This is a genomic window from Sabulicella glaciei (assembly GCF_026183895.1).
GTDB lineage: Bacteria > Pseudomonadota > Alphaproteobacteria > Acetobacterales > Acetobacteraceae > Roseococcus > Roseococcus glaciei.
The window spans coordinates 168,063-218,359 of sequence record NZ_JAPFQI010000004.1 but is presented as its reverse complement, the minus strand read 5'-3'; the positions used below and the strand labels follow the sequence as shown (position 1 = coordinate 218,359).

At 69.2% G+C, this 50,297-nt stretch carries 42 protein-coding genes and 2 pseudogenes (1 of these 44 only partly in view); 30 read left to right on the top strand and 14 right to left on the bottom strand.

Annotation, left to right across the window (positions count from 1 at the left end; genetic code table 11):
* Positions 1-395: 395 nt before the first annotated feature.
* The 4 genes from OF850_RS08850 to OF850_RS08835 form a co-directional block, all read right to left on the bottom strand.
* A complete protein-coding gene (locus tag OF850_RS08850) occupies positions 396-983 on the bottom strand; it encodes a 3'-5' exonuclease family protein (RefSeq protein ID WP_301589664.1) in 588 nt (195 codons plus the stop codon).
* A 140-nt stretch (positions 984-1,123) separates the two neighbouring features.
* Positions 1,124-2,449 (bottom strand): AAA family ATPase, encoded by a 1,326-nt coding sequence (locus tag OF850_RS08845; protein WP_301589663.1) that lies wholly within the window; start codon positions 2,447-2,449, stop codon positions 1,124-1,126.
* Between the two features lie 206 nt (positions 2,450-2,655).
* Complete coding sequence (locus tag OF850_RS08840; protein ID WP_301589662.1) at positions 2,656-3,006, bottom strand: hypothetical protein; 351 nt, start codon at positions 3,004-3,006, stop codon at positions 2,656-2,658.
* A gap of 200 nt (positions 3,007-3,206) precedes the next feature.
* Positions 3,207-3,572 (bottom strand): response regulator, encoded by a 366-nt coding sequence (locus tag OF850_RS08835; RefSeq protein ID WP_301589661.1) that lies wholly within the window; start codon positions 3,570-3,572, stop codon positions 3,207-3,209.
* 814 nt (positions 3,573-4,386) lie between these two features.
* On the opposite strand from OF850_RS08835, the pseudogene OF850_RS08830 reads away from it, so the two are divergent.
* From OF850_RS08830 to OF850_RS08810, 5 genes and pseudogenes are all read left to right on the top strand, one after another.
* A pseudogene (locus OF850_RS08830) lies at positions 4,387-4,731 on the top strand (IS110 family transposase); the annotation flags it as partial.
* A 43-nt stretch (positions 4,732-4,774) separates the two neighbouring features.
* A pseudogene (locus OF850_RS08825) lies at positions 4,775-4,906 on the top strand (integrase core domain-containing protein); the annotation flags it as partial.
* A 550-nt stretch (positions 4,907-5,456) separates the two neighbouring features.
* Positions 5,457-5,720, top strand: a complete 264-nt coding sequence (locus OF850_RS08820) for a DUF4212 domain-containing protein (protein ID WP_301589660.1) — start codon at positions 5,457-5,459, stop codon at positions 5,718-5,720.
* Positions 5,721-5,736: 16 nt separating this feature from the next.
* Positions 5,737-7,512, top strand: coding sequence for a sodium:solute symporter family protein (locus tag OF850_RS08815; RefSeq protein ID WP_301589659.1), 1,776 nt, complete (start codon positions 5,737-5,739; stop codon positions 7,510-7,512).
* Between the two features lie 93 nt (positions 7,513-7,605).
* On the top strand, positions 7,606-8,190 hold the full coding sequence (locus OF850_RS08810; protein WP_301589658.1) for a hypothetical protein: 585 nt from the start codon (positions 7,606-7,608) through the stop codon (positions 8,188-8,190).
* On the opposite strand, the gene OF850_RS08805 is transcribed toward OF850_RS08810, so the two are convergent.
* The 5 genes from OF850_RS08805 to OF850_RS08785 are packed head-to-tail and all read right to left on the bottom strand — an operon-like array spanning position 8,133 to position 14,638.
* Complete coding sequence (locus tag OF850_RS08805) at positions 8,133-10,925, bottom strand: sensor histidine kinase (RefSeq protein WP_301589657.1); 2,793 nt, start codon at positions 10,923-10,925, stop codon at positions 8,133-8,135. The genes OF850_RS08810 and OF850_RS08805 overlap by 58 nt on opposite strands.
* Positions 10,925-11,173 carry a hypothetical protein gene (locus tag OF850_RS08800; protein ID WP_301589656.1) on the bottom strand — a complete coding sequence of 83 codons (249 nt, stop codon included), beginning with the start codon at positions 11,171-11,173 and terminating at the stop codon, positions 10,925-10,927. The genes OF850_RS08805 and OF850_RS08800 overlap by 1 nt, the downstream gene beginning before the upstream one ends.
* Entirely contained in the window at positions 11,170-13,251 is a 2,082-nt protein-coding gene (locus tag OF850_RS08795) for a 3'-5' exonuclease (protein WP_301589655.1), read from the bottom strand. Before OF850_RS08795 ends, OF850_RS08800 begins: the two co-directional genes overlap by 4 nt.
* Complete coding sequence (locus tag OF850_RS08790; protein WP_301589654.1) at positions 13,248-13,631, bottom strand: response regulator transcription factor; 384 nt, start codon at positions 13,629-13,631, stop codon at positions 13,248-13,250. Before OF850_RS08790 ends, OF850_RS08795 begins: the two co-directional genes overlap by 4 nt.
* Before the next feature lie 38 nt (positions 13,632-13,669).
* Positions 13,670-14,638: a DUF294 nucleotidyltransferase-like domain-containing protein gene (locus OF850_RS08785; protein WP_301589653.1), complete on the bottom strand. Its 969-nt coding sequence runs from the start codon at positions 14,636-14,638 to the stop codon at positions 13,670-13,672.
* Between the two features lie 1,070 nt (positions 14,639-15,708).
* Between OF850_RS08785 and OF850_RS08780 the strand changes: the two genes are divergently transcribed.
* Positions 15,709-16,632: a YihY/virulence factor BrkB family protein gene (locus OF850_RS08780; RefSeq protein WP_301589652.1), complete on the top strand. Its 924-nt coding sequence runs from the start codon at positions 15,709-15,711 to the stop codon at positions 16,630-16,632.
* Positions 16,633-16,783: 151 nt separating this feature from the next.
* Here OF850_RS08780 and OF850_RS08775 read toward each other — a convergent pair whose 3' ends face one another.
* Positions 16,784-17,422 (bottom strand): hypothetical protein, encoded by a 639-nt coding sequence (locus tag OF850_RS08775; protein WP_301589651.1) that lies wholly within the window; start codon positions 17,420-17,422, stop codon positions 16,784-16,786.
* A gap of 265 nt (positions 17,423-17,687) precedes the next feature.
* Here OF850_RS08775 and OF850_RS08770 point away from each other — a divergent pair, with 265 nt between their 5' ends.
* The 4 genes from OF850_RS08770 to OF850_RS08755 all read left to right on the top strand — a co-directional run bounded on the left by OF850_RS08770 (position 17,688) and on the right by OF850_RS08755 (position 23,483).
* Positions 17,688-18,647, top strand: a complete 960-nt coding sequence (locus OF850_RS08770; protein ID WP_301589650.1) for a Bug family tripartite tricarboxylate transporter substrate binding protein — start codon at positions 17,688-17,690, stop codon at positions 18,645-18,647.
* On the top strand, positions 18,644-19,837 hold the full coding sequence (locus OF850_RS08765) for an aminotransferase class V-fold PLP-dependent enzyme (RefSeq protein ID WP_301589649.1): 1,194 nt from the start codon (positions 18,644-18,646) through the stop codon (positions 19,835-19,837). Before OF850_RS08770 ends, OF850_RS08765 begins: the two co-directional genes overlap by 4 nt.
* A gap of 870 nt (positions 19,838-20,707) precedes the next feature.
* Positions 20,708-21,862: a L,D-transpeptidase scaffold domain-containing protein gene (locus tag OF850_RS08760; protein ID WP_301589648.1), complete on the top strand. Its 1,155-nt coding sequence runs from the start codon at positions 20,708-20,710 to the stop codon at positions 21,860-21,862.
* Positions 21,863-22,220: 358 nt separating this feature from the next.
* Positions 22,221-23,483: a hydantoinase/carbamoylase family amidase gene (locus OF850_RS08755; RefSeq protein WP_301589647.1), complete on the top strand. Its 1,263-nt coding sequence runs from the start codon at positions 22,221-22,223 to the stop codon at positions 23,481-23,483.
* 15 nt (positions 23,484-23,498) lie between these two features.
* Here OF850_RS08755 and OF850_RS08750 read toward each other — a convergent pair whose 3' ends face one another.
* Entirely contained in the window at positions 23,499-24,239 is a 741-nt protein-coding gene (locus OF850_RS08750) for a GntR family transcriptional regulator (protein WP_301589646.1), read from the bottom strand.
* Positions 24,240-24,396: 157 nt separating this feature from the next.
* Here OF850_RS08750 and OF850_RS08745 point away from each other — a divergent pair, with 157 nt between their 5' ends.
* The 5 genes from OF850_RS08745 to OF850_RS08725 all read left to right on the top strand — a co-directional run bounded on the left by OF850_RS08745 (position 24,397) and on the right by OF850_RS08725 (position 30,666).
* Positions 24,397-25,710: an aspartate aminotransferase family protein gene (locus OF850_RS08745; RefSeq protein ID WP_301589645.1), complete on the top strand. Its 1,314-nt coding sequence runs from the start codon at positions 24,397-24,399 to the stop codon at positions 25,708-25,710.
* 29 nt (positions 25,711-25,739) lie between these two features.
* Positions 25,740-27,329 carry an ABC transporter substrate-binding protein gene (locus tag OF850_RS08740; protein ID WP_301589644.1) on the top strand — a complete coding sequence of 530 codons (1,590 nt, stop codon included), beginning with the start codon at positions 25,740-25,742 and terminating at the stop codon, positions 27,327-27,329.
* A gap of 26 nt (positions 27,330-27,355) precedes the next feature.
* Positions 27,356-28,396 (top strand): phosphotriesterase family protein, encoded by a 1,041-nt coding sequence (locus OF850_RS08735; RefSeq protein ID WP_301589643.1) that lies wholly within the window; start codon positions 27,356-27,358, stop codon positions 28,394-28,396.
* 120 nt (positions 28,397-28,516) lie between these two features.
* Positions 28,517-28,972, top strand: a complete 456-nt coding sequence (locus OF850_RS08730) for a nuclear transport factor 2 family protein (protein ID WP_301589642.1) — start codon at positions 28,517-28,519, stop codon at positions 28,970-28,972.
* Positions 28,973-29,772: 800 nt separating this feature from the next.
* Positions 29,773-30,666 (top strand): alpha/beta fold hydrolase, encoded by an 894-nt coding sequence (locus tag OF850_RS08725; RefSeq protein WP_301589641.1) that lies wholly within the window; start codon positions 29,773-29,775, stop codon positions 30,664-30,666.
* A 133-nt stretch (positions 30,667-30,799) separates the two neighbouring features.
* Here OF850_RS08725 and OF850_RS08720 read toward each other — a convergent pair whose 3' ends face one another.
* Positions 30,800-31,765, bottom strand: coding sequence for a mechanosensitive ion channel family protein (locus OF850_RS08720; protein WP_301589640.1), 966 nt, complete (start codon positions 31,763-31,765; stop codon positions 30,800-30,802).
* Positions 31,766-32,091: 326 nt separating this feature from the next.
* Between OF850_RS08720 and OF850_RS08715 the strand changes: the two genes are divergently transcribed.
* From OF850_RS08715 to OF850_RS08655, 13 genes are all read left to right on the top strand, one after another.
* On the top strand, positions 32,092-33,132 hold the full coding sequence (locus OF850_RS08715; protein ID WP_301589639.1) for a hypothetical protein: 1,041 nt from the start codon (positions 32,092-32,094) through the stop codon (positions 33,130-33,132).
* 187 nt (positions 33,133-33,319) lie between these two features.
* On the top strand, positions 33,320-34,999 hold the full coding sequence (gene mdoH / locus OF850_RS08710; protein WP_368044682.1) for a glucans biosynthesis glucosyltransferase MdoH: 1,680 nt from the start codon (positions 33,320-33,322) through the stop codon (positions 34,997-34,999).
* Positions 34,999-36,255 (top strand): MFS transporter, encoded by a 1,257-nt coding sequence (locus OF850_RS08705; protein WP_301589637.1) that lies wholly within the window; start codon positions 34,999-35,001, stop codon positions 36,253-36,255. The genes mdoH and OF850_RS08705 overlap by 1 nt, the downstream gene beginning before the upstream one ends.
* Before the next feature lie 73 nt (positions 36,256-36,328).
* Complete coding sequence (locus OF850_RS08700; RefSeq protein ID WP_301589636.1) at positions 36,329-37,546, top strand: inositol-3-phosphate synthase; 1,218 nt, start codon at positions 36,329-36,331, stop codon at positions 37,544-37,546.
* Complete coding sequence (locus OF850_RS08695) at positions 37,543-38,430, top strand: hypothetical protein (RefSeq protein WP_301589635.1); 888 nt, start codon at positions 37,543-37,545, stop codon at positions 38,428-38,430. Before OF850_RS08700 ends, OF850_RS08695 begins: the two co-directional genes overlap by 4 nt.
* Positions 38,427-39,467, top strand: coding sequence for a class I SAM-dependent methyltransferase (locus OF850_RS08690; RefSeq protein ID WP_301589634.1), 1,041 nt, complete (start codon positions 38,427-38,429; stop codon positions 39,465-39,467). Before OF850_RS08695 ends, OF850_RS08690 begins: the two co-directional genes overlap by 4 nt.
* Positions 39,467-40,480, top strand: coding sequence for a Gfo/Idh/MocA family protein (locus tag OF850_RS08685; RefSeq protein WP_301589633.1), 1,014 nt, complete (start codon positions 39,467-39,469; stop codon positions 40,478-40,480). The genes OF850_RS08690 and OF850_RS08685 overlap by 1 nt, the downstream gene beginning before the upstream one ends.
* Positions 40,471-41,298 (top strand): MBL fold metallo-hydrolase, encoded by an 828-nt coding sequence (locus OF850_RS08680; RefSeq protein ID WP_301589632.1) that lies wholly within the window; start codon positions 40,471-40,473, stop codon positions 41,296-41,298. Before OF850_RS08685 ends, OF850_RS08680 begins: the two co-directional genes overlap by 10 nt.
* A complete protein-coding gene (locus OF850_RS08675; protein WP_301589631.1) occupies positions 41,295-42,773 on the top strand; it encodes a YcaO-like family protein in 1,479 nt (492 codons plus the stop codon). The genes OF850_RS08680 and OF850_RS08675 overlap by 4 nt, the downstream gene beginning before the upstream one ends.
* On the top strand, positions 42,770-43,606 hold the full coding sequence (locus tag OF850_RS08670) for a sugar phosphate isomerase/epimerase family protein (protein WP_301589630.1): 837 nt from the start codon (positions 42,770-42,772) through the stop codon (positions 43,604-43,606). Before OF850_RS08675 ends, OF850_RS08670 begins: the two co-directional genes overlap by 4 nt.
* Complete coding sequence (locus tag OF850_RS08665) at positions 43,606-44,832, top strand: glycosyltransferase family 4 protein (RefSeq protein ID WP_301589629.1); 1,227 nt, start codon at positions 43,606-43,608, stop codon at positions 44,830-44,832. Before OF850_RS08670 ends, OF850_RS08665 begins: the two co-directional genes overlap by 1 nt.
* On the top strand, positions 44,829-45,626 hold the full coding sequence (locus OF850_RS08660) for a PIG-L deacetylase family protein (RefSeq protein ID WP_301589628.1): 798 nt from the start codon (positions 44,829-44,831) through the stop codon (positions 45,624-45,626). The genes OF850_RS08665 and OF850_RS08660 overlap by 4 nt, the downstream gene beginning before the upstream one ends.
* Before the next feature lie 254 nt (positions 45,627-45,880).
* Complete coding sequence (locus OF850_RS08655) at positions 45,881-46,735, top strand: 2-keto-4-pentenoate hydratase (protein WP_301589627.1); 855 nt, start codon at positions 45,881-45,883, stop codon at positions 46,733-46,735.
* On the opposite strand, the gene OF850_RS08650 is transcribed toward OF850_RS08655, so the two are convergent.
* Positions 46,683-47,366 (bottom strand): RraA family protein, encoded by a 684-nt coding sequence (locus tag OF850_RS08650; protein WP_301589626.1) that lies wholly within the window; start codon positions 47,364-47,366, stop codon positions 46,683-46,685. The two genes, OF850_RS08655 and OF850_RS08650, sit on opposite strands and share 53 nt — an antisense overlap.
* 212 nt (positions 47,367-47,578) lie before the next feature.
* Between OF850_RS08650 and OF850_RS08645 the strand changes: the two genes are divergently transcribed.
* Together OF850_RS08645 and OF850_RS08640 are read left to right on the top strand one after the other, a co-directional pair.
* Positions 47,579-48,559: a Bug family tripartite tricarboxylate transporter substrate binding protein gene (locus OF850_RS08645; RefSeq protein WP_301589624.1), complete on the top strand. Its 981-nt coding sequence runs from the start codon at positions 47,579-47,581 to the stop codon at positions 48,557-48,559.
* A 101-nt stretch (positions 48,560-48,660) separates the two neighbouring features.
* Positions 48,661-49,647, top strand: coding sequence for a Bug family tripartite tricarboxylate transporter substrate binding protein (locus tag OF850_RS08640; protein ID WP_301589623.1), 987 nt, complete (start codon positions 48,661-48,663; stop codon positions 49,645-49,647).
* 15 nt (positions 49,648-49,662) lie between these two features.
* Here OF850_RS08640 and OF850_RS08635 read toward each other — a convergent pair whose 3' ends face one another.
* Positions 49,663-50,297 carry the 3' portion of an alpha/beta fold hydrolase gene (locus OF850_RS08635; RefSeq protein ID WP_301589622.1) on the bottom strand. Its footprint extends 178 nt past the window's final position, so 635 of the gene's 813 nt are visible here — the last part of the coding sequence; its start codon lies off the right edge, out of view; its stop codon occupies positions 49,663-49,665.

The window sequence follows — 50,297 nt, the reverse complement described above, 5'->3', positions numbered from 1 at the left end:
GGCCCGCCCAGACCCACCCAAGGCCATGGTGTGGCGGCAACCGCCGACCACGAAGAGAACCATGAGCCCGGCGTGGTCGATCACACGTTCGACGCTTGACGGCAGCAATTAGAGAACGTCACGGGACACGACCAAAGTCCATCGCGAAGAAGGGGCTCGATCGGAGGCACAAAATGGTACACACTGATGTGACACAACGCCTCTGCGCCACGCTGTAAGCTGCCGATTTCCTGCGGTTCCGGCTGGTCTGGTTGGGACTCCTGGCGTCCCAACTCACAGTTTAAGCGCCATAGCAGGACTTTGTTCTTTGGCATGTGGATCGGTAATGCGCCGTCTTCCGCCTCATCCCGGATTCCCCCTTCACCACGGCAAGTCATATTGCCGCTGGATCGCTGCTAGGAGGCGACCTCTTGGATGATCTGCTGGACTCGCTTGGCGAGCCACAGATGGGCCCGCATTAGCCGCTCGGCGTCGGGCAAGGCACGGTGGCGCACGCTGTCGTCGTCGCGCAGGCGCCAGATGCGACCCGCGATCAGCTGTTGCCGCAGCCGCTCCGCCTCGCCGGGCGCAAAGCAGGACGGATCGAGCGACAAGAGGCGGCTGGCCTCCGTCCACGCCGCCTCGGCCGCATCGAGCAGCCGCGGCCCACGCTCCGGCATGACGCCTTCCGGCGTCTCGCTCTCGAACAGCCGCGCGATCCAGTGTCCGTCCATCAGCGGCGCATCGGACAGCAGCACGTAGCGTCGCGCGAGCCGCCGCAGGATCGCGGCCACCTCAGCAACGGGAAGGCCCGCCTCCAGCTCCGCGCGCCCGATCCCGTGCACCGCCGCGGATCGCTCGTCCCAATCCGTCCAGTCTGGCGCTGGGCGGATCAGGCAGCGTCCGCTTTCGTCCGTTTCCGCCGCCCAGCCCAGCTCGATCGGCACGCTTGCCTCGGACAGCGAAGTCGCCTCGAGATCGATGCAGCAAACGGGCTTGCCCATGTCTTGCTCCTCCCACCAGCGCGGACCCGCCGGAGCCGTGCGGCGAGCGTCGTGTTTGCGGCACGATGCCACTCAGCGGAGGCTTGGCACGTCCGCCGTGGCTGAAATGCTTGGGCCGTGTCGGTCCAACGCCAAGGCGCCTACTCCTCCAAGGCGCCCCCGGCAGCGGCACTGGCAGGGGGGATGGTCTGGCGCTCCCCCCCTCCCCGGCCCGGTGTCGCGATCGCCCGCTGGACGTCCTCGGCGGAAAGCCGCCCCTTCTCGCGAAGTTGTTGAGCCAGGTGCTGCAAGGCAGTCTGGTGGGGCGCGAGCGTGTCGAGGGCCAGGGCATGGGCCACGTGGAGTTCCGCAGCAACGACTTGCCACAGCGCGGGATCACTGCGCAGCGCGTCGATCATCTCGCGGCGGCCGTGCCGACCCAGCCAGACGAGTTCGTGTCCGCGGGACGGCGTGCCCAAACCGTCCATCATCACAGCCCGCGCCGTGGTCGCGGTCGCGAGGGCGAGGTCCGAGCCCTCGCCGCCACCCGCCCCGGCTGAGACTTCGCCCAGCGCCAGGGCCTCGGCGGCGCGACCCCCGAGCTTGATCGCAAGCAAGCGACGCAGCCGAGGGGACGTGAGCACGAGAGGCTGGGCCAGCGCGTCGTCCAGCCGCCAGGCGACGAAGCCCCGGACACCCTCGTCGCCCAGTTCCGCCGGCTCACGCGCGAGCCGCGTGTCGCCGAGCAGGTCCGGCTCCAGCACTGCGGCCACCACGGCGTGGCCAGCCTCGTGCAGGGCGATCCGGAGCAGATCGTCCTCCGGCCAAGGCGGTGGCGGCGGCCCGATCGCCGCCTGAAAGTCGGCCACGGCCAAGGGCCGCCGCTCGGCCCGGGCGCGGCGCCGGGCGTCGCGGGCCCAGAGCTCCACGGCGGCTCCGGTGGCACGGCGCCCGAGCGCAGCGACCGCCAGCGCCTCCACCTCCTCGGGCGCGAAGTGCAGCGGGGCGGCCGCCTGGCGCAGCAGCGCCACCAGGCCGGCGTGGTCCGGCAGCGGCACCGCCAACAGGCGCTCGAGACGGCCGGGCCGGAGGATCGCCGGATCGAGGTGGGTGGCGTCGTTGCAAGTGCCGAGCACGACGACGCCCTCGCGCGACAGCGCCCCATCCAGCAGCTCGAGCAGCCCGTTGACCACTTGCGTGGAGTAATCGCGGTGATGGGCAGGCAGCTCCGTGCGAGCCGTGAAGCTGTCGATCTCGTCGATCAGCAGGATGGACGGTGCCGCTCGGCGGGCCTGGGTGAACGTCGCTTGCATCGCACCAAGCAGGGTGCCGAGATGGCCGTCCCGGGCGCCCTGCCATTGCTGCAGCGAACTGGCGACCAGCGGGAGGCCGGCTGAGGCGGCGACGGCGCGCGCCAGGCTGGTCTTGCCGGTGCCCGGCGGGCCCACGAGCACGGCGCCGCGGTCGATCTCGAGCCAGGGCAGCATTCCGGCGCGGTAGGCTTGGAGATCCGCGACCAGGCGTCGGGCCCACTCTCCCGCCGGGCCCAAGCCGTGCAGAGGGAGGCTGAGGCGGGGGCCGATAGTCCTGCGGCCCCCGCCTAGGCACAGCCTCACCGCTTGGTGCGGGGGCGGGTCGGGGGAGTGGGGCGACGCCGCGGGCGACCGCTCGGGGTGGTGGGCTGGGTCGGGGATTAGTCTGAGCGGGTCTGAACCGAGCGCTTCTTGGGCGTGCTGGCCGGGCGAGGCTCGAAGAGGTGCTCGTCGGAGGGGGTGTGGCCCACGCGAGGCTGCCGCGCGATGAAGTCGACCACGCTCTCCGAGGTGACCAGAATGCGGGTCCCAATCCAACGACCATCGAGTTCCGTCGCGTAGACGAACTCACGCACCGAGGTTTCCGCAACACTCATCAGACGAGCCGTATCCGGCACCGTCAGCAGCAGCGGGAGGGAGGGCGGAAGTGAAGAAGATGACGAGGGCATCAGGGATTTCCTTGGTTTCGTCTCCTCAACCTCCGTCGACTCAAGCCTGATTTTCAACCTCACGCGGCATTTTTCTTGGCTAGGAACATTACTTAATCACACATCAGCCTGATGACTGCGTTGCCTCCTCGCGTGAAAGGCCGGAGCCCGACCAGCTAGCGACCTTCGACCCGCAGGTGATCGCCAAAGTCCCGGCGCCGCTCTCCAGGCTTCGACGACAGAATCGTGTCTCTACACGCCCGCGGCATGAGCACGCGGGCCACCTATGCCGCCAGAAGGTGAAGCACGATCTCTTCGACATGGCGCGGCGCAAAGGGCTTGGCGACTAGGGGCCAATCCGGGAAGCGCAGTCGCGTGGACTCTATCCGCTCGTCCGTTGTCAGTACGGTCGGCACCTTCCGCTGCGCTAGTTCGGTCAGCAAGTCGCCATGACCCCGCTTGTGGGCGATGTCGGCATCGATGAGCGCAGCGGTCGGCGAGCCTTGTTGCAGCTCCACTATCGCTTCCGGAGCATGGAGAAAGGGGCCGAGCACGGAGAAGCCCTGCCCGATGAGGCGACCCTGTGCAGGTCTGGCGGCTCCGCTCTCTAGGTCAAAGTTGCGCCATTGGGAGACTTGACCGTCATCCATGCGCTAGCCTTCCTATACCTTGACAAACTTTACTCCGCAGCCATGAAACGATGCGAAGATAGCTGTTGCAAGTGCATCCTCCCTCATAAGTTGCACTGAATTGTTTCTTTGGCGGATTGGGCCCCGCTCGGACGTCTTCTGTGGTCACCGAGGCCCCCGCGCCAAAGGTCACTTGATTGGGAGTGGGGTGGTCAGACACGGGGAGGGGCTTGTCCCTCAGAGCCCCTCAGTTTCGAGACGTGTAGCGGCGGGTGCCCTCGGGAGAGATGTAGAAGCGCCCACCCTTTGGTCCGACACAGGGAGCTGCCCTCGTGCAGTTCTCCTGAACCTTTACGGCGGGCGCTGAGGAGCGTGGCAGATAGCTACGCCGTCCATCAGGCGTGAAGAAATAGACCCCGCCCTGCGGCCCGGTGCAGGGCGCAGCCTGGGTGCAGTTGCCTTGCTGCTGAATGGGGCGCGACTGCGCGACAGCGTCGTCAGACCAAAGGATTGTCACGAGAAGCGTGAAGGCAAACGCCTGGCAAAACTGCATAAGGTCCCCCATAAGGATGACGATATGGGAGAGTAGAATGCAACTTATGCTGGCATCAACTACATCATTCGCTACCTGGCCCTGACTCCTGAAACTGATCCGACCGGCGCGCAAGTTTTTCGGGCACGCTGAACCCCTGAGGAGGGGGAAGGTGCCATGAATCAGAAGCGCTACCCGGACGAGATGGGGTATTCGGCTCGCGGAGCTGGGACCTGACGTTTCTGCCGGTCAAGGGACCAGACTGATGCTGCGGGCCGATGGGGCTGCAGGCATCAGGAGGTCATGATGGGCTACTACGTTGGTCTGGCCGCCTCCTTGGAGATGACGTCGATCTGCATCGTTGCGGCGGACGGCAAGGTGCTGCGAGAGGGCAAGGCGCTCAGCGAACCGCAGGCGGTGATTGCATTCCTCAGGGATAGTGGCCTCGCCTTCGAACGAGTGGGTCTCGAGGCGGGCGCCCTGTCGGAGTGGCTTGCGGTGGCGCTGACAGATGCCGGCTTTCCCGTGGTCTGCATGGAGGCGCGGCAGGTCAAGGCGGCCTTGTCGGCGATGACGGTCAAGACCGACCGGCACGACGCCCGCGGCATCGCCCAGATTGCCCGGACCGGCTGGTTCAAGGCTGTGCATGTGAAAAGCGCCGGGAGCCAGGAACAGCGGACCCTGCTTGGGGCACGCCGGCGCCCGGCAGCGCATCGAGGAATGGAGGTGCCACTACAACGAGGAACGACCACACTCGGCACTGGGAAACTTGACCCCGGCAGCCTTCGCCAACCAAGCTCAACCCGCCCGAGGACTTGCGTAGACCCCGGACCAGAGTTCGGGGCAGGACCATCAGCCCGAGCACTTGCGTAGACCCCGGACCAGAGTTGGGGGCAGGACCACCTAGCCGGGCTCCTCTCATAATACCGGTCGAAATACCCGGGGCGGACCAAAGGTGCGCTCAACGGCATGAAGGTCATGTCATGGCCGCCCGCCATTCAGGCTGAATCTGCCGAATCAATGGCTTCCGGACCTGCTGACCAGATCGTGATCATAGTGTCGTGCTCCTTTGCCGAGGCGATGGAACGATCAGCTCGGCAGTGGATGCGGCTGCGTTGCACGCGCAGGATGATGGTTGACGTGCGACCCCGCACTCTATGACACTAACTATGCGGTAAGCGTTGCCAGCGGATTGGCATGATGGGCTTGGCACGCAACTGCGGCCCCGCCCGATGTTGGTCGGAGGTGGCGAGGATTACCGAGCGCGGCGTCCTCTGCAGGGTCCGACAACCCCTGGGAAAGCGTGGCCGGATCGGCAGCGCTTTGCCGGAGGCTGCCGAGAGCATCGCGATTCACCTGACGGAGGAGCGCCCATGAGCGAGAACTCGGCATCAGCGAGCGACTACTGGAAGGCCAATCTGCGGCTGGTCCGGAATTGTCTCATCATATGGTTTCTGGCCTCCTTTGGCTTCGGCATACTCCTCCGCCCGCTCCTATCTGGCATTCGCATCGGTGGCACTGATGTCGGCTTCTGGTTCGCGCAGCAGGGCTCGATCTTAATATTCCTGGCGCTGATCTTCTATTACGCTTGGCGAATGAACAGGATCGACCGTCGGTTCGGCGTCGAAGAGAATTGAAGCGGAGGGCGGCGCCATGGACCAGCAAACCTTAATTTATCTAGTCGTCGGCGCGAGCTTCGCGCTCTATCTCGGAATCGCCGTTTGGGCCCGAGCTGGCACGACGGGCGAGTTCTACACGGCGGGCGGTGGCGTGCCGCCGGTCACGAACGGCATGGCGACGGCGGCGGACTGGATGTCCGCAGCATCCTTCATCTCCATGGCTGGGCTGATCGCCTTCGTCGGCTACGACAACTCCACTTACCTGATGGGCTGGACCGGCGGGTACGTGCTGCTGGCCATGCTGCTCGCGCCCTATCTCCGAAAGTTCGGCAAGTTCACCGTGCCAGACTTTATTGGCGATCGTTTCTATTCGCAGACCGCACGGCTCGTCGGGGTGGTTTGCCTCGTCGTGATCTCCGTCACGTATGTGATCGGGCAGATGACCGGCGTCGGCGTGACCTTCGCGCGCTTCCTGCAGGTCTCGACCACCACAGGCCTCTTCATCGGCTCGGCGGTGGTGTTCGCCTATGCCGTGCTCGGCGGCATGAAGGGGATCACCTACACGCAGGTGGCGCAGTACTGCGTGCTGATCACCGCCTATACGATCCCCGCCATCTTCATCTCGCTGCAGCTGACCGGAAACCCGCTACCGCCGCTCGGCCTGTTCTCCGACACGGTACAGGAGGGCGTGCCGATCCTGCAGCGGCTCGACCAGGTGGTGACGGATCTCGGCTTCGGCGCTTACACGGCGCATCGCGACAGCACGCTGAACATGGTGCTGTTCACCATGTCGCTGATGATCGGCACGGCGGGCCTGCCGCACGTCATCATCCGGTTCTTCACCGTGCCCAAGGTTTCGGACGCGCGCTGGTCAGCCGGGTGGGCGCTGGTCTTCATCGCGCTGCTCTACCTGACGGCGCCCGCCGTCGGCGCCATGGCGCGGCTCAACCTCATCAACACCGTCTGGCCCGGCGGGGCCGGCGCCCCCAACGGGGCCCTGGTGTACGAGCAGCGGCCCGACTGGATGCGCACCTGGGAGACCACCGGCCTGCTTCGCTTCGAGGACAGGAACAATGACGGCCGGATCCAGTACTACAACGACCGCAACCCTGCCTTCGCCGATCAGGCGCGGCAGCAGGGGTGGCAGGGCAACGAACTGACGGTGAACGCCGACATCCTCGTGCTGGCGAACCCGGAGATCGCGAACCTGCCGGGGTGGGTGATCGCGCTGGTCGCTGCCGGCGGTCTTGCCGCGGCGCTCTCCACTGCTGCGGGTCTGCTTCTGGCCATCTCCTCGGCCATCTCGCACGACCTCATCAAAGGAGCGTTGAAACCGGACATCTCGGAGCGTGGCGAACTGCTCGCCGCGCGCATCTCCATGGCAGCGGCGATCGCGCTGGCGACTTGGCTCGGACTTAATCCGCCAGGCTTCGCGGCGCAGACGGTGGCACTCGCCTTCGGCCTAGCGGCCGCGACGATCTTCCCTGTGCTGATGATGGGCATCTTCTCGAAGCGCATCAACAACTCGGGCGCTGTCGCGGGGATGCTGGCCGGTCTGTTGTTCACCACGATTTACATCTTCGTCTACAAGGGTTGGTTCTTCATCCCCGGCACGAACCAGTTCCCGGACACGGCCGCGTACTGGGTATTCGGCATCTCGCCGACCTCTGTCGGTACCATCGGGGCGCTGCTGAATTTCGGAGTCGCCTACGCGGTTTCCCGCGTGACGCAGGCGCCACCGGCGGAGATCCAACGGATGGTCGAGAGCATCCGCATCCCGCGCGGTGCAGGAGCCGCGGTGGAGCATTGACGCAGCCAAGGGCAGGGAGGCGCCCTGTCCTTGGTCGCCCATGAAGCGGCGGCGCGCTGATCGGGTGCGCCGCCGGACACGGTCCGGACACCAATGATCTTTCACCTTCTCGGCAGCCTCCTGCTCGGCATCTGCGCGGCGGCCCTGCTGATGCTTTGCTTTCGCGTGTCCGGCCGCCGCGCGCCGCGCTGGTTGCTTCCCGCCTCGGCTGGCGCGGCGATGTTCGGCTTCCATGTCTGGAGCGACTACACTTGGTTCCGCCGCACCGCGGCAGCGCTTCCCTCGCCGATGACCGTCGCGGCGGCCTCGACCAGCGGGACGACCATGCAGCCTTGGACCTACCTGCTCCCCAGGGTCGAGCGCTTCGCGGCGATCGATCCGCGCGCGATCCGCTGGAACGAGCGGGTGCCGGGGCTGCGGCTCACTGAGGTCCATCTCGTGGCCCGCTACATGCCGACGCTTACCACCATGCAGTTCTTCGATTGCGCCGCATCGCGGCGCGCCGATGCGCCGCGCACCCTAGTGCTGGACGCGGAGGGGCGGCCAGCCGGGCTCGACTGGGTCCGGCTCGAATCCGGCGACGCGCTGCTGCGCGCGGTCTGCAGCGCGCCGCTGCCGCTTCAGCCCTCAGCCGCGCCAGGCATGCCCGACAACGGAACGCCGCCCGGCCGATCCTGAGCCGCCGGAGCGGCGACTGGCAACCGGACACGGAAGGTGGCGCCCTCGCCTGGGCGGCTTTCGGCCCAGATGCGACCGCCCACGTGTTCCACGATGCGGCGGCAGATGCTGAGGCCGAGACCCGTTCCGGCGGGGCGGTCTGTCATCACCTCGCCGGACTGGCGGAACTTGTCGAAGATCGCTTCCAAGTCACCGGCCGGGATCCCCCGCCCGTTATCGCGCACCGCCAACTCGATCCAATCCAGGCCGACGTCGAGCGTCACCTCCACGCGGCCGGTTCTCGCGGGCGCGAACTTGGCCGCGTTGGCGAGCAGGTTCACCAGCACCTGCATCAGGCGGTCATGGTCGCCCTGCACGGGCGGCACCTCGGGCGGCAGCCGCGTGGCGACCACGACGCCGTTGTCGCGGAAGATCTGCCCGGTGGAGGCGACCGCCTCCTCCACCACCGCGCGCAGGTCCACGCGCGTGACTTGCCAGTCGACCGCCCCCGCCTCGATCTTTGCCATATCAAGCAGTTGGTTGATCAGGCGGGTCAGCCGTTCGCTCTCCCTGATAACCAGGGCAAGGAATTCCTGTCGCTGCGCCAAGTCGAGATCGGGATCGTCGTAGAGGATCTCGGCAAAGGAGCGCACAGCGGTGAGCGGCGTGCGCAACTCGTGCGTGACCGTCGACAGGAAGTCGTCCTTCAGCCGGTCGAGCTCCCGCAGTCGCTCGTTCGCGGCACGCAACGCGGCGGAGGCCTGCTCCAGCTCGGCGGATTTCTGCTCGAGCCTCCTGCTGTACTCAATGACCTCGGAGGCCTCATCGAGCATGCGCAGCAACTCCGCCGGGTCCATGGCGCCGCCTTGCGAGAGGGACGTCAGCGCGACGCGCGCCGAGGTGGCGCCGATGACGCCCGTGAGAAGGCGTTCGGCGAAGAGCACCAGCTCCCCATCGGCGGGCTCATCGGGGTCCAGCACGATGCCCCGGGAAGCTGCATGCTCCGTAAGCGCGGCCCGGGCGCGCTCGCGGCCGAGTAGGCGGCGAAGGAGGCGCGTCAGCTCGCCGGCCGCGAGGCCCGTGCCTGTCCGGCCACCGCGTGCGCGGGGCGGCTCGCCAAGATGCAGAGCCTCCACGAAGGGAATCGCCTGGGCGCGCTCGGTCCGGCCGGCGCGGTCGAAAAGGGAGACCCCGACGAAGAGCCCGATATTGGCAAGGGCGCTCCAGAAAAGCGAATGGGTCAGCGGGTCCAGCCCCTCCAGCCCGAGCAGCGCATAGGGGCGCAGCAGCTCGACTCCCCAGGGGCCGTCGACCAGGAAGCCCTGCGGCAGCCAGCCCGACCGGGCGAAGGACGGAAGCAGCAGCGTGTAGCCCCAGACCAGCGCGCCCCCCATCAGACCCATGATGGCGCCGCGCCGTGTCGCGCCGGCCCAGAACAGCCCGCCGACGAGGGCTGGGGCGAACTGCGCGACGCCCGCGAAGGAGATCAGCCCGATCGCCACCAGCGCGTAAGCCTCGCCAGCCAGACGGAAGTAGGCGTAGCCCAGCAGCAGGATCACCACGATGGCCACGCGCCGGATCGCCAGCACCGGCAACCGCGGCGAGCCGCCCTGCTCTGGGGCGAGCACGGCGAGCCGCCGGCGCAGCACGGTCGGGATCACCAGGTTGTTCGACACCATGGTGCTGAGCGCGATGGTCTCCACAACGATCATGCCGGCCGCCGCGGAGAGCCCGCCGATGAAGACCAACACCGCGAGCCAGGTCCACCCCTGCACCAGCGGCAGCGCCAGCACAACCATGTCACGATCCGTCGCCGGGTCAGGCAGCAGGACCAGCCCAGCCAGGGCAACCGGCAGCACGAAGATGTTGATCAGCAGCAGGTAGAGGGGAAAGAGCCACATGGCCCTCGGCAGGTGGCGCTCGTCCGTGTTCTCGACGACCAGCATCTGGAACTGCCTCGGCAGGCAGATGATGGCGAGCAGGGCCAGGACCGTCGCGGTAATCCAGCTGCCGTCCTCAAGCAGGGGATCGGCCGTGAGCAGCCGGGCCATCTCGGGCAGAGCGCGGGCCTGCGCGAAGAGGTCGCCCGGCCCTTCGAACAGGCCGAACACGACAAAGGTGCCGAGCGCGAGGAATGCAGCCAACTTGACGACGGATTCGAAGGCGACCGCGATCACCACGCCCGGATGGTGCTCGGCTGCATCCATCTGGCGCGCGCCGAACAGGATGGTGAAGGCCGCCATCAGCAGCGTGGTGTGGAACGCGGTGTCGAGCAGAAATGGGCGCGCTTTCCCCTCCGTGCCCTGGCCCAATCCGGTCAGCAACTCGAAGCTGACCGAAACCGCTTTCAGCTGCAGCGCGATGTAGGGAATGATGACGATCACTGCGAGCGCAGCGACCAGGCCGCCGAGCGCGTGGCTGCGCCCGTACCGCGCGGCAATAAAGTCGGCGATCGAGGCGATGCGCTGCGTTCGCGCCACCAAGACGATTTTGCGCAGCAGCAGCATGCCGAGGATCATCGCCAGCGTCGGACCGAGATAGATCGGCAGGAAGCCGAGTCCGATCGAGGCGGCGCGGCCGACACTCCCGTAGAAGGTCCAGGTGGTGCAGAACACCGCGAGCGAAAGCGCGTAGACGGTTGGGCTGCCGACCAGCCCGCGCGCCGCGCCGCGCGCATGTCGGTCGCCCCACCAGGCGATGGCGAAGAGCAGCAGCAGGTAGGCCAGCGCGATCGCGACCAGCGCCCAGGCCGGCATCAGGTCGCATCCCGCGCGTCCGGCGCCTGCGCCTCGCGCCGCCGCCGACGGCCGCGTCGCTCGGTGTGCAGCGCGAGCAACAGAATCACCGCGGCCCAGGCCACGAAGAGATAAAGGTACAGCGGCGGCCAGATCGCGCCGCTCCCGGCGCTGCCGCCGAAGATCCGCAGGAGCCAGGGACTGAACAGCACGACGGCCAGCAGGCAGAGCGCGACGAGCCGGTCATGACCCCCGCCCTGGCGACTCAAAACACGTGCCCCCTTGCGCGCAGCTCGACCTCCATATTCGACCGGCGGATCGCGTCGTCCAACGTGACGATGCCGCGCTCCTTCAGCATGGCAACCAGCCGCAGGAAGATGCCGGCCGTCGCCATGGCGTCGCCGAGGGCGGAGTGGCGTCCCTGTATGGGGACGCCGAGCCGCGCCGCGAGCGCATCCAGCGCGTGGGCGCCATCGTCACCCTGCAGGTAGCGGGACAGGACCATGGTGTCGAGCACCGGGTTGTCGAAGCGAACGCCGGCGCGCTTCTCCGACATGCGGAGGAATTTCATGTCGAAGGCGGCGTTGTGAGCCACCAGCACCGCTTCGTCGACGAATGCCTTGAAAGTCGGCAGAACCTCCTCCAGCGGCGGGCTCTCGCGCACCATCTCGTCGGTGATGCCATGGAACCGGATGGAGGCGGCGGGGATCGGGCGCTTCGGGTTGACCAGCGCGTCGAAGGTTTCGCCCGTCAGGATGCGGCCGTTCAGGACCCGCACCCCGCCGATCGAGATCAGCGCATCGCCGCCGGAGGGGTTGAGGCCCGTCGTTTCCGTATCGAACACCACGAAGCCTAGCTTGTCGAGCGGAGTGCGGCCGAGCGCACCGGTTGCCAGCGGCTGGTGCAGCAGGTCGAAGTCGAAGAATTCGGGCCGCGCGCCCGCCAGGGCGGGTGCCGCAGCGGCGGGAAGCGGGCTGGCCCCGGGCGCCAGCGGCATGCGCAGGCGCGCACGGCCTTCGCCGAAGGCCTCGCTCCAAAGATCGCTGTGATGGCGCTGCAGGACATCGCCGAGAGTGAGGCCGTCCAGGGCGCCTTCCAGGCGGTCCTCAGACCAGGCGGCGAGCACGTCCGCCGGCACCACCGGGCCTGACCAGGAGAGGTCGAGATACGTTCGTGACGTGCCGGGCTCGGCGCGGATCTCGAAGTCCCGCACTCCGAATTCCTGGCCGGCGCGGTCGACCAAGTGGCCGAACAGCAGCACCAGGCTGTGCCTGTCGCCGTGCAGGGACACGTGCTCCGTCGCAGCCGTGACAACACGACCGCCGCGCGCCGCGCGGAACGCCACCAGCGTGGCCAGGTCGGCCATGTCGAGATCCGCCATCGGCCAGAGGCGGCCGGCGATTCCGCGATATTCGTTGGCGACCGTCTCCAGCCGGGCGGAGAGTGCCTCCGCCTGTTCGAGGATGATGCGCTCGAACTCGGCCCGGCTCTCGGGTGGAAGCTCCGGCGTGTCGGCGAGTGTCTCGGCGGCCGCGCGCAGGTTGGCTACGGGCTGTCGCAGCCCCTCCGTCGCGTCGCGCAGAAGCGCGTCGCAACGTCCGAGCGTCCCGAGTTCGGCCGTCGCATCGGAGAGGGTGAGCACATAGCCGGTGACCTGCTCGCCCGTCACCACCAGCCCCATGCGGCCGCGAAGCAGTGCCTCGCCGTGCGCCGGCGCGGTCAGCACCTGGGCGTGCCGCTCCTCGGCGCCTGGGATGTCCTGGGCCTGAGGCCGGCGCAGCCGTTCCAGCGCGTGCAGGACAGGATCCGGCATCACGAGCTGCAGCAGGTTCCGACCGAGGCCAAGCCCGCCGCGCAGTCCGAGCAGCGCGAGGGTACCGCGGTTGTAGAGCAGGATCTGGTGCTCGAGGTTGCAGACCACCACGCCGTCATGCAGGTCGTTCAGGATCGCGGCGAGCCGACCCTTCTGCTCCTCGACGCGCAGGGTGGACTGCGCCACCGCTTCCTCCACGCGCTGTCCAGCCTGGACCAGCTTCTCGCCCAGCTCGTTCACCGCCTCGGGCAGGGGAGCGAGGGCCGCGTAGCGCTCGGGCGGGATGCGGCTCTCGGCCGTCCCGTGAGCGACGAGACGCGCCTCTGCGGCAAGGGAGCCAAGGCGGCGCAGCAGCATCGCGTCCACCAGCTTCCAGGCGGCGAGGAGGGCGGCGATGACCAGGCCGGCCGCGAGCGCCGCCGCGGTCCCGGGGATGGTCCGGCCGAAGGCAAGCACGGCAAGCACCGCCAGCGCGCCGCCCGAAGCGCCTAGCAGCAGGAATGCCCTGGCAAGCCGACCACGGCCCGGCGTCATGGGGAGGGCGTCGGCCCGCCGAGCCGGCGGCGGACCGTTTCGACCAGCTCCCGAGTGGAGAAAGGTTTGGTGACGTAGTCGCTCGCCCCCAGGGCAAGGCCCTTCTCGCGCTCCACCTCGCGGCCCTTGGCGGTCAGCATGATGATCGGCACGTCGCGCCAGCGGTCCTGCCGCCGAAGCTCCTGGCAGACATCGTAGCCGCTGCGGGCTGGCATCATGGCGTCGAGGATGATGAGATCAGGGCACGCGTCCTCGACCGCCTGAAGCACCTCCTCGCCGTTTCGTGCCACGCGCACCTCGTAGCCCGCCTTCCGCAGCAGCACCTGCAGCGAAAGCAGGATGCTCGGCTCGTCGTCCGCGACCAGGATTCTCTGGCCCATCTGCTTTTGTCTCCTCCCTTGCTCGGCTTCCGGGCAAGTTACATGAAGCCGTGCCGGTATTTCGCTTCCATCGCGGATTGCATGGTCCGCACCAGGACGAAGGCGGCGCGCAGTCGCTTCCGCTCGTTGGCCGAGAGCTCATCGAGGCGGATGTGATTATCGGGCCTCAGGCCCTCGCTGGCCATCCTCACCTGGTGGCGCAGCCGGATCGAGCCGATCAGGTCCAGCGCCTCCAGCAGTCCCCGTGCGCCGCCCGGGCTCACCGCGCCCCGCGCGCCCAGCTCCTCCAGCCGGTCGAAAGTGTTCACTGCGACGATCCCGACCGAGAGCGCATGCACGCGCGACATCTCGACGATCGGAGTCACGCCGCGGATCTTGAGGTCCATCGTGCCCGGATGCTCGCCACCGCGCGCCATCACGAAATTCCGGAAGAAACCGATGGGCGGCGTACGGCTCATCGCGTTCCGCGCGAGGTGAGCCAGGAAGATCGTGTTCCGCCGGGTCTTCTCCAGCACGAAGTCGTGCAGCTGGCCGAATAGCGGGTCGCCCCCGGCGATCGCGCGGAAATCGAAGAACACGGAGGACAGCATCAGTGCCTTCGGCTCGGGCTGTTCGATCCATTCGCTGAAGTAGCGGCGCCAGACCGAGAGCGGTTGGCACCAGCGCTCGGTCATCGCCATCATCTCCCCGGGACAATGGACATATCCGCAGGCGTGCAGGCCGTGGCAGACATGGGCGCCGAGCGCGGCGAAGTAGACGCGGTGCCGGCTTTCCTCGAAGGCGTCATCCAGCAGCAGGCCATTGTCCTGGTCCGATCCGGCTGTCAGCTCGCGCCTGCCCTGCGATCCGGCGGCAAGCCAGGCATACGGCACGGGTGGCGGACCGAGCTCACACTCCGCCGCCTCGAGCAGCCGGGCGGTGACGCAGTCCGCGACATCCGACACCGCGTGGCCGATTGCGCGCGGGCCGCGCCCTTCGGCCAGCATGCGGCGCATGGCGTCCGGCACCTTTGCGACGGCTGCCTTCAGCTCATCGAGTGTAGCGGCGGGGCCTAAGATCTGCGTAGCGGCGGCGATGGCTGCGCCTCCCGATGGTCACCCGGGCGAGCCTAGCATGGTCTCGCCGTCCGGCGACGGCCAGCAGCGGGGTCGAGGCCGCGATCCCGATGCCCGGCCGGCGCGCCGCGCCGTGCGGGCTGGACTCGCAAAAGTGGAGCCAGCATTGCCCACTGCCGAGGAAGAGTGCGCCCGCAGCGCCGACGACCCGCGACGTGCAATGCGGCAAGCCGCACGAGACGTCCTTCAGGTTCGATCAGAACCTGTCATGTCGCATGCACGCTTTCCTCCGTGTACCCCTCTTTTAGATTCCAATTTCACTGATTGAAGGCGCTCGGATGCTCGCTCGGCCTTGAATCGGCGCCGGAACGAAGGACGCGACGGTGTCACGGCGCTTGAGCACCTTGCTTGGCGGCCGCATTCGCGCGGGACGCTACCATTCCGCTTCTGCGGAGAGCTGGGAATATGCTGGTGGGCATGAACCACGCCCTCCCGCCCCGGTCCCCTTCGGTGCCACCGGAAAGCATCGACACCGACTTGGGTGTAGCAGAGCGGGCCGGCCATGGGGCCGCTTCCTTCATCGGGAAGGATGAGGACGACGGAACCGTGCTGATCGGAAGTGGGCACTCGCAATTGACCGCCTTTTGCCGCGCCATGGCGGCGCGACTTCCCCTTACAATTCTGGGAGCCCCGGCCGAAGCCTGCGTCGGCGCGACCGCAGGGGAGCGCGAGATCCGGCCTGTGCACGTCTCGAGCTGCGCCGCAGGGCGGCGCAGTGCATTAAAGGTGTCGCTTACCCCCGAGGACGCGTAGGGGCTCACCCCGGCGAGCGAGATGAAGCTCCCGATCAACACACTCTGCGTGACGGTCGGCCCGGCCCCCTCGCCCGCCCCCAGGCCTCGCCGCTCGAAGCGCGCGACGCGAGGCAGGGCAAGCCCGCGGACTTGGCACGCGATATCAGGATGGCGTCCGCCCGCGTTCACCGCCCTGCGTTGCAGCAAGGTGAGGCTGCCCGCCCCGACATGGGCACCATGGTCAAGGAGGCACAAAGGACGGCGATGCTGTTGACTCGGATCTGGGCGCTGGCAAAGGCCACGGTTGAGGGATTCATCGAAGATGAGGCGATGACACGCGGTGCAGCCATCGCCTGCTACACGCTCTTCTCGATTGCCCCCCTCCTGGTCGTCGCGGTCGCAATCGCGAGCACCATCTTCGCCGAGACCGCCGTCTGGGACGCCGTGACGGCCCAGCTGCACGCGCTCGTCGGGGAAGAGGGGGCAGCAGCCGTACAAGGGATGGTCAGGGGCGTGGATTCTGGCGGCCGTGGCGGCGGCCTGCCAGCGCTTCTCAGCCTGGGCCTGCTCCTGCTGACTGCCAGCGGGGTCTTCGCCGAGATCCAGGCGGCACTGAACGTCATCTGGAAGGCCGCGCCCAACGCCGTCTCAATCTCTTATCTCGTTAGGGCCAGGCTGCTCAGCATCGGGCTCGTCGCCGCCACAGGGTTCCTGCTGCTGGTTTCGCTGCTGGCAAGTGCTGCCGTGGCCGCAGTGGAAGCCTGGGCCCGGGGGCGCCTCCCTGGCCTCTCCCTCCCGCTGCAGTGGCTGGGCTTCGCGATCTCCTTTGCACTCACTACGGCGCTCTTCGCTGCCATCTACAAGATCCTGCCCGACCGGCGACTGCAATGGAGGGACGTGATAGCGGGCGCGGTGGCCACGGCTTTCCTCTTCACTCTCGGAAAAACATTGATCGGCTGGTACATCGGAGGCAGCGGTCTGGCGCGGAGCTACGGCGCGGCCGGCGCGCTCGTGGTCGTTCTGCTCTGGGTCTACTACTCCGCCCAGATCTTCCTGCTCGGCGCGGAGTTGACGCGAGCCTGGGCAGGGCTGGAGGGCAGCCAGCGGCAAGATCCGGTCGAACCTGCTCGTGCACCAGGCAATCGGGCGTAGAACCGCTCTTCGGGTCCTTGCATCTGCAACCGTGCCGACGGCGGCGATGAGGCCGTGGCGTCGAGCCGGAACTCCGCGCCGTCGATGGCCACGTCTGCTGACGCAAAGGGCTCGCGCAAACGGGACGCTGAGACGCCGTCTCCGAGTCAGCTCACCCGCCGGAGTTTCCGCTCGAAGGATCCAGCAGGCCCGCGTCTGCCGCTGTCGCCCCTGACTCCGCAGCGCTGGCGACGTTCATGGCGATCAACCCCGTGGCGAGGCGGACCAAGCAGCGCGCGGCGCGCAACCGTACCGCGTGCTGACCCTTCACGCCGTCGGGAAGGGTGCAGCCCGCCAGGGTGATGGCTGTGCCCAGGATGCGTGCCTCAAGCGCGCCGACCACCTCCTCTGCGGAAGCGTCAGGACCGTGGGTGTCATCAAGCGCCTCGCCGGCCCGATCGATCTCAGCCTCGACTTGGTCATCCCCGGCGGCGATTCCCATGATCTCCGCCGGCGGGTCCGGGTCCTCTCCCGCCAGGATGGCCATCAGGCCCAGGGAGGCGATCAGCGTCTGGATCGTCCCACCATCACCGCCGCGCGAGGCGAAGGCGCCAAAGGCGACCGCTAGCGCCGCCTCGCCCAGCACCTCCCGCGCTTCGTCATCCATGACCGCGATGGCAGGCGAGGACCCGTCCGCCGCATCGTTCCCTGCTGCATCGGCTCCAAGCATCGTTGGAACGCCGCCATCGGCGAAGGCACGCGTGATGGTGGCCAGGGCATCGAAGAGACGCTGTTCGGAATTGGTTGACATGATCCGATCGTGTTCCTTGCGGCTTCAAGGTGGCAGTGCGTCGGCCCGGCGCGGCTCTCCTCTGGCCCACACGCCATTGCCTGATCACCATCAACGGCACAGCAGCCAATAGGATGGCATGCTTGACGGGCGGGCCGCACACGAAGGGATTGCCAACGCAGGGTGTACGCAGGTCGGCCCTCTCCCATTGGTTCGCGCCGGCGTGAGTGTCCTTGCCGTCCCGCTCCGTCTGCGTTGAACTGCCCCAGACTGAGGAGCCCCCTGAATGCACCGCCGCACCCTTTTCGCGCTCAGCGCTGCGCTTCCCGTCGCGGCGCAGGCGCAGCCCGCCTTTCCCACGCGGCCGGTGCGGATGATCGTGCCCTACGCGCCCGGTGGCGGGTCGGACGTCGTGGGTCGCTCCGTCGCGGAGGCGATGGCACCGGCCCTGGGCGGGACCGTGGTCGTGGAGAATCGCGCCGGCGCGGGCGGCACGATCGGCGCGGACCTCGTGGCCAAGTCGTCGCCCGACGGGCACACCATCCTGCTCGTGGACTGGCCCCACGCCATCAGCGCCACGGCCTTCCCCAGCCTGCCCTATCGCGCGCTCGAGGATTTCGAGGCCGTTGCCCTGCTGGGCCGTGCGCCGGTCATGCTGTTCGTGCGCGGCGACGGGCCGCACCGCGACATGGCCGGGCTGCTCGGAACGGCGCGGTCGCGGCCTGGCCAAGTGGTCTTCGCCACGGCGGGCAATGGCACCGGCACGCATCTCGCGGCGGAGCTTCTGCAGATCGCCGGGCGAGTGCAGCTCAACATCGTTCCCTATCGCGGCACCGGGCCAGCCGTGACCGACCTCCTCGCCGGCCACGCCGACGCGCTTTTCACCAACACCGCCGGCACTGCGGCGCATCTGCGGACCGGCGCGCTGCGCGCCCTTTGCGTGCTGTCGGAGCAGCGCGTCCCTGAGTTCCCGGACGTTCCCACCACCGCCGAGCTTGGCCTGCCACACCTGCGGGGGGCTCACTGGTTCGGCCTGCTCGCCCCGGCGCGCACGCCGGCGCCGGCCGTGGCGGCGCTGCACCGGGCGGCCGTCGCCGCGCTGGGCACCGGTCCAGTCGCGACGCGGCTGCAGGCGGCGGGCGTCACCCCCTCCCCGCTCGACCCCGCCGCCTTCCAGGCCATGCTGGCCGACGAGATTCAGCGGTGGGGCGAGGTGGTGCGGGCGGCTGGGGTGCGCGTGTCGTGAGCGGCGCGGAGCCCCTCGCCACGTTTCGCGCCGCCTTTTCCGGCCTTGCGGCCGATCGCGGTGCCTATCTCGACACGGCGCACAAGGGGCTGCTCCCGGGTGCAGCGCACGCCGCGCTGCTGGCCCATCTGGAGGAGACGGTGCGCGGCGTCGCGGAGAAGTCTCGCCTGATCGAGATCGCGGAGGAGGCGCGCGAACTCTTCGGCCGCCTCGTCGGCGTGGAGGCGGACGAGATCGCGATCACTAAGAATGTCTCGGAGGGCGTGAACACCTTCGCCAATGCGGTGGACTGGCGGCCGGGCGACGAGGTGGTGCTGTGCACGGGTTTCGAGCACCCGAACAACCTGCTTCCCTGGCTCAACCTCCGCCGCCGGGGCGTCTCGGTCGTGGAGGTGCCCATCCGGCCCGACCACGCCCTCCCGGTGGAAGCGATCGGCGACGCGATGCGGCCCGGCAAGACCCGCGTCGTCACCGTCTCTGCTGCTTCCTTCACGCCGGGATGCCGCGCCGATCTGCGCGCCGTGTCCGAGGCGATCCGCCCCGCGGGCGCGTTGCTGCACGTGGATGGCGCGCAGTCGGTCGGCGTGCTGCGCCACGACCTGCGTGCGGAGGGCGTGGATGCCCTCTCTGTGGGAGGGCAGAAGGCACTGTGCGGCCTGTTCGGCTTCGGCTTCCTTTATGTCCGGCGCGAACTGGCGGAGCGGCTTGATCCGCCGTTCCTGGCCCGGTTCGGCGTGCGGCAAGAGGGCGGGCACGAGGATTTCTCGCCTGGTGTGGAGGACCGTCCCGCCGCCGGGGCGCGTCGCTTCGATGTGGGCTATCCCGGCTTCACCGGCGGCGTCGCCATGCGCGAATGCCTGCGTCTCCTCCTTGCCACGGGTCCGGAGGCGATCGAGGCGCGCGCGCTGGCGCTCTCAGCCTGCCTTGCCGATGCGCTCGACGAGGCCGGGCTGCGCGTCGTCCGCGTGCCCGAGCACCTTCGCACGCACATCGTCGCGGCCAACGTGCCGGGTGGCGGTGCGGCGGCGCTGCACGCCCATCTCGCCGCTCATGGTGTGCGCTGCTCCTATCGCAAGGGCGGGCTACGCCTCTCGGTTCATGCCTACACCGATGAGACGGAGATCGCCCGCGCCGCGGAGGCCTGCTCCAACTGGCTGCGGCAGGAGGACGTTGCGTCGGCGGCGGAATAGGCCCGATCCCGATGATTGCCTCGCACCCCGCGACCGACAGGACCGCCATAGGCGCTCCATTGCGCAGCAGGACGTCGAAGTCACGACGCAGGGAGCGATGTCGGGAACAGATCAGGCCTCATGGCGCCTGTGAGGAGGAGGGCATCGCCCCCTGCCGATGACTTCCCTGCAGGACCGGGATCGCGAGCCACTGGGATGAAGCACGCCGCAGCAGCGCTTCGGTGGGCCAATAGGTCTGCCCGGCTCGCTGAAAGGTTGCAGCGAGCCGGGCAGACCGGACGGCGCGCCGCAGCGCGCCCAGCGATTACCCGCGCGCCCGGGGAACCGAGACGGGGGCCGGAGCCGGAGCCGGAGCCGGGGCCACGTAGGTCGTGGTCGGAGCCGGCGGCGGCGGATCCTGGGCACAGGCCGCGAGCATCGCGGTCGCGAGGACCACGGCAGCCACGGGGGCAAATCGGGCCACGCCGCGGCGAGCCAACCCTTCGGATTCAGTGAGCATTTGCTTCTCCTTGCATCGACTCGTAGACACGATCGGAATTGAACGGCAACGATCCGCAGCCAGTCAAACTTTACTTTCCTGGCTAAGTCATCAGAGGTCGCGGAATGCTTTTCGTTCGTACACCGGGGCGCAGCCCCGGACTTGGTCAACACCAGCGCTTGGCTTTGGTTGGTCCTGGCGTGTCGAGACGTACCGCCATCTCCGGCGGATCCTTTGCGCTCGCTGCCGCGTGCGGCCTCACCGCATGCAGCACCAGCCCCGCTCCTGAGCCGGTTCCGATCGCGACGCGGCCAGCCCATGCCGAACTCAGCAGGCTGAGAGACGCCGGGCCCAGACTCGCTGTTGCTGGGGAAAGCCTGAACACGGGCTTGTTGCGGCGCTTCTACGCGCGCCATGGCTTCGCGCCAGTCTGGAGGACCCGCGAGGCGCAGGCGGAGTCGCTGATGGCAGTGGTGCTGCGGTCTGGCGGGCACGGCCTGGACCCTGAATTATTCCACGCCACCGTTCTGCGGCGCGCCTCGGATCTTCCGTCCCTCGACCGCGATTTGTTGCTCTCGCATGCATTCCTTTCCTACGCGGATGCATTGGCCCATGGCGCCGTTCCGGTCGAACGCAGACGACCTGGAGAGGATCTGGCGCCAGAAGCGGTCGACGTGGCCGACGTGCTCGACGCGGCCACGGACAGCCCCGACCCCGTGGCGGTGCTTGAGGCGCTGGCTCCGGCGACGCCGACCTACTCGGCGCTGCGCCAAGCCCTGCAACGGCATGGCCCGAACGCCGCCAGTGAGCAGGCCAACAGGACCCGTTCGCGCGCTATCGAGGTGAACCTCGAACGCCAGCGCTGGCTTCCCCGCTCACTGCCGCCGGACCGAGTCTGGGTGAATGTCGCCGACCAGAGGCTGACCTTTTACCGCGACCACAAGCCCGTCTTCACCACGCGGGTCGTGGTCGGCAACGATGCCGAGAACCGCCAAAGCCCAGAATTCCGTGCCTTGATCGAGGGAAGTTTCTTCAACCCGCCCTGGATCGTCCCGCGGGACATCGTCGTGGCGGAACTCCTGCCGAGAATTCAGCGTGAGCCGGACTACCTGGCGAGGAACAACATGGTCATGCTGCCCAATGGCGAGGTGGAGCAGCGCCCGGGTCCCAACGCCGGGGTCGGCTTCATCATGCTCGATATGCCGAACCGCTTCGACGTCTACCTGCACGACACTCCGGCCAAGTATCTCTTCAGCCGCGACAATCGCCGCCTGAGCTTCGGATGCATCCGGGTCGAGAATCCACGCGCATTCGCGGCCCTGCTGATGGAGCAGACCCTCGACGAGATCGATGAGGTGATCGGGACGGGCGTGACCACCCGACGCGCCGTCCCGACGCCGATGCCGGTCTTCATCGTGTACCAGACCGCTTTCGCGGACACCGAGGGAACAACCCAGTTCCGACCGGATTTCTACAATCGCGACGCACGGATCTGGGAACAGCTGCGGAGGCGTCCCTCGGGCGAACGCTCAAGCACCGAAGCCTGACGACGGAGACTGCGAGCGATTCCGGGCCTCGCATGAGTCCGGGATGGATGCGCGGTGCCTGCCCTTGCGGGGCAAGGCGCGAAAGATACCTCGACCGCTCCCGCTGGACCTCCGGGGCCGACCGCGCACGGCACCTGAGGGAGAAAACGAGTCGGATGTCCGTGCACGCCGCGTCCCAGATCGGCCGGCCCCGGTCCGTGCCCACCACGTTGCCTCGCGCGCGAGTTCGGAAAGAAAGCGTGGCTGCGAAGGTTCGCTCGATGCAGGCCGCCCAGCCCGCTTCGACGGCACCCGCCTTGCTGGCACGCCGGAGGAAAGGGAAGCTGACACAGCGTTGCCGAACAGGAAGGCCAGCAGCATGAGCTTCGACCGGACACTGGGAAACATCGCGGCCCAGGCCTGGACCGTGATGGAGGAGATCGGCCGCCTGACGGGCACGGCGGAAGCAGGCATCACGCGGGCCTGTTACGGCGAGGGCGAGCAGATCGCGGCCGAAAAGGTGTCCCATTTTGCCCAGGGCCTCGGCCTCGAACTGCAGCCGGACCGGTTCGGCAACCTGCACGGTGTCGTGCCCGGCACCGACCCCTCGGTCAAGGCGATCATGACCGGCTCGCACCTGGATTCGGTCCCGGGCGGCGGAAACTACGACGGCCTGGCAGGGGTGATGGCGAGCATCGCAACCGCTGCTGCGGCGCTTCGCGACGGCGGCCAGCGCCGCACCATCCGCGCCGTCGCGATGCGCGGCGAGGAGAGCCCCTGGTTCGGCACCGCCTATGTCGGCAGCCGCCTGATGCTGGGGCACTCCACCCTCGCAGAATTAGGTGGCTTGCCTCGCATCGACACCGGCAGGCCGCTTCAGGAGCACCTGGACAACCTGGGTTATGCGTCCGCGCCGGTCATGCCCATCTCGCGCGACACCGTGGCCGGCTTCTTCGAACTGCACATCGAACAGGGCCCGCTGCTCACCGCCAGGAACCTCCCGGTCGCCATCGCGACCGATATTCGCGGCAACATCCGCTATCCCGATGCGCGCTGCTTCGGCGAATACGGCCACTCCGCCGCGCTGCCGCGCGCCTATCGTCACGATGCCGTGCTGGCCGTAGCGGAGCTGGCGCTGGAGTTCGAGCGCTTCTGGGAGGAAGCGGAAAAGAGCGACCCGTCCTGCGTCTTCACTATGGGCAAGTTCGGAACCGACCCGGCCGCACACGCCATGACCAAGGTCCCCGGCGAGGTCCGCTTCAGCTTCAACGTAGGTTCGATCCGGGAGGAAGTCATCGCGCAGGCCGACGCCCTGCTGGCGCGCCTCCTCGACAGCATCACACAGCGCCGCGGCGTCCGGTTCGAGATGGGACCGCGTTTCGGCTCGGCCCCCTCGCGCCTCGATCCCGCACTCATCGCAATGGTCGAGGATTCCGCGAAGGCGGTTGGCCCGGGCGCCCTGCACCTCGCGACGGTGGGTCACGATGCGGCGATGTTCCACCAAGCCGGTATCCCGGCCTCGGTGATGCTGGTCCGCAACGCGAATGGCAGCCACAATCCGCGCGAGAGCATGACGGAGGCGGACTTCGTGCTCGGCACCAGGGTCCTGGGCGGCGCGGCGATGCGCGCGGCGAATAGTTGAGGAGGACGCCCTTCCTCAGCGCCGGCGGCCAGGCTTTCCGATCCAGGCAAGCCTCTCCGCCGCCGTGTCATCGCCTTCGAAGCGCACCGTCGCAAGGATGGCGCGCGTCGCGTCCTCGATCTCGACACGCAGCAGCTCGGCGGCTTCGTCGCCCATCCCGCGGCGCAGCGCCTCCAGCATCGCACCATGGCTGTGCCGGAGGCCGCCTGCCGCCGTCACGGTGATCCGCACCGAGCGGAACAGCGGTCCGCGCCGGAGCCAAAGAGTCTCGATCAGGCCGAGCAGCAGCGGAGCCTGCGCGGAGCGGTAGATCCCGAACAGGAAGTCCCGATCGGCCGCCTGGGCCACCGCCGCGTCGCCCGCCGCGCGCGCCGCGTCATGCGCGGCGACAAGGGGCGCGAGCGCTTTCCAGTGAGGCTCGCCAAGATGCGGCGCGGCGAGGCTCACCGCCATGGGCTCCAGCTTGGCGCGGATCGCGCTCAATTCGGTGAAGCCCGCGCGTGTCAGGCGGGGCACCACGGCGGTGCCGGATGGCAGCAGATCCAGCGCCTGCTCCGCCGCAAGCCGCCGCAGCGCGGTGCGGACCGGCATGGCGCTGACCGAGAAGGCGGCAGCCACCGCGCGAATGGACAGTCGGTCCCCCGGCAGGATGGCGCCAGTGACCAGGGCCTCCCTCAGCCGGCGATAAGCCATCTCCTCGAGCGGAAGGCCTTCCTCTCCATCCTGCGGAAAAAAGCTGTTGGCAGCCTCGGGCATTGTGTGATCACATTTCGCACGCTGATGGGATTGCAGTCTAGCCTTGGACGCCATCCTGTGGATGCCGGCCCGCCGCGACGAAGCGGCAAGGGCGGTTGTGAACGAATGCCGGAGGTTCATCCATGCCCCTTTCCTTCGCAGCCGGAACCGCCTGCCCGTGAGCGCCGCTGTCCAGCTTCGCAACAGCGACCTCGCCTCGGCAGTGGCCGAAGCCCGCGAGGCCTACGTCGCTGCGCGGCCGGCCAGCCGCGCCCTGCACGAGCGCGCACGCCAGGTCATGCCCGGCGGCAACACACGGACCGTGCTGGTCTACTCGCCTTTCCCCACCGCGATGGAGAGCGGCGAAGGCTGCTACCTGCGGGACATCGACGGGCGCGACTATCTCGACCTTTGCGGCGAGTACACGGCCGGGCTCTTTGGCCATTCGGAGAAGCGCATCCATGACGCCGTGCGAGCGGCCCTGGGGCGCGGCATCAACCTCGCCGCCGTGGGCGAGGCGGAAACCTCGCTTGCCAGCCTCGTCTGCGGCCGGTTTCCGTCCGTGGAACTCGTCCGCTTCACGAATAGCGGGACCGAGGCGAACCTGATGGCGCTGACCGCCGCCCGCGCCTTCACCGGCCGGGACACGGTGATGGCTTTCCGGGGCGGGTACCACGGGGGCGTGCTGCTCTTTCCGCTCTCCGGCACCAACCCGGCCACCGTGCCGTTCCCCTTCGTCATGGCCGACTACAACGACATCGAAGGTGCCGTTTCCGTGATCCGCGAGAATGCGGACCGGCTGGCCGCCGTGATCGTCGAGCCGATGCTGGGCAGCGGCGGCTGCATCCCGGCACGGCTCGAATTCCTCGCCGCGCTGCGAAAGGCGACGGCCGAGGTGGGCGCCGTGCTGATCTTCGACGAGGTGATGACCTCCCGCATGAGCGGGGGCGGCCTGCAGCAGCGGCTGGGAGTCACCCCCGACATGACCACGCTCGGCAAGTACATGGCCGGCGGGATGTCCTTTGGTGCCTTTGGCGGCCGCGGCGAGATCATGGGGCTGTTCGACGGCCGGATCGCCCATGCGGGCACCTTCAACAACAACGTGCTGTCCATGGCGGCCGGCAACGTCGCCCTCGGCAAGATCTTCACCGCCGAGGCGGCGGAGACGCTCTTCGATCGCGGCGAGGCGATGCGCGCGCGGCTGAACGACATCCTCGCCCGCGCTGGCACGGTGATGCATTTCACCGGCATCGGCTCCATGGCGACGGCGCAGTTCCGCGCTGGCCCGATCGAGCGTCCCGCGCCGCCCACGCCCGAGGAGGAGGCGCTTAGGGAGCTGTTCTTCTTCGACATGCTGGCCAGCGGCATCTACCTCGCGAAGCGGGGCATGATCGCGCTCAGCCTGCCGGTGGGCGAGGCGGAGCTGGACCGCCTCGCCGCGGCCGTGGCCGATTTCGCCGAGGCGCGCGCCGGCCTGCTGCCGCGCGCCTGACCGTCCCGACCTACGAAGGAGCCTGCCCGATGCATCGTCGCCGCTTCATCGCGACCTCCGCCGGCCTCGTCGCGGTGGGGAGCGCGCCCGCGCGGGCCCAGCGTCGCGACCGGCGCGTGCTGCGCTTCGTCCCCCAGGCCAACCTCACCGCACTGGACCCGGTCTGGACCACCGCGGCCGTGACCTCGGTGCACGGCTATACCGTGTTCGATACGCTCTACGGCACGGACGATGCTGGACGCATCCGGCCGCAAATGGCCGAGGGGCATACGGTTTCGAACGATGGGCTCACCTGGACCATCCGACTGCGCGACGGGCTTCTGTGGCACGATGGCGAGAAGGTCCTGGCGCGGGATTGCGTCGCGAGCCTGGAGCGGTGGAGCAAGCGGGATGTCTTCGGCCAGTCGCTGGCCGCCGCCGCCGCGGAATGGGGCGTGGCGGATGACCGCACGCTCCGCATCCGCCTCCGCAGCCCCTTCCCTCTCCTGCTCTCGGCCATCGGCAAGACGGCTTCCAACATGCCGCTGATGATGCCGGAGCGGCTGGCGCGCACCGACCCGTTCCGCCAGGTGCCCGAGATGGTCGGTTCCGGCCCGTATCGCTTCCTGCCGGAGGAGTTCGTGGCGGGCAGCCGGGTCGGCTACGCGAAGTTCGACGGCTACGTCCCGCGGCAGGAGCCGGCGGAGAACACCGCCGGCGGCAAGGTGGCACATTTCGAGCGCATCGAATGGCATGTCATGCCGGACAGCGCCACCGCCGCCGCGGCGCTGCAGGCTGGCGAGGTGGATTGGTGGGACCAGGTGAACCCGGACCTGACCCCCCTGCTCCGCCGCAACCGCAACCTCCGCGTCGGGGTGAACGACCCGACCGGCTACATCGGCACTCTGCGCTTCAACCATCTCCACCCGCCTTTCGACAAGGCAGGCGTTCGCCGCGCGATCCTGTATGCCGCGAACCAGGACGACTACATGCGCGCGATCACCGGCAACGATCCGGAGATCTTCACCGAGTGCCACTCCATGTGGCCCTGCGGGACGGCCTATGGCCGCGAGACGAAACCCGATGCGCTGCGGGGAAGCCCGCCCGACCTCGCCCGCGCCAAGCAGATGCTGCATGAGGGCGGGTATCGCGGGGAGAAGGTCGTGATCATCAACGCAAGCGACCTGCCGAGCATGGCGCCCTTCGGGCTCGTCACGGCTGATCTGCTCCGCCGCCTCGACATGAATATCGAGCTGGTGGAGACCGATTGGGGCTCCGTCGTGCAGCGGCGCACCAGCAAGGAGCCGGTCGAGCGCGGCGGCTGGAGCATCTTCCACACCTGGTGGCCGAGCCCCTCCATCCTCAACCCCGCCACCAGTCCCATCGTTCGCGGCCAGGGCGACCGCGGCTGGTTTGGCTGGTACAGCAATCCGCGCGTCGAGGAACTGGCGTCGCAATGGCTGCTCGCCCCGGACGAGGCGGAGCAGGCGCGGCTGGCAGAAGAGATCCAGCAGGAATCCTTCCGCGAGGTCCCGGTTGTCCCGCTCGGCCGCTACTTCATTCGCACCGCCTATCGGGCCGGGCTGACCGGCTTCCTCAAGACTGCCGCGAGCTATCCCTGGAACGTGCGCTGGGCCTGACGCCCGGCCAAGGAGAACCGACCGAGATGCGCCTGACGCGTGACGAGATGCGGGGCAAGGCCCAGACCGTGCTCGGGCTGGTGGACCCGGCCGAGCTTGGTCCCACCCTGATGCATGAGCACCTGATCTGGAACATCACCCACCCGGCCAAGCGCGACCCCGCCGCCAGCGGTGGCCCCAAGCCCGGACAGTACTGGGACCTCCTCAACGGCGACGTCGCCGACATCCGCAACACCACCCAGAAGGACCGCGCCGTCGCCGCCCGCGCCACGGCCGAGATGGTCGCGGCCGGCGGTAAGACGGTGGTGGAGTTGACGATCGGCGGGCTGGAGCCCGACCCGGAGGGACTCGCCCAGGTGGCGCGGGAAACCGGGGCCCACATCGTCATGGGCTGCGGTCACTACGTCCATGACTACCAGGACCCAGCAAACCATGATCGCAGCGTGGACAGCTTCGCGAAGGAGATGATCGACCAGGTACAGCAGGGCGCCTGGGGGACCGGCGTGCGCGCCGGGATCGTGGGCGAGATTGGCTGCCAGTGGCCCTGGACGGATCTGGAGAAGCGCGTCCTCGCGGGCGCGGTCATCGCCCAGCAGGAAACGGGCGCGTCGCTGACCATCCACCCGGCGCGGCACGAGGACCATCCGTGGATGCTGGTGGAGTTCCTGCGGGAGCACGGCGCCGACCTGTCGCGCACCATCATCGACCACATCGACCGCACCATCTTCGATGACGACCGGCTGTTCCGCCTCGCCGACGCGGGCGTGATCCTGGAATGGGACCTCTTCGGTCAGGAGAACACCTACTACGCGCATGCCGACATCGACATGCCGAATGACGGGATGCGCCTGCGCACGATCCGCCGCGCCATCGACCGTGGGCATCTCGACCAGATCGTGATCAGCCACGACATCTGCCACACGATCCAGTTCAGCGAGTGGGGCGGGCATGGCTACGCGCATATCCAGAAGAAGGTGCTGCCGCACATGCGCAAGCGCGGCTGGAGTGAGGCGGAGATCGAGGCGATCATGATCGGCAATCCGCGCCGGCTGCTGACGTTCATCTGAACGCGCTTCGCGGAACCGGCATTCTCCAGAATTCATGAACCGGCCTGCACATTTGATGGACGAGCGGGACCCGGGCGGCTAGCCTGTTCCGCAACCAGAACAAGCGCGGAGGAGGTTCGTATGGATTTCACACGTCGAAGCGTCGGTGTCCTTGGTGGTGCCATCATCGTTGCGGCTGCGATGGGGCAGCAGGGCGCACAGGCGCAGTCCGGTGACGAGCAGGCAGTGGCCCAGGCCATCGACGCCCTGTCGGAAGCCATGATCGCGGTCGACCGTTCGCGACTGGAGGCGCTCACGGCCGATGGCCTGAGCTATGGCCACTCGGCCGGCCGCGTCGAGAACAAGCAGCAGTTCATCGACTATCTTGTTTCCAGGGCCTCGTCCTTTCGCTCGATCAACCTGAGCGACAAGTCCGTGTCGGTCCTCGGGAACACCGCCATCGCCCGCCACACCCTGACCGGCGAGACGGTGAACGCGGCGGGGCAGGTCACGCCGGTGCGGATTGGCGTCATGCAGGTTTGGCAGAAGTCGGGGAATGACTGGCGCCTGCTGGCGCGGCAGGCATTCCGCATCTGACCACCCGTCATGCCGCTTCCCGGCCTCGGCCGGAGGCGGATAATATGTCTCCCGCCTTGTCATGACTTCAGGGCGCACCGCCCTGGGGTGCTCATTTGTCGCATGCCCCGCGCCCAGGAAATGTCAGGGTTGGTGGACCGGAGGGTGCAGGGCCGACCGGACCCGCGTTCCAGGCCACCGCAACAGGTGGCAGAGCGCGCGCGTTGGCAAGCCAGCATAATACGAGAGGAGGCAGTGGTGAACGAGCGCAAGCCTCAAGGCACGAAAGACCCACGTATTCCCGGGGCTGGTGGCACTTTCCCGGGCGATGACGCGCCCGTAGGCACGCCGGGCACCGGCGAAGATGTCTGCCCGGATTGCGGGGGCAAGGGCCAGCTGCAGGAGCAAATCTGCGCGAATTGCGGGGGCTCGGGCAAGGTTATCAGGGGCATCTCGGGCGGGTGATGCAGTCTCCGCCGCTTTAGGAAGAAGCGGTGATGCAGACAGGCTTGAACAACCTTATCAACTTGTGAGCCATCAGGGGTAACTGCGGCCGGAAGGAAGCGCGTAGATCAGGTCGCGGGCAACTGGCGGGGCGCCGCCCCGTTGGGATGGTGCACCGCATCACCACGCGTCCTCGCCCTCACTCTCCTGCTGCAGCTGGGAAGGGAGGCGGTCGCCGACACATAGGAGCGGCCATGGCCTCCTCGCGCACAAAGACCATTCTCGCCACCACGGCCCTTGCTCTCGGGGCCAGCGCTCTGCTGAACCACACCCTCGCCCGACAGGCGGAGCGGAATCATCCCCCTGCAGGGCGCTTCGTGCGGGCCGGGGGCATCGATCTTCATTACCTGGAAGGCGGGCATGGTGACGGGCCGCCTGTTGTCCTGCTTCACGGCAATGGCGTCATCGCCGAGGATTGGATCGCGAGCGGCGTGTTCGGGCTTGCGTCCGAACGCCACCGTGTCCTCGCCTTTGACCGGCCCGGCTATGGCTACAGCGATCGGCCGCGCGACCGGTTCTGGACCGCGGAGGCCCAGGCCGCGGTCCTCGCCGAGGCCTTCATGCGCCTCGGGGTCGAGCGCCCGGTCGTGGTTGGGCATTCCTGGGGCACCCTGGTGGCCATGGCCCTGGCGCTGAACCACCCGGAGGCCATCTCGGGACTGGTTCTGGTATCCGGCTATTATTATCCGACGGTGCGTGCCGACATCGTCCTCTTCTCGCCGCCGGCGGTCCCTGTCCTCGGGGACGTGATCCGCTACACGGTCGGTCCCCTCGTGGGCGGCCTGATTGCCCCAAAGATGATCACGAAGATGTTCGCGCCCGCGCCCGTGCCGCCCGGCTTCACGGCGGCCGTTCCGGTGCCGATCATGGTGCGGCCCTCGCAGATCAAGGCCAGCGCCGAGGATGCCGCCTCCATGAGCCCTTGGGCCGCGATTGCCGAGGGGCGGTACGACGAGATCACGCAGATCCCGGTCGCCATCGTCGTGGGGGAGGATGACGGGATCGTGGATGTGGGGCGCCACTCTGCGCGGTTGCAGCAGGCGCTACCGGGAAGCCAACTGCACGTCGTGCCAGGGCACGGGCACATGGTGCACCACGGCGTTCCGGATCTGGTCGTGCGATGCATTGACGACGTCGCTGACGGACGCCAGGGCGTCCAGCGCAGTGTTGCTGCAGAGCGCGGCGGCGCCGATCCCGCCCTGGCATCATAGCTTGCCCTGGATCGCGCGATCGGAGCCGTTGGGGGCCGCTTAGGCTAGTCGAACCTCGCATGGCCACCAGCGGGATCGCCCTCTCTCGCGGTCTGCGTGAGGAGCGTTCCTCCGTCGCGGCATTCGCGAGGAGTCAGCCCTCCTCGTTGCGAGGTGGCCTCCGACGCTCCAGGGTGATGTGGCTGAGGGGACGGGGCGCTGGCGGGGAAGCCCCGGCCGGCCAGCCCTCCCTTTGCCGGGTCCGGTCTCCATCGGCCTCATCGGTCTGATCGTGGAACAGGACCGTATGGGTCGGGTAGGCGATGTCCATCTGCGCGTCGCGCAGCGCGGCGCGGATCGCTGCCACGACCTGCCCCTGGGCGGAGACGACGTAATTGCGGCGAGAATCGGTCCACCACCGCACGCGGATCACCACGCCAGACTCGGCAAATTCCCAGGCGCGCGCGTCCGGTGCCGGGTCCTGGCGGATGACCTCGATGGAACCGATGGCGCGGAGCACGGCCTCACAGGCCACGACTGGATCGTCGCCATAGCCGATGGTCACGTCGCACTGGCTGCGGCGGATCGGGAAGTGGGTCCGCACGGTGATGCTGCGCGTGTACAGGTTGCTGTTCGGAACGACGATCCGCTGCCCGTCATAGGTCTTGATGAGGGTCGCACGGGCCTCGACGTGCTCGACGGTGCCCTCGTACTCGCCGGTCACGATCTGGTCACCGACCCGGAAGGGCTGCGCGTAGAGGATCATGAGGCCGGAGAACCAATTCTGCAGGATGTCCCGGAAAGCCAGTCCGACCGCCAGCGAGCCGACGCCCAGCGTGGTGAGAAGATCCGCGGGTCGCACCGAGGGGAAGACGATCGTCATGAAGACCATCACGCCGCCTGCGATCAGTGCCCAGCGCGCCGTCGCGCCAAGCAGCAGGCCCAGATCCTTGCGTTGCCTGCGGGCGAGAGCATAGGCCACCGCCTTAGCCGCAATCCGGCCCCCGATCCAGAACCCTAAAAGGACCACCAGGCCGATGCCGATATTCGGCAGGAACCAGAAGAAGCCCTCGACCATGGTCTGAATCTTGGAGGCGGTGATCTGCTCTGGTTCTTCCATCAAGCCTGCCCTTGGGTGACGAACAGCAACGCACCGTCCGACGTGTGGTTAACAGGATGCCCGCCATTCAGCCGAGGCGCCGTGAGCCAGAGGGGAATGCGCCCGCGACCAAGGCTTGCAGGGAAGAGTGTCCAGGCCTCCGTGAGCGGCTGAGGCCATATGAGCAGCCCCATGGCGATGCGCTCCACGCAAGGTGAGGGAACTGGCGGGCCTTCGAGATATTCGCTCACGCTTGCCGGAACCCGGCACGACCGCTTGCGGCACGCCTGACCATCTGGTCCGATCGGGGCCACGCAGCTGGATCGACCCGAAAGGACGGAATGGGCGTGTCCTCCCCGCAACTGAATCAGGCGGTCTCCGATCTGCATCGGGCCTTCTTCACCGGCATCGTGCTCGGCATCGTGGCGCGGCGGGGTCCCTCGGCCGCGGCGGACCTCGTCTTCGCCGTGTTTCGGCGGCAGCAGCGGGAACGCTTCCTGCCCGGCCTCGCCAAGCTCGGCCTGACCGGCCTGCCCGATGCCGTGGCCTGCGCCCAGTACCACTACCTGTCCAACCGGATTGGCGGCGTCTCGGTCGAGTACATGCACGAAAGCGACCGCAAGGCCTGGATCCGCTACGCACCGCCGCGCTGGCTGTGGTGGGGCACCGCGCTCTGCGGCATCCCGGGCGAGGTGTCGCGCGCGATGCTGCGAGGCTGGCACGCCCAGAACGGTGTCTCGCTCGGCAATCCGCGCCTGGGCTTCGTTTGCACCAAGCAGACGGCGGACGGGCAGGACGGGCTGGAGGGATACTACCTAGAGCATGACCACGACCTTGCCCCCGAGGAGCGGCTGCGCTTCAGCCGCGGCGAGGAGGCTCCCGATTTCGACCCCGCCCAGGCACCCTGGGTCCCGGCATCGGAATGGCCGGAGGAGCGGCTGCGCAAGGCCCATCGCGGCTATGCGATGGAGTATGTCCGCACCGCCATCCAATCGGCGCTGGAGGTGCTCGGTCCCGACGAGGCGCGCCACCTGCTGGGCACCGCCGGGCGCCAGGTCGGCATGCAGCATTTCCACATGGTCGCCGAGGCGATGGGCGGGGCCGAGCCCGGTGCCCTGGGCTTCGCGCGCTGGATGCAGGCCGTCGCCGAGGCAACGGGTGAAGCCGGTCCTTGGATCGAGGAGCGGGACGGACAGGTCCGGCTGGGCCAGTCCGGCTGGGCGCTCATGCGCGGCGCCGCCCACCTGCACCCTGCCGGCTTCGATTGCTGGACCGCGCTGTGGGAAGGGGCGCTGGCCGCACACAATCGGCGGCTGGAAATCGCACCCGAGCAGCGTCCATTGGGGGCGGAAGGCCCGGTGTCCTGGGCGGTCTGCAAGCGGCGGTGATGACCGTTGAGGTAGGCGAGGTTTGCAAGGATGATTTGGAGCAGCGGGGGATAGAGCCAAAGGCCGACCTGCAGGCGAGCTCGGAGCAGGAGAAGACGGTCAAGCCCTCGGCGCCGGCTGTCGGGGCGCGCTCTTAACAGACTCGTTGCTCTCACCACTTGTCCCTGGGCGGAATGAGGCTGACCGGGTGAGGACCAGATGCAGGCTTTTGATCGGCTCCTGGTCCGTTGAAGGACGAAGCGTCCCGGACCCACCCCGGCAGCCACTGCCGCGCTGCGCCGTTGATCCGCCAGTGCCGCACGATCTTTCCTCCCTGCCCGCCCCCTCCGCGGATAGGACATTGCGGCGGCTCCTCTTTCTTGGCTTGGTAGTGGCCCTCGCGGCGGGGCTGTTCCTGCTGATGCTGGCGGTGCTGGCGCCTGGCGGCTGGAGCGGCTGGGAGGTGCTGATCCTCGTCTGCTACTCGCTGAACCTTCCCTGGCTGGCCTTGGCGGGCGCGACCGGGCTGACTGGGCTGGCGGCGCGGCCCGAGCCGGACCCCGCCATCTCTCCGATCGCGCCGCCCCCGACCTTGCTGGCCATCTGCGTGCGCGACGAGGAGGTGTCGACGCTGCTGCCGCCGCTGACCGCGCTGTGGCGGGGCCTCGACGTGCCGGCGACGATCGCTCTGTTGTCCGACACGACCGACCCGCAGCGCGGGGCGGCCGAGGAGGAGGTCGTGCGTGCCTTCGCGGCCACCCTGCCGCCGGGTGCGCTGCGCTACCGTCGCCGGGCCGACAATGCGGGTTGGAAGGCCGGCAATCTCATGGAGTTCCTCGACCGTCACGCCGACGGTCACGAGTTCCTGCTGCTGCTGGACGCGGACAGCGTCATGGACCCGGCGCTGGTCGCCCGCATGGTACGGTGCATGCACGCGCAGCCGACCCTGGCTCTTCTGCAGGCCACCATCGCCGGCCACGAGGCGCGGACCCGCTTCGCCCACTGGTTCGGGCTGGGCCACGCGCCCGGCGCGCGGATCTGGGCCTCCGGCCAGGCGTGGTGGCAAGGCCCACAGGGTGCATTCTGGGGCCACAACGCCCTGCTGCGCATTGCTCCCTTCCGCCTCCACGCCCGGTTGGGCGCGCTGCCGGACGGCACCGCCATCCTGTCGCACGACTTCGTGGAGGCGGCGCGGTTGCACCGCGCGGGGTGGGAGGTGCGGGTCCTGCCGGTGGACGACGGATCCTGGGAGCGCCATCCGCCCGACCTTCCAGCCTTCCTGGACCGCGACCGCCGCTGGGCGGCCGGCAACATGCAGTACCGCTTCCTGCTGCGGGATCCTCATCTGTCTCGCCTCGGGCGCTTCCAGATGGTGCAGGCCATGGCACACTACCTGCTGGCGCCGCTCTGGTTCCTCCTGTTGCCGCTGGCCGTGCTGAACGCGGCGACGGGCGGGGCCGAAGGCACGCCACGTGTGCTGCTTCTCGTCTGGCTCGCACTGTCCTACGCGGCGCTGCACCTCCCGCGCCTCCTCGGCCACGCGCGGGAGGCATGGCGGCGCGGCGGGCCGGCCCTGCGCGAGGCCGCGACGGAAAGCCTGTTCCTGCTTCTGCTGGAAGGGGCAATGGCCTTCGACAAGACGCTGACCGTGGTGGCTCACGCTCTGGGCCGCCGTCGCCCCGGCTGGCCGGCGCAACGACGCGAAGGCGGGCACGTGCCCTGGGGTGAGGCGCTGCGCCGGCTTTGGCCGCACAGCGTCTTCGGCCTCGCGTTTCTTGCGGCGCTCCTGGCCTGGGGGACTCCCTTCGCGACCCTTGTGGCGCTGCCGGCGCTGGCGGGGCTGGTGCTGGCCGTTCCCTTCTGCGTGCTGTCCGCCCGTCGGCGTTGATGCCGCTTTCCTGCTCGCCGCGCTGGCGCCTCGCGCTGATCCTGGGACTTTACGCCTACCAGGGGCTGGCGGCGGGCTTCGCGCTGACGGCGTTGCCGAACCACTTCGCGGTGCGGGGACTTGCCTCGACGGCGGAGGTCGGGCTGCACATTGCCCTGACGGGACTGCCCTGGGTGGCGCAGCCGCTGTGGGGACCGCTGGTGGACCGCTTCGGCGGGCTGCGCATGGGCCGGCGGCGGCCCTGGGTGCTGATGGCGCAGGCGGGGGCGCTGCTGTCCCTGCTGCCGCTGCTCGGGGCCGAGCCGGGCAGTCTGGCGGCGCTGGCGCCGGTCTTCCTGGCACATGGCGCCTTCGCGGCGCTGATGGACACGGCGGCAGACGGCTGGATCATGGACCGCGTGCCGCCCGACGCACTGGGCACCGCCACCGCTTGCACCCGCGTGGGCTTCGTCGGCGGAATCGCGGTGGGCTCTGCGCTGTTTGGCGTCTTGCTGCCGGCACTCGGGCTGCGCGGCGCCGCCGCAGTGCTGCTGACCATGGGCGGCGCCCTGGCCCTGCTGCCGCTGCTGATCCGCGAGGCCCCCGGCGACGCGCTGCTTTCCCTGCGCACCCGTCCGTCGCTCGCGATGTGCCGGTTCCTCCCCTTGCTGGCGGAGTTGGCGCGCGAGCTGCGGCACCCCTGCATCCTGGCGCTGCTGGTCTTCTGCGCTGCCCAGGATTTCGCGGGAGCGGCGTTCCGCGTCCCGCTGGGCGTTGCCCTGCTCGGGGAGGGTGGCTGGACCGCCGAGGCACTGTCCGCCATGCAAGGGACGATGGCGCTCGTTGCGGGCACGGTGGGCGCCCTGCTTGTGGGTTGGTGGACGGACAGCGCCGGCGCGTCGCGCAGCCTGCCCATCCTGCTGGCCGCGGCGGCGGCGGCGCATCTTCTCGCCGCGCTTCTGCTGCCCGCGGGACTGGGCGGCGGAGCGCTGGCGATGGGGCTGTCCGTCACCACCTCGGCGCTGGCCTTCGTGGCACTGGCGCCGGCGGTGATGCGCACAAGCGCCGGGCCGGTTGCTGCCACTCGCTTCGCGCTCTACATGGCCGCGCTCAACACGGGGGACGTGGTCGGGGCGGCCGCCGCCCCGGGAATGGCCGCCACGCTGGGCCTGGCCGGCACCGCCCTCACCTCGGCCGCGACCCTGCTGGCGCTGGCGTTTCTGACGCGTCCTATGCTGCGTTTCGCGGATTCTGCAAGGGTTGCGGGCACAAGATAAATTTTTGCGCCTTGCCGCTGGCGGTGGCCAACGCTGCGAAACCGTCCTCGTTGGATGCGAAGCCTTAGGGACCATGTCCAACATGCTCAACATCACGCCGCGCCGCCGCGTCGGGGTCGCCATTGTCGGGATGGGTGGTGCCGTCGCCACCACCGCCGCCGCTGGGTTGGAGGTGCTGCGACGCGGCACCAACCGGATGGACGGCCTGCCGCTGGCCCACGTCGCCGTGCCGGGCCTCGCGGCCTACGAGGATCTGGAACTCGAGGGCTGGGACCTCAACGCACAATCCCTGGCCGAGGCGGCGGCCGAGCACGGCGTGCTGCAGGGCGGCCAGCTGAAGGAGGTGGAGGCCGCGCTGGATGCGAAGCACCCGTGGAAGGCCGTGGGCAGCCGTGAGTTCTGCCGCAACATCGAGGGTCGCAACCTCAACGCCACCGCCGGCCATCGCGCCGCCATCGCCGCCATCCAGGACGACCTCCAGCGCTTCCGCGAGGCGAACGGCTTCGATGGGCTCGTGATGGTGAACCTCGCTTCCACCGAGCGCACGCCGGCCAGCAGCCCTGCCCATCGCAGCATCGAGGCCTTCGAGAAGGCCCTGGATGCGGACGACGCCTCCATCGGGCCGGCCATGCTCTACGCCTATGCCGCCATCATGGCGGGCGTGCCCTACGGCAACTTCACCCCGTCCTGCGCGGCCGAGGTGCCGGCGCTGTCACAACTGTCGCAGCAGCGTCGCGTGCCGGTGGCAGGCAAGGACGGCAAGACCGGGCAGACGCTGATGAAGACGGTGCTGGCCCCGGCCCTTCGCGCCCGCGCGCTGCACGTGGATGGCTGGTTCAGCACCAACATCCTGGGCAACCGCGATGGCGAGGCGCTGCAGGATCCCGACAGCCTGAAGAGCAAGCTGGGCACCAAGGGCAGCGTGCTGGACAGCATCCTCGGCTACCCGGTCGAGGACCACATCGTGGACATCCGCTACTACCGCCCGCGCGGCGACGACAAGGAAGCCTGGGACAACATCGACGTCACCGGGTTCCTGGGCCAGCGGATGCAGATCAAGGTCAACTTCCTGTGCAAGGACAGCGTGCTTGCCGCGCCGCTGGCGATCGAGATCGCTCGCGTGCTCGACCTCGCGCAGCAGCGTGGCGAAGGCGGCGCGCAGGAGCAGCTGAGCCTGTTCTTCAAGGCTCCGCAGACCGCCAGCGGACAGCCCGAGCATTCCTTTCCCGCGCAAGAGCGCATGCTGCACGAATGGCTGCACGCCCCCGGTTCGCAGCCTGCCGCCGAATGACCGGTCCGGCCGACCTGCTGCCCCTGCTGCGCGAGCTGGGCGACCTCAAGCGCGTCCGTTCGGCGGGGCGCGAGGGCTCGGTGGCGCAGCGTCTCTTCGCCCGCGCCTGGGCCGCGCTCTGTGCCGGCGCCCCTCCGGAGGCGGTGGCCCATGCCACGACCCGCGCGGCGCTGTCGGCTTCTCGGCTGGGCGACCTGGACGACGCGGCGATGATGAAGGTGGGAATCCCGCCCGAGGCGCGCGCGGCCATCATGCGCGAGGCCATTTCCTCGGTTTCCGCCGCCGTGGACCCGGGCCTGCTGCGCGCGATGGCCGAGGCGCCGGAACTTCCCGCCGGCCCGCCGCCGCCCTTCGTGGCGCTGCTGGCGGCGCAGCCCCGCGCGGGCGCCACCTGCCCCGGCCGCGGCCGCCTGATGTTCGAGCCGCCGGAGAATCACGCCGAACACTGCCTGATCACGGCGGTGGCTGGGGCGGTGCTGGCGCCGGCCTACGCCGCCGACACGACGGCCGTGTTCCTGGCCGCCCTGTCGCACCACCTCCACAACGCCCTGCTGCCCGACAGCGGCTTCGCGGGGGAGATGCTGCTGGGGAACTGGCTGGAGCCGGCGATGGACAGCGCCACGTCGCAGGCCCTGGCCGAGCTGCCTGAGGTGCTGCGTGCGCAGGTGGAGGTTGCGCGCCTCCTCCTGCGTGACGCTGAAACTCCGGGCGGCCGCGCCTTCCATGCCGCCGACACGCTGGACCGCGTTCTCCAGATGGAGCACCACTTGCGGGCCGCCGGCACCACCATCGGCTTCCTGCTGCGCGAGATGGAGCTGGTGCATGACGGCCCGGTGCGCCCCTTCCAGGAAGGGCTGCTGCGCGAGGTGGGGCTGGCCGCATGAGGCGCGGCCCGGTCCTCGACGGCATCCCCTTCCTGCGCGCTGGGCGTGAGGAACTGGCCGCCGAGGCCCTGGCGCGTCAGGAGGTCGGCGACGAGGAAGGCGCGCTGGTGCTGCTGCTGGCCGACCAGGATGACTGGTGGACCGGCCCGCGCGCCGATCCGGCGGCACTGCGCGAGCTGGTGCGCCGCCGCGACTCCCTTTCGCTGCGCGAGGCGATGGCGCTGCTGTCCTGGGGGCCGGTCGCCGACTACTTCGCTCATCGCTGGTCGGACCCCACCTTCCTTGCCGGGCTGGCCCTGGTGGAGGCGCACGCGCCCGCGCCTGAAAGCGTGTTCGAGCTGGCCTGCGGAATCGGCCACCACCTGCGCGCCCAGCGCCAGCGCGGCGCGCGGGTGACGGGGGCGGACGTGGTCTTCGCCAAGCTCTGGGTCGCACGGCACTGGGTGGTGCCAGAGGCCACGCTTCTGTGCCTGGACGCTGCGCAGCCCTGGCCGGAGCTGGGCCGCTTTGACCTCGTCTGCTGCCACGACGCCTTCTACTTCCTCGAGCCCAAGCCGGCGATCCTCCAGCGCCTTCGTGCGCTGGGCGGGATGCTTGCCATCAGCCACGTGCACAACAGTGACTGGCCGAACCTGTCTGCCGGCCGCGCCATGACCGCTGCCGAGGTCGCGAGCATGTTCCCCGGCGCCACCATTTATGACGACGCGGAGCTGACCCGCGCCCTGGCTGAAGGCCGCGCGCCAGAGTCGCGGCCTGCCGCGGCCCTGGCGGGGGCAGAGGCCTTTTCCCTGGTCGAGGGAGCGGGGCCCGCGCGACCGGTGCGCGGCCTGCCCCACGATGGGGCTGCGCTTCGGCGCAACCCGCTCTACGGATCGGATGGGCGGCTGACCTGGCCCAGCGAGCGCTACGCGCTCGAGTACGGTCCGCGCGCCACGTTTCCCGCCACAAGCGCCGCGCCGGCTCGCGCGGTGCTGGACGCGGCAACGGAAGCCCCGGCGCGGCGGCGCGAGTTGCTCGACCTGCCGGAGCGCTGGTGATGCCGGACGGCAGCGCACTGGCGCCCGCCTGTTGGGGCATGGCGGGGTTCGGTTGGGTGGCGCGCGACTTCGCGCTGCCCGGCCTTCTGGCCGCCGGGGGACGTCTCCTCGGCGTGGCGGACCCGGCGCCGGAGGCACGTCGCGCCGCGTCAGCGCTGGGCGCCCGTGCCCATGCCGAGCTGGATGCGTTGCTGGGCGAGCCCGGCCTTGGCGCGCTCTACGTCGCCACGCCCAACCACCTGCACCGCCCGGTCGTGGAAGCCGCAGCCGCCGCCGGCATCCCGGTGCTGTGCGAGAAGCCGATGGCCGCGACCTTGACCGAAGCCGAGGCGATGGCGATGGCCGTGCGCCGAGCCGGCATTCCCTGGGGCTGCGCTTTCGATCAGCGCCACCACCCGGCGCATGTGCTGATGCGCGACCTCATTGCGCAGGGTGCCATCGGCACCGTTACCGCCGTCCGTATCGCCTATGCGTGCTGGGTGCCACCCGGCTGGGCGCGCGACAATTGGCGCGCGGATCCCGCCCGTGCCGGTGGCGGCGCGCTGATGGACCTGGCGCCGCACGGGCTCGACCTCGTGGACCACCTTCTGGGCGAGCCGCTGCTGACGGTGGCCGCCATGGTCCAAAGCCGCGTGCAGGACTACGCGGTGGATGATGGCGCGCTGCTGATCGGACGCACGGCGTCGGGCGTGCTGGCCCAGCTGCACGTCGCCTACAACTGCCCCGAGGCGCTGCCGAGACGCCGGCTCGAAATCCTGGGCACGAAAGGCCAGCTGACGGCGGAACGCACCATGGGCCAAGCCCCTGGCGGCGCGCTGTGGTTCACCGATGCGCGGCTGGGGCTGCGCCGTGCGCTGGAGATTCCCGATGCCGGCGCCTCGCCCTTCGCGCGGCAGATGGCGGCCTTTGCCCGCCATGCCGCCGGACGGCCCGATCCTGCCTTCGACCTGGAGCGGGACCTTCACACCATGCGCCTGCTCGACCAAGCCTATCGGAGCGTTTCATGCCGCTGACCCCCTGGGCGTGTTCGCATTGCGGCTTCTGGCAGAAGCACTTCGCCCCCTCCGGCTGCCCGGTCTGCGAGGACACGCGCAACGACCTGCCGGCCGATGGCTGGGATTTCTGGCCGGAGGAAAGGGTCGCCGCGCACCTGACCGGCCACTGGCGGCAGCTCGACCGGGACATGGTCGCCTTCTGCACCTCGCCGGGCTTCGGCTTGAACGGCACCGGCTGGCTGTTGCTGCACCCCGACGGCAACACCGCCTTCGAGGCCGCGCCCTACTACACGCCGCCGATGATCGAGGAGATTCGCCGCCTGGGCGGCATCCGCTTCCTCGCCGCCTCCCACGTCCATGGCTATGGCGCGCTGTGGCAGCTGCAGGACGTGTTCCGGCCGGAGGTGCTGGCGATCCAGAAGGAGGATCTCTGGCTCACCAAAGCCATGCGCGTGGACACCCCCTATGACGACCGGCTGGAGCTTCGGCCGGGTCAGGTTTTGCATCATGTCGGCGGCCACTACGAGGGACAGGCCGTGCTGCACGACGCGCGGCGTCGCATCCTGTTCTGCGGGGATGCCTTCAAGGTGGACCAGGATGCGGACGGACGGAACCTCGCCGTGTCCACCCACAAGGCCTTCCACAAATCCATCCCCATCACGCCCGGCGAGGCGCGGCGCTACCGCGACGTGATCGCCGCGCTGGAGTTCGACACCGTCTGCACCCCTTTCGAGCACGCGCCAGGCATCGGGCGTGAGACGGCGCTGGCGGTGCTGGACGACCAGTTGCGCGGCCCACCCGGCGTGCGCCACATCCCCATCGAGGAGCTGCCATGAGCGCCAGCCATCTGCACGACGTCGCGCGTGCCTTCCGCGATGCCCTTCCTCGGGAGGACCGGCTGGAGGTGTTCCGCATCGACGGGCTGGACCGCACGGGCGTGCCTGTCTGCGAGGCGGCGCTGCTGCCCGCGAATGGCGAGCCCGCCACCATCGGCTACGGCTACGGCTTCGAGCCGATCGAAGCGGAGGTCGGCGCGGTGGGCGAGGTGCTGGAGGAGTATTTCGTCGGCGAGTGGGCGAAGCGCGCGCCACGCGTCCAGTCTTCCTTCCGCGCAATGGTGGAGCGACACGGCCTGGACGCGGTGGCAGACCCGCTGACGCTTTGCCTGCCCGCCGGCAGCGCCTGGACCCCCGACACGCCGTTGACCTGGGTGGAGGCGCGGCGCTTCCCCGATGACACGCCCATCTCGGTGCCGATCGAGTGGGTGGCGGCCTATCCCTACCAGACAGGCATCCCGGCCGAGCTGATCATGCCCATCACCAACGGGCTGGGGGCTGGCTTCGACCTGGGGCACGCCCTCGCGCACGGGCTCATGGAGCTGCTGCAACGCGACGGCAACGCCGTGAACTACCGCGCCCTGGACCAGGGGGTGGGCGTGAAGATGGACGCGGTGGAGGAACCGGAGGTGGCCGCGCTGCTGGAGCGCCTGCGGGCACTCGGCATCAACGTCACGGTGAAGCTGGCGGCCGACGATTTCGGCATTCCCAACCTGTACGTCGTGGGCGACGACCCGCAGCCCGCCATCTCGCTGCAACTCACCGCGTGTGGGGAGGCGGCGCACCCGGACCGCGCGCGCTCGCTGCGCAAGGCACTGCTGGAGTTCTGCGGCTCGCGTGCGCGCAAGTCGGCCACGCACGGTCCCATCGATGCGATTCGGCACGTGATGCCGGCCGATATGGCGGATCGGCAGCTTCGCAACGCCCTGGCGGAGGAGCAGGAGCCGCGCCCGGTGGAGGCGATGGCCGAGTGGCTCGCGCAGGACGCGGCGGAACTGCGCCGCCGCCTCGCGGGAAGCGTGTTCCGCGTGGCGAGGGAGGTGCCCTTCTCCGCCCTACCCGATGCCGGGCCGGCGCTTTCCGCCGATGCCGGCGCGCGGCTGGACTGGCTGGTGCGCGCCCTGGCCGCCGAGGGACTGGATGTGATCTGGGTGGATTGCTCGCCGCCTGGCGGCTCGGTGCGGGTGGTGAAGGCCATCGTGCCGGGGCTGGAAAGCGAGACGATGAGCTATGGCCGCCTGGGATGGCGCGGCGTGCGCCGGCTTCGGGCGCGCCGCGACCCGTTGCTGCTGGACTCGCCCGCGCCAGGCGCCCTGCGCGTGCGGCTGCGGCCGGAGGACGAGACGCGCTGCGGCGGCCCGGCTTGGTGGGACGCGCCGGCGGCGGAGCGTCTGGTGGCGCCTTTGTTTCCCCTGTACCGGGAAAGCGGGCCCTTCGCCGCGCAGCTCCTGCTCGCCAAGCGGTGTGCCGCATGAGCCTGCGCTTCGCCTTCAACACGAACGGCACAGCCAACCATCGGCTGATGGATGCCGTCGCCATGATCGCCGATGCTGGCTATGCCGGCGTGGCACTGACCCTGGATCACCACCACCTGGACCCCATGGAGAAGGGTTGGGTGGAACGCGCAGAGACGCTGGGCAAGGCCCTGCACGCTCGCTCGCTCGGCTGCGTGATCGAAACCGGCGCACGCTTCCTGCTCGACCCCCGCCGCAAGCACGAACCGACGCTGTTGACGCCGGACGCGGAAGGCCGCGCGCGCCGCGTGGCGTTCCTGCGCCGCGCCGTGGACATCGGCAACTTGCTGGGCGCCGAGGCCGTGTCCTTCTGGGCCGGCGTGCCCCTGCCGGGAGTGGACCGCGGCGAGGCCGGGGAATGGCTTGTGGAGGGGGTGGCGCAGGTGCTGGAGCACGCCCGCTCCCGCGGCGTGCCCGCCGCGCTGGAGCCGGAACCCGGGATGCTGGTGGAGACGCTGGATGACTGGCTTCTGCTGCACGCGGAGCTGCCGGAGCTGCGCCTGGCGCTTGACCTCGGCCACTGCTTGGTGACGGGTGAGCGCGAGCCCGCCGCCGCGGTGGCGGAGTTCGCCCCTCACATCGGCACGGTGGCGATCGAGGACATGAAGCGCGGCGAGCACGTCCACCTGCCCTTTGGCGAGGGCGACATGGACGTGCCCACATGCCTCGACGCTCTGGAGGAGATCGGCTTCGGCGGGCTGGTCTGCGTCGAGCTGTCGCGCGAAAGCCATCGCGCCGACCGCATGGTGCCCGACGCGCTGCGCTGGCTCCGGGCCTGCCGGGACGCGGCTTGATGCGCGTCCTGTTCTGCTCCCGCCGCTTCTTTCCCGCCATCTCCGGAATGAGCGCCTATGCGCTGAACCTGCTGGGCGAGCTGGTGTCGGCGGGCCACGACGTCACCATGGTGAGCCAGTACCGGGGCGATGCGGCCGGCACCGGCATCTATGGCGGCGGCCCCCCGCCGCCGGTGCCGGGCGTGCGCGTTATCGGCCTACAGGCACATGGCGAGGAGGCGCCGGGCGGCGCCGATTTCGACCGCGACGTCCGGGCGATGCGCGACGCCATCCTGGCCGAGCACGCGCGCGCGCCCTTCGACGTGCTGCACGCGCAGTACGGCTACCCCAATGGCTGGGCGGTGCTGCTGGCAGCGCGGGAGATCGGCGTGCCCACCGTGGTGTCCATCCAAGGCGGCGACGGCCATTGGGTCGGCTCCTGCTGCGAGACGCATCGCGTGGCGATGGAGCGCGTGCTGCATGGGGCGGATGCCGTGCTGATCGGCTGCGAAAGCTTCGCGCAGGAGGTGGTCGAGCGGCTCGGCGTGCCGCGCAGCCTGTTCACCATCGTCCCCGGCGCGGTGGAGGTGGCGCGCTTCCGCCCGCACAAGCCGCCGGGCGCGGCGGCGGACCCGGTGCGGCTGCTGTACCACGGCCGGGTGGACCGGCGGAAAGGCGCGCTGGACATGCTGCATGCGCTGGCGCTGCTGCAGGCACAGGGCGTGCCCTTCGCGGCCGTGTATTCGGGCATCGGCCCCGACCTCCATGCGGCCAAGGAGCTTGCGGCGGAGCTGAGGGTCCCGGTGCGCTTCACCGGCTACGCCGACTATGCCGAGGCGGCGGCAGTCTACGCCATGGGCGACGTCTTCGTTTCGCCCACCCATGCCGAGGGATTTTCCAACACCATCTTGGAAGCGATGGCCAGCGGCCTTCCCTGCGTGTCCTGCCGCGCCGTGGGGGTGGTGGACTGTCTGCGCGACGGCGAGAATGCGCTGCTGGTGGATCCCGGCGACGTACCGGCCCTGGCTGCGGCGCTGCGCCGGATGATCGAGGATGGCGCGCTGCGGCGCCGCTTCGCAGAGGCCGCTCTGGCCGAGTGCCGCGCCACTTATTCCTGGGCGGCGGTGGGGCGCCTCATCATGGACAGCTACGACCGCGTGCGCGCCGCGCCGCGCCGGGAGCCGGTCGACCCGGTGCTGCCGCTGGACCCGTCCTGCCGCTTCATCGCCGCGCCCCATCTTCTGTGATCGCCCTCGCTCTCTCGCCGCACCTGGACGACGCCGCCTTCTCCTGTGGCGGCACGCTGGCCCGCATGGCGGCGGCAGGGTGGCGGGTCCTGGTGGTGACGGCGTTCACGGCCTCCGTACCCAATCCGCGAGGCTTCGCGCTGGAATGCCAACGCGACAAGGGCCTTCCCGACGATGCCGACTACATGGCGCTGCGCCGGGCCGAGGATTTGGCCGCCTGCGCGGCTTTGGGGGCGGCGGCGCTGCACCTTCCCTTTCGCGAAGCTCCGCATCGCGGCTATGCCGATGCCTCGGCGCTGTTCGCCCAGGTGCGGGAGGACGACGCGGTGCATCTCGCGCTAGCCCCGGCGCTGAGCGCCCTGCCACCCGCTGACCTTTGGCTGATGCCCCAGGCCATTGGCGGCCACGTGGATCACGTGCAGCTGCTGCGCGCCGCGGCCCTGGTGCGGCCGCTCGGATTGCCCCTGCTGCACTGGGAGGACTGGCCCTACGCGGCACGGCCGCACAGCCACCCGGCACGCCCCGTCCCGCTGAACCATCTGCCTGAGATGAAGGTCGCGTGCAACGCGGCCGCGCGCCGCCGCGCCTGTCACTCGTACGTCACTCAGCTTGGCTTCCAGTTCGGCGGCCCTGCCGAACTGGACGCGGCGCTGGACGCAGCGGGCGAGGAGGAGCGGTTCAGGCTGGACGGCGTTCTGCCAGCCGCGTTCTTTCCTTCCGTAAGGGGCAAAGCCACTTCGGCATCAAGGCCATCGCAGGCTGCCTCGCGAGTTGACGAGCGGGGCACTCGATGATCGCTGCACAGAGTGGCAACCGAGGCGCTTCTGCTTCCTCACGCCTCGGCGCCGTCCATCCGCCCTCGCTCGCCTCACGCGCCTGGGGGAGTTCCGCTGCTGGAGCGTGATGGAACGCGACGGCCACGTCGCCGCATTCGAACGACCCGACGCCCCCGCCGAGGAAATCCGGCCCTTCTTCCGTCCGCGGCGATGATGGAGCATGGAAGGGCAGCCAGCGCGATCGTGCAGGCAGGCCTCTGAGGAGAAGGCATATGATGGATGCCACGCGGGCACGGGAAGCATCGGAATTGCTGGTCCGCCATTGGCGAGACGGCACGGTGCTGCCAGCCCTGCCCGAGAAGCTGCGCCCCTCCAGCCGCGCCGAGGGCTACGCGCTCCAGGCGCAGATCGAAAGACTGAGCGGGAAGCCGCTCTGGGGCTGGAAGATTGCTGCGACCAGCGCGGCGGGGCAGCAGCATATCGGCGTGGACGGTCCCATGGCCGGGCGTCTCCTCGCGGAGATGGTGCATGCGGACGGCGCGAGTTTGCCGTTCGGCGCGAACCGCATGCGCGTGGCCGAGGCCGAGTTCGCCTTCCGCATGGCCCGCCCCCTGCCTCCCCGCACGGAGACCTATTCGGTGGATGAGGTGCTCGACGCCGTCGCCGCCCTGCACACGGCCATCGAGATACCGGACTCGCGCTTCACGGAGTTCGCGACCGCAGGCGCGGCGCAACTCATCGCGGACAATGCCTGCGCACATCAGTTCGTACTGGGGCCGGAGGCGACCGCGGATTGGCGCGGCATCGACCTCGCGGCGCATCGCGTCACCGCGCGCGTCTCAGGGCAGCCTGAGCGGGAGGGGCGTGGTTCGAACGTGCTCAGCGATCCGCGCCTCGCGCTGACCTGGATTGCGAACGAGTTGTCGCGCCACGGCGTCACCCTCGCCGCCGGGCAGGTCGTGACCACCGGCACCTGCATCGTTCCACTGGAGGTCGCGCCGGGCGACGAGGTGGTGGCCGGAGTACGGCGCCCTCGGCCGCGTCAGCATGAGGCTGTCCGCGTCCTGAGCCCCTTCAGCCAAGGACCCGTGCGGCGGCGAGGATCGGCTCCATCGTGGGCGTCATGACAGCGCCCTCCGCCACGCGGCGGATGGCGTTCTCCTCCGCCGCACGGACCTGACCCAGCGCCTTGAGCACCGCTTCGGCGCGGTCGAGCGGCACCACGACCACGCCATCCGCGTCGCCGACCAGGATGTCGCCGGGCTTCACCTGCACCCCGCCGAGCGTCACCGGCAGCCCGACCACGCCCAGCCCCTTCCGCGCCGGCGAGTTTGGGCTGATCCCGGCGGCAAAGACCGGCAGCCCCGTCTCGAGGATGCCCGCGCGGTCCCGCGCCAGCCCATCCGTCACGAAGGCCGCGCAGCCCTTGTTGCGCATCATGCCCGCGGCTAGGTCACCCAGCACGGCCGTGCCGGCAAAGGCGTCGCAGGCCACCACCAGCACGTCACCGGGCTCCGCCTCCGCCAGCGCGCCGAACATGCCGACCACGTCGGCGGGCGAGGCCCAGCCGGTCATCGCGGGCCCTGCGAAGGCGGCGTTTCCCGGATCCAGCGGCTTGATGCGGTGGTCGAGGGCACCGCGCCCATCCATGGCGTCGCAGAGATGCGAGGTCTGGGCGCTCCGAAAGGCCTCGACGAGCGACCTGTCGGGGCGGCGGTGGCCGCGATGGATCGTCAAGAGGGGCGGATCGTGTAGCATCGTCTCACTCCACGCGGAACCGGGCGCGAGGGACCACGCCGGGCGATGGGTCCTCTCGAACACTAGCGGCTTCGCGCCGCTCCGCCAGCCTCGCTGCTCCTGGCGGCCCGGGCAAATTCCGCCTCGCATTGCCTCCCGATCGGGATATGGTTCGGTCAAAGACTTGCCGCGCCGCGAGAAAGGGCGCGGCCGACCACAGGGAGACGTCCATCGTGCCAACTCGCCGCAGCGCCTTGTCCCTTGCCCTAGCCGCCGGCTTCGCGCCTTCCGCCCTGCGCGCGCAGTCCGATGCAGCCTGGCGGCCCACGCGTCCCATCCGCCTTGTCGTTCCCTTCGCCCCGGGCGGCTCGAACGACATCGTCGGGCGGATCGTCGCGGAAACGGCGGGACAGATCCTGGGTCAGCCGGTGGTGATCGAGAACCGCGCCGGCGCCGGGAGCGTGATCGGCGCCGAGGTCGTCGCCCGCGCCGCGCCGGATGGCTACACGCTGCTGATCAACAGTTCCCATCCGACGGTTCCCGCGATCGTCGCTCGCGTCCCCTACAACACGATCAACGACTTCGTCGGCGTGGCCGTGGCCGGGTTCTCGCCCTACGTGCTGGTCGCCAACCCGCAGCTGCCCGCGCGCAATGCGCAGGAATTGCTGGCCCTCCTGAAGGCCAATCCCGGGCGCTATAACCTGGCCACCGCCGGCATCGGTAGCGGTGTCCATGTCGCCGCCGAGTTGTTCCGGTCGAGTTCCCAGGTGGAGGTCGAGTTCGTGCATTATCGCGGCGGCGGTCCGAGCGTCGCCGCGCTGCTGGCCGGCGAGGCGCAGCTCGGCACACCGACCATGGCCTCCTCGATCGGACAGACGCGCGGCGGCGGACTACGTCCGCTCGCCGTCCTCGCCGAGCAGCGCGTCCCCGCCTTGCCCGACGTGCCAAGTGCGCCGGAAGCCGGCATGCCCGCCGTGGTCCTCGAGGAGTATTTCCCCGTCCTGGCCCCCGTCGGCACGCCGGCGCCCGTGGTAGCTGCGCTGAGCGCGGCGTTCCGCGATTCGATCCAGCAGAACGCGGCGAAGCTCAACGAGATGGCCGGGGTGTCGCCCCGCGCGGGCTACGAGACGCCCGAGCAGGTGGTGAACCTCATCCGTGAAAGCATGGATCGCTTCACCACGATCCTGCGCGCAGCGGGCGTGCGCCCCGAGTAGGCTTGCAGGCGCGGCGGCTTCCTGGCCGCCGCGCTGTATTCTTCGGGGCTGGAAGCAGGCTCGCGCCCTGCCGAAGTCAGGCAAGAAGGGAGGAACACGGAATGACCCATCGTTTCCCGCGTCGCACCGCGCTCGCGCTGCCTGCCCTGTCGCTGCTGGCACCCGTCGCGCAAGCCCAGGCGAGCTGGCCGGAGCGTTCGGTCAACATGATCGTGCCCTTCGCGCCGGGCGGCACGCCCGACATCGGCGCGCGCCTGCTGGCCCCGAAGATGAGCGAGTTCCTGGGCCAACCGGTCACGGTGGAGAATCGCGCCGGCGCTGGCTCCACCATCGGGACTCGCGCGGTCGTCCAGGCGCGGCCCGATGGCTACACGGCGCTGATGGGGTCGATCTCCTTCCTCACCGCGCCGCTGACCTTGCAGCCCATGCCCTTCGACCCGGTCGAGACGCTCCGCTGCGCCTGCCTGGTGTCGATCTCGCCCTACATCCTCATCGTCCGCGCCGACAGCCCGGCGCGCGACATCGCCGGGTTCCACGCGATGGCGAAGGAGCAGGGTGCGCGGCTCAACTATGGCTCGGCAGGGATCGGCACTCCGCTCCATCTTGGTGCCGAACTCTACAAGCTGATGATGGGCGTGGATTTGACCCATGTCGTTTATCGTGGGACCGGCCCCGCCATCACCGCGCTGCTGGCTGGCGAGATCTCCATGATCTTCGCTGACGTGCCGGGCGCGACGGCGCATATCCGATCCGGCGCGGTGCGGCCCCTCGCCACGCTGGTCGCGAACCGCATCCAGCAATTCCCCGACGTGCCGACCATGGCGGAAAGCGATCCGCGCCTCGCGGATTATGAGGTCTATACCTGGGCAATGCTGACCGTGCCGAAGGCGACGCCCGATGGCCCTGTGATGCGGCTGAACGCCGCAGCGCGTCATGCCGCGCAGTCGCCCGAGGTGGCGCAGCGCCTAACCGATCTCGGCTTCGACTATGTCGGCTCGACACCTGAGGAGGGCGATGCGCGCCTGGCGCGCGAGAAGGCGAAGTGGCAGGACGTGATCCAGCGCGGCAACATCCGCGCCGATCCGTAAGGGACGGTCGCCTCCTCAGCCGCCGACATCGTCAAGGAAGCGCTCGACCAGCGCGTTGAACTCGGCCGCGCGCTCGAAATGGCCCGAATGGCCGGCGCGCCGGATCGTCGCGGCGTGTGCGCCGGGGATGGCGGCGGCCATCGCCTCGCCCGAATAGGGCAGGACCACGTCCTCCTCGGAGGGAACGAAGAGCACCGGGCAGCCGGTGGCGGCCAGTTCTGCCGCCTTGCGGGTGCGCAGCGCGTAGAGCTTGGCACGCACCGCTTCCCGGTCGAACCCCTGCGTCAGCCCGAAAATGTGATGGTAGAGATGGTGCAGCGCCGGCTGTTCCTCAGCCATCCGCGCGCCGCTGGCCGGGTGCATGTTCCGCGCGAGAAGCGCTGCGGCCGCCCCCTCCTGCTTCGTCGACATCGCTCCTGGGACGAGGTTCGGGTCGAGCGAGCCGACCGTCGCCGCCAGAACCAGCGCCTTCACGCGGTGCGGCCGCAGCAGCGCGTACTCCACCCCGGTCCAGCCGCCCATGGATTGGCAGACGATGCTGATATCGCCGAGGCCGAGGTGATCCACCAGCGCGGCGAGATCCTCGGCATAGGCGGCCGGGTCGGGCCCGCCCGCCGGCGCGGTGGAAGGAAAGAAGCCGCGATGGGAGA

What these genes read in the sequence shown, in the direction of transcription:
- OF850_RS08680 (WP_301589632.1), top strand. Translation starts at nt 40,471, where the DNA reads ATGCCGCTGACCCCCTGGGCGTGTTCGCATTGCGGCTTCTGGCAGAAG.
- OF850_RS08790 (WP_301589654.1), bottom strand. Translation starts at nt 13,631, where the DNA reads ATGGGCCAGAGAATCCTGGTCGCGGACGACGAGCCGAGCATCCTGCTT.
- OF850_RS08850 (WP_301589664.1), bottom strand. Translation starts at nt 983, where the DNA reads ATGGGCAAGCCCGTTTGCTGCATCGATCTCGAGGCGACTTCGCTGTCC.
- OF850_RS08720 (WP_301589640.1), bottom strand. Translation starts at nt 31,765, where the DNA reads ATGGAAGAACCAGAGCAGATCACCGCCTCCAAGATTCAGACCATGGTC.
- OF850_RS08805 (WP_301589657.1), bottom strand. Translation starts at nt 10,925, where the DNA reads ATGCCGGCCTGGGCGCTGGTCGCGATCGCGCTGGCCTACCTGCTGCTG.
- OF850_RS08700 (WP_301589636.1), top strand. Translation starts at nt 36,329, where the DNA reads ATGTCCAACATGCTCAACATCACGCCGCGCCGCCGCGTCGGGGTCGCC.
- OF850_RS08705 (WP_301589637.1), top strand. Translation starts at nt 34,999, where the DNA reads ATGCCGCTTTCCTGCTCGCCGCGCTGGCGCCTCGCGCTGATCCTGGGA.
- OF850_RS08845 (WP_301589663.1), bottom strand. Translation starts at nt 2,449, where the DNA reads ATGCTGCCCTGGCTCGAGATCGACCGCGGCGCCGTGCTCGTGGGCCCG.
- OF850_RS08740 (WP_301589644.1), top strand. Translation starts at nt 25,740, where the DNA reads ATGCATCGTCGCCGCTTCATCGCGACCTCCGCCGGCCTCGTCGCGGTG.
- OF850_RS08755 (WP_301589647.1), top strand. Translation starts at nt 22,221, where the DNA reads ATGAGCTTCGACCGGACACTGGGAAACATCGCGGCCCAGGCCTGGACC.
- OF850_RS08730 (WP_301589642.1), top strand. Translation starts at nt 28,517, where the DNA reads ATGGATTTCACACGTCGAAGCGTCGGTGTCCTTGGTGGTGCCATCATC.
- OF850_RS08670 (WP_301589630.1), top strand. Translation starts at nt 42,770, where the DNA reads ATGAGCCTGCGCTTCGCCTTCAACACGAACGGCACAGCCAACCATCGG.
- OF850_RS08695 (WP_301589635.1), top strand. Translation starts at nt 37,543, where the DNA reads ATGACCGGTCCGGCCGACCTGCTGCCCCTGCTGCGCGAGCTGGGCGAC.
- OF850_RS08640 (WP_301589623.1), top strand. Translation starts at nt 48,661, where the DNA reads ATGACCCATCGTTTCCCGCGTCGCACCGCGCTCGCGCTGCCTGCCCTG.
- OF850_RS08835 (WP_301589661.1), bottom strand. Translation starts at nt 3,572, where the DNA reads ATGGATGACGGTCAAGTCTCCCAATGGCGCAACTTTGACCTAGAGAGC.
- OF850_RS08675 (WP_301589631.1), top strand. Translation starts at nt 41,295, where the DNA reads ATGAGCGCCAGCCATCTGCACGACGTCGCGCGTGCCTTCCGCGATGCC.
- OF850_RS08655 (WP_301589627.1), top strand. Translation starts at nt 45,881, where the DNA reads ATGATGGATGCCACGCGGGCACGGGAAGCATCGGAATTGCTGGTCCGC.
- OF850_RS08775 (WP_301589651.1), bottom strand. Translation starts at nt 17,422, where the DNA reads ATGTCAACCAATTCCGAACAGCGTCTCTTCGATGCCCTGGCCACCATC.
- OF850_RS08780 (WP_301589652.1), top strand. Translation starts at nt 15,709, where the DNA reads ATGGGCACCATGGTCAAGGAGGCACAAAGGACGGCGATGCTGTTGACT.
- OF850_RS08795 (WP_301589655.1), bottom strand. Translation starts at nt 13,251, where the DNA reads ATGACGCCGGGCCGTGGTCGGCTTGCCAGGGCATTCCTGCTGCTAGGC.
- OF850_RS08665 (WP_301589629.1), top strand. Translation starts at nt 43,606, where the DNA reads ATGCGCGTCCTGTTCTGCTCCCGCCGCTTCTTTCCCGCCATCTCCGGA.
- OF850_RS08750 (WP_301589646.1), bottom strand. Translation starts at nt 24,239, where the DNA reads ATGCCCGAGGCTGCCAACAGCTTTTTTCCGCAGGATGGAGAGGAAGGC.
- OF850_RS08815 (WP_301589659.1), top strand. Translation starts at nt 5,737, where the DNA reads ATGGACCAGCAAACCTTAATTTATCTAGTCGTCGGCGCGAGCTTCGCG.
- OF850_RS08820 (WP_301589660.1), top strand. Translation starts at nt 5,457, where the DNA reads ATGAGCGAGAACTCGGCATCAGCGAGCGACTACTGGAAGGCCAATCTG.
- OF850_RS08650 (WP_301589626.1), bottom strand. Translation starts at nt 47,366, where the DNA reads ATGCTACACGATCCGCCCCTCTTGACGATCCATCGCGGCCACCGCCGC.
- OF850_RS08690 (WP_301589634.1), top strand. Translation starts at nt 38,427, where the DNA reads ATGAGGCGCGGCCCGGTCCTCGACGGCATCCCCTTCCTGCGCGCTGGG.
- OF850_RS08685 (WP_301589633.1), top strand. Translation starts at nt 39,467, where the DNA reads ATGCCGGACGGCAGCGCACTGGCGCCCGCCTGTTGGGGCATGGCGGGG.
- OF850_RS08735 (WP_301589643.1), top strand. Translation starts at nt 27,356, where the DNA reads ATGCGCCTGACGCGTGACGAGATGCGGGGCAAGGCCCAGACCGTGCTC.
- OF850_RS08770 (WP_301589650.1), top strand. Translation starts at nt 17,688, where the DNA reads ATGCACCGCCGCACCCTTTTCGCGCTCAGCGCTGCGCTTCCCGTCGCG.
- OF850_RS08810 (WP_301589658.1), top strand. Translation starts at nt 7,606, where the DNA reads ATGATCTTTCACCTTCTCGGCAGCCTCCTGCTCGGCATCTGCGCGGCG.